The 57,671-nt window shown below is 34.9% G+C and carries 45 protein-coding genes and 2 pseudogenes (1 of these 47 running past the window's edge); 4 read left to right on the top strand and 43 right to left on the bottom strand.

All coding sequences use genetic code 11. The annotated features are described in order from the left end of the window. Positions 1-904 carry the 3' end of a YccS family putative transporter gene (gene yccS / locus J3U57_RS10050; protein WP_267332934.1) on the top strand. 1,241 nt of this gene lie to the left of the window's left edge, so the window shows 904 of its 2,145 coding nt (coding positions 1,242-2,145); the start codon falls outside the window, past its left edge; the stop codon is at positions 902-904. 57 nt (positions 905-961) lie between these two features. Here yccS and J3U57_RS10045 read toward each other — a convergent pair whose 3' ends face one another. The 34 genes and pseudogenes from J3U57_RS10045 to ilvI form a co-directional block, all read right to left on the bottom strand. Further along, complete coding sequence (locus J3U57_RS10045; protein WP_267344611.1) at positions 962-1,417, bottom strand: hypothetical protein; 456 nt, start codon at positions 1,415-1,417, stop codon at positions 962-964. Between the two features lie 341 nt (positions 1,418-1,758). After that, entirely contained in the window at positions 1,759-2,328 is a 570-nt protein-coding gene (cas6f, locus tag J3U57_RS10040) for a type I-F CRISPR-associated endoribonuclease Cas6/Csy4 (protein WP_267344609.1), read from the bottom strand. A gap of 5 nt (positions 2,329-2,333) precedes the next feature. Next, positions 2,334-3,362 (bottom strand): type I-F CRISPR-associated protein Csy3, encoded by a 1,029-nt coding sequence (gene csy3, locus J3U57_RS10035; RefSeq protein ID WP_267344608.1) that lies wholly within the window; start codon positions 3,360-3,362, stop codon positions 2,334-2,336. 33 nt (positions 3,363-3,395) lie between these two features. Further along, positions 3,396-4,319 (bottom strand): type I-F CRISPR-associated protein Csy2, encoded by a 924-nt coding sequence (gene csy2 / locus J3U57_RS10030; RefSeq protein WP_267344606.1) that lies wholly within the window; start codon positions 4,317-4,319, stop codon positions 3,396-3,398. After that, a complete protein-coding gene (gene csy1, locus J3U57_RS10025; RefSeq protein WP_267344604.1) occupies positions 4,319-5,698 on the bottom strand; it encodes a type I-F CRISPR-associated protein Csy1 in 1,380 nt (459 codons plus the stop codon). Before csy1 ends, csy2 begins: the two co-directional genes overlap by 1 nt. Before the next feature lie 67 nt (positions 5,699-5,765). Beyond that, entirely contained in the window at positions 5,766-6,089 is a 324-nt protein-coding gene (locus J3U57_RS10020) for a hypothetical protein (RefSeq protein WP_267344603.1), read from the bottom strand. Positions 6,090-6,503: 414 nt separating this feature from the next. Beyond that, positions 6,504-9,860, bottom strand: a complete 3,357-nt coding sequence (cas3f, locus tag J3U57_RS10015; RefSeq protein WP_267344602.1) for a type I-F CRISPR-associated helicase Cas3f — start codon at positions 9,858-9,860, stop codon at positions 6,504-6,506. Next, positions 9,857-10,819: a type I-F CRISPR-associated endonuclease Cas1f gene (gene cas1f / locus J3U57_RS10010; RefSeq protein ID WP_416379674.1), complete on the bottom strand. Its 963-nt coding sequence runs from the start codon at positions 10,817-10,819 to the stop codon at positions 9,857-9,859. The genes cas3f and cas1f overlap by 4 nt, the downstream gene beginning before the upstream one ends. A gap of 452 nt (positions 10,820-11,271) precedes the next feature. Further along, a complete protein-coding gene (locus tag J3U57_RS10005) occupies positions 11,272-13,380 on the bottom strand; it encodes an SWIM zinc finger family protein (protein WP_267344599.1) in 2,109 nt (702 codons plus the stop codon). Beyond that, complete coding sequence (locus J3U57_RS10000) at positions 13,377-14,546, bottom strand: VWA domain-containing protein (RefSeq protein WP_267344598.1); 1,170 nt, start codon at positions 14,544-14,546, stop codon at positions 13,377-13,379. Before J3U57_RS10000 ends, J3U57_RS10005 begins: the two co-directional genes overlap by 4 nt. Positions 14,547-14,554: 8 nt before the next feature. Further along, on the bottom strand, positions 14,555-17,095 hold the full coding sequence (locus tag J3U57_RS09995) for a DUF5682 family protein (RefSeq protein WP_267344597.1): 2,541 nt from the start codon (positions 17,093-17,095) through the stop codon (positions 14,555-14,557). Positions 17,096-17,104: 9 nt separating this feature from the next. Continuing rightward, positions 17,105-18,199 carry an ATP-binding protein gene (locus tag J3U57_RS09990; protein WP_267344596.1) on the bottom strand — a complete coding sequence of 365 codons (1,095 nt, stop codon included), beginning with the start codon at positions 18,197-18,199 and terminating at the stop codon, positions 17,105-17,107. A 164-nt stretch (positions 18,200-18,363) separates the two neighbouring features. Continuing rightward, entirely contained in the window at positions 18,364-22,005 is a 3,642-nt protein-coding gene (locus J3U57_RS09985) for a DUF4132 domain-containing protein (protein ID WP_267344594.1), read from the bottom strand. Positions 22,006-22,358: 353 nt separating this feature from the next. Then, positions 22,359-22,514, bottom strand: a complete 156-nt coding sequence (locus J3U57_RS09980; RefSeq protein ID WP_267344592.1) for a hypothetical protein — start codon at positions 22,512-22,514, stop codon at positions 22,359-22,361. 18 nt (positions 22,515-22,532) lie between these two features. Further along, complete coding sequence (locus tag J3U57_RS09975; protein WP_267344591.1) at positions 22,533-25,076, bottom strand: DUF4132 domain-containing protein; 2,544 nt, start codon at positions 25,074-25,076, stop codon at positions 22,533-22,535. A 116-nt stretch (positions 25,077-25,192) separates the two neighbouring features. Next, complete coding sequence (locus J3U57_RS09970) at positions 25,193-26,215, bottom strand: hypothetical protein (RefSeq protein WP_267344590.1); 1,023 nt, start codon at positions 26,213-26,215, stop codon at positions 25,193-25,195. Then, positions 26,212-27,057, bottom strand: a complete 846-nt coding sequence (gene nfo, locus J3U57_RS09965; RefSeq protein WP_267344589.1) for a deoxyribonuclease IV — start codon at positions 27,055-27,057, stop codon at positions 26,212-26,214. Before nfo ends, J3U57_RS09970 begins: the two co-directional genes overlap by 4 nt. A 20-nt stretch (positions 27,058-27,077) precedes the next feature. Beyond that, positions 27,078-28,082 (bottom strand): nucleoid-associated protein YejK, encoded by a 1,005-nt coding sequence (gene yejK / locus J3U57_RS09960; protein ID WP_267344587.1) that lies wholly within the window; start codon positions 28,080-28,082, stop codon positions 27,078-27,080. A gap of 694 nt (positions 28,083-28,776) precedes the next feature. After that, a pseudogene (locus J3U57_RS09955) lies at positions 28,777-28,912 on the bottom strand (sodium:proton antiporter); the annotation flags it as partial. A 36-nt stretch (positions 28,913-28,948) separates the two neighbouring features. Further along, positions 28,949-29,923: a sugar-binding transcriptional regulator gene (locus J3U57_RS09950; protein ID WP_065633492.1), complete on the bottom strand. Its 975-nt coding sequence runs from the start codon at positions 29,921-29,923 to the stop codon at positions 28,949-28,951. A 22-nt stretch (positions 29,924-29,945) separates the two neighbouring features. After that, complete coding sequence (locus J3U57_RS09945; RefSeq protein WP_267344586.1) at positions 29,946-30,725, bottom strand: triose-phosphate isomerase; 780 nt, start codon at positions 30,723-30,725, stop codon at positions 29,946-29,948. A 212-nt stretch (positions 30,726-30,937) separates the two neighbouring features. Continuing rightward, positions 30,938-32,050 carry a glycerol dehydrogenase gene (locus J3U57_RS09940; RefSeq protein WP_267344585.1) on the bottom strand — a complete coding sequence of 371 codons (1,113 nt, stop codon included), beginning with the start codon at positions 32,048-32,050 and terminating at the stop codon, positions 30,938-30,940. A gap of 82 nt (positions 32,051-32,132) precedes the next feature. After that, positions 32,133-32,783: a dihydroxyacetone kinase subunit DhaL gene (gene dhaL / locus J3U57_RS09935; protein ID WP_267344583.1), complete on the bottom strand. Its 651-nt coding sequence runs from the start codon at positions 32,781-32,783 to the stop codon at positions 32,133-32,135. A gap of 18 nt (positions 32,784-32,801) precedes the next feature. Beyond that, positions 32,802-33,800, bottom strand: coding sequence for a dihydroxyacetone kinase subunit DhaK (locus J3U57_RS09930; protein ID WP_267332955.1), 999 nt, complete (start codon positions 33,798-33,800; stop codon positions 32,802-32,804). Positions 33,801-33,841: 41 nt separating this feature from the next. Then, positions 33,842-34,189 carry a Lin0368 family putative glycerol transporter subunit gene (locus J3U57_RS09925; protein ID WP_416379676.1) on the bottom strand — a complete coding sequence of 116 codons (348 nt, stop codon included), beginning with the start codon at positions 34,187-34,189 and terminating at the stop codon, positions 33,842-33,844. Positions 34,190-34,217: 28 nt separating this feature from the next. Then, positions 34,218-34,691, bottom strand: coding sequence for a Lin0368 family putative glycerol transporter subunit (locus J3U57_RS09920; protein ID WP_065799081.1), 474 nt, complete (start codon positions 34,689-34,691; stop codon positions 34,218-34,220). Between the two features lie 15 nt (positions 34,692-34,706). Continuing rightward, a complete protein-coding gene (gene dhaM / locus J3U57_RS09915; protein ID WP_267332957.1) occupies positions 34,707-35,090 on the bottom strand; it encodes a dihydroxyacetone kinase phosphoryl donor subunit DhaM in 384 nt (127 codons plus the stop codon). 581 nt (positions 35,091-35,671) lie between these two features. Next, positions 35,672-36,580, bottom strand: a complete 909-nt coding sequence (locus J3U57_RS09910) for a lysine exporter LysO family protein (RefSeq protein ID WP_267344581.1) — start codon at positions 36,578-36,580, stop codon at positions 35,672-35,674. A gap of 82 nt (positions 36,581-36,662) precedes the next feature. Further along, positions 36,663-37,607 carry a VirK/YbjX family protein gene (locus J3U57_RS09905; RefSeq protein ID WP_267344580.1) on the bottom strand — a complete coding sequence of 315 codons (945 nt, stop codon included), beginning with the start codon at positions 37,605-37,607 and terminating at the stop codon, positions 36,663-36,665. 226 nt (positions 37,608-37,833) lie between these two features. Next, a complete protein-coding gene (eno, locus tag J3U57_RS09900; protein ID WP_065633501.1) occupies positions 37,834-39,135 on the bottom strand; it encodes a phosphopyruvate hydratase in 1,302 nt (433 codons plus the stop codon). Between the two features lie 46 nt (positions 39,136-39,181). Further along, positions 39,182-40,819, bottom strand: coding sequence for a glutamine hydrolyzing CTP synthase (pyrG, locus tag J3U57_RS09895; RefSeq protein WP_267332960.1), 1,638 nt, complete (start codon positions 40,817-40,819; stop codon positions 39,182-39,184). A 423-nt stretch (positions 40,820-41,242) separates the two neighbouring features. Continuing rightward, a complete protein-coding gene (locus J3U57_RS09890; protein WP_267344579.1) occupies positions 41,243-43,444 on the bottom strand; it encodes a hypothetical protein in 2,202 nt (733 codons plus the stop codon). A 197-nt stretch (positions 43,445-43,641) separates the two neighbouring features. Next, positions 43,642-44,136: an acetolactate synthase small subunit gene (ilvN, locus tag J3U57_RS09885; protein ID WP_065799075.1), complete on the bottom strand. Its 495-nt coding sequence runs from the start codon at positions 44,134-44,136 to the stop codon at positions 43,642-43,644. Next, positions 44,136-45,854, bottom strand: a complete 1,719-nt coding sequence (gene ilvI, locus J3U57_RS09880) for an acetolactate synthase 3 large subunit (RefSeq protein ID WP_267332961.1) — start codon at positions 45,852-45,854, stop codon at positions 44,136-44,138. Before ilvI ends, ilvN begins: the two co-directional genes overlap by 1 nt. 276 nt (positions 45,855-46,130) lie before the next feature. On the opposite strand from ilvI, the gene ygfZ reads away from it, so the two are divergent. Next, complete coding sequence (gene ygfZ / locus J3U57_RS09875) at positions 46,131-47,009, top strand: tRNA-modifying protein YgfZ (protein WP_267344576.1); 879 nt, start codon at positions 46,131-46,133, stop codon at positions 47,007-47,009. Positions 47,010-47,126: 117 nt separating this feature from the next. On the opposite strand, the gene J3U57_RS09870 is transcribed toward ygfZ, so the two are convergent. From J3U57_RS09870 to ppdD, 5 genes are all read right to left on the bottom strand, one after another. Next, entirely contained in the window at positions 47,127-48,278 is a 1,152-nt protein-coding gene (locus J3U57_RS09870) for a M20 aminoacylase family protein (protein WP_267344575.1), read from the bottom strand. Positions 48,279-48,517: 239 nt separating this feature from the next. After that, the gene (locus J3U57_RS09865; protein ID WP_267344574.1) at positions 48,518-49,267 is read right to left on the bottom strand and encodes a prepilin peptidase; all 750 of its coding nucleotides are present in this window, start codon (positions 49,265-49,267) and stop codon (positions 48,518-48,520) included. Then, on the bottom strand, positions 49,267-50,442 hold the full coding sequence (gene hofC, locus J3U57_RS09860; protein ID WP_267344573.1) for a protein transport protein HofC: 1,176 nt from the start codon (positions 50,440-50,442) through the stop codon (positions 49,267-49,269). The genes J3U57_RS09865 and hofC overlap by 1 nt, the downstream gene beginning before the upstream one ends. Next, positions 50,439-51,548, bottom strand: coding sequence for an ATPase, T2SS/T4P/T4SS family (locus tag J3U57_RS09855; RefSeq protein ID WP_267344572.1), 1,110 nt, complete (start codon positions 51,546-51,548; stop codon positions 50,439-50,441). The genes hofC and J3U57_RS09855 overlap by 4 nt, the downstream gene beginning before the upstream one ends. Before the next feature lie 29 nt (positions 51,549-51,577). Then, positions 51,578-52,009, bottom strand: a complete 432-nt coding sequence (ppdD, locus tag J3U57_RS09850; protein WP_267332967.1) for a prepilin peptidase-dependent pilin — start codon at positions 52,007-52,009, stop codon at positions 51,578-51,580. Positions 52,010-52,212: 203 nt separating this feature from the next. On the opposite strand from ppdD, the pseudogene ampD reads away from it, so the two are divergent. Further along, positions 52,213-52,746: pseudogene (gene ampD / locus J3U57_RS12850) on the top strand (1,6-anhydro-N-acetylmuramyl-L-alanine amidase AmpD); the annotation flags it as partial. Between the two features lie 6 nt (positions 52,747-52,752). After that, positions 52,753-53,082 (top strand): YqcC family protein, encoded by a 330-nt coding sequence (locus J3U57_RS12845; protein WP_416379675.1) that lies wholly within the window; start codon positions 52,753-52,755, stop codon positions 53,080-53,082. Positions 53,083-53,156: 74 nt separating this feature from the next. On the opposite strand, the gene mltG is transcribed toward J3U57_RS12845, so the two are convergent. From mltG to J3U57_RS09825, 4 genes are all read right to left on the bottom strand, one after another. After that, the gene (gene mltG / locus J3U57_RS09840) at positions 53,157-54,179 is read right to left on the bottom strand and encodes an endolytic transglycosylase MltG (RefSeq protein WP_267344570.1); all 1,023 of its coding nucleotides are present in this window, start codon (positions 54,177-54,179) and stop codon (positions 53,157-53,159) included. 5 nt (positions 54,180-54,184) lie between these two features. Beyond that, a complete protein-coding gene (gene alr, locus J3U57_RS09835; RefSeq protein WP_267344569.1) occupies positions 54,185-55,270 on the bottom strand; it encodes an alanine racemase in 1,086 nt (361 codons plus the stop codon). 396 nt (positions 55,271-55,666) lie between these two features. Then, positions 55,667-56,062 (bottom strand): hypothetical protein, encoded by a 396-nt coding sequence (locus tag J3U57_RS09830; protein ID WP_267344567.1) that lies wholly within the window; start codon positions 56,060-56,062, stop codon positions 55,667-55,669. Between the two features lie 30 nt (positions 56,063-56,092). After that, the coding region (locus tag J3U57_RS09825) for a hypothetical protein (RefSeq protein WP_267344566.1) at positions 56,093-57,671 on the bottom strand (1,579 nt) is incomplete at its 5' end.

Here is a 57,671-nt window from a genome sequence, read left to right as displayed (position 1 = left end):
TTCACATGGTTATTGGATCATCCTGACCAGTCTTTTTGTTTGCCAACCCAACTATGCCACAACAAAACATCGACTAAAATTGCGAGTATTTGGCACAATATTAGGGATCATCATTGGCATACCTTTAACCTATCTATTCCCGACTATTGAAGAACAACTTATCTTAATCATTATTACTGGTTGGTTGTTTTTCTTATTTAAAAATTCACAATATGCTTATGCGACAGCGTTTATTACTTTACTGGTCTTTTTCAGTTTTAGCTTAATTGGAGAAAGTAGTATTGAGGTCGCATTGTCCAGAATTATTGCAACCTTAATCGGCTGTTTTATTGCCTGGTTTGCGGTAAGTTTTATTTGGCCCGATTGGAAATTTAGAAATCTTCCGAAATTAGTTGATCGGGTTTGTCACGATGACAGCCACTACTTAGCATTGATTGGTCGTCAGTATCTGTCAGGTAAAACAAATGATCCTCAATATCGATTAGCAAGACGATCCGCCCACGATAGTAATGCAGATTTATCATCATTAATTAGCTTAATGACTAAAGAGCCGCATATGAATCCAGCCTTAATTGATAAAGGTTTTCGATTATTAACTTTAAACCATACGCTAATCAGTTATTTATCAACATTAGGGGCACATCGTGATAAATCTATTTCTAATCAGACATTAGAGTTGTTTGATGATTTGTCGGTTTATATCATTAATTTATTGACTGATAAACAGTTAAATAGCGAATATCAACCGATTAAACAATCGGTCGCAAATTATATCGAGTCGATTTCGATCCAAGATGAACAAGCCAATAATGATTTACTCGTTATGCAACAATTAGCACTAATACTCGATATACTGCCGGAATTAATCAGTCTTGTTAGCGAATTAGACAATAAAACGACTTAGTCAAAGCGTACTAAATAAAGTGATTTGCTAACATGAAAATATTTATGAGTAAAGATGTTATACACCCAAAATATAGAAAGAACTGTATTTTTGCATATTCTCATCAATCCAAATGATTAGGTCACTAATCATTTGTGAAAAACTCAATTTATATTTCAGAAAATTTTTTGACATCTCTTTTTGCCAAGTTTTATCAAAAATGAATGCAAAATCAAACAGATCATCTCGCAGTTCAGTAAAATTTTGCGCTTTTATCACTTTCTGTTTCAGTGTGAATAATTGAGGTTTTATCAGTAACCATTGTTGTTGAGTAACCTGAGTTGCTCCCCAATGTCCAAAATTCTGATAATTAGGAACATTATAATAGATAATACTTTCAATAAAGCTAAATGCGCTTTCTGCCAGATATTTGGACGTTGCATTCCAATGAGTATTTTTGAAAGGAGGGGGCGCAAATTCAAAATTTAGCCCTTCCATCTCTGATTCTAACGATCGTAATTTAAAATTTATCATATCTCAAAACAAAGCTATAACGTTATTTATCGACGAATTACACCATTTTTGACTGAGCTAAAACCGGCGAAAGTAGATAGAATTGATCACAAATTAAAAGAGTAACCATCCCCCTCAAGAAATTATTTCGCTCAGAGATAGCAGATATTTTGACTATCCTTTAGGCTTATCGAATTCAAACTTAGATAACTTTGCTGCTAGTTTCAAAAAAAATTGGATAATCATGATGATGTCACTTATTACGTGAATGTAATTAAATCAAGACTAAAAATCACTTAAGTTAAAGCCATATTTAACCTATTGAACCATCAATAGATTAAATACAGCGTTATTGATATCACTTAAAAGTCAGGCACGGTAGCCGTTTTACTTAGACCATAACTATTAAAAACTCCCTCTACCGCAGTTGAGCTTTTTTCTTGTTTTATCCATAAAATAAAGCGTTGCTCAGTGCTTTGACTATAAAAATGTAAATGCGGATAAGTAAGATTAACACTTCCCCATTTTTCTATCATTTTTTGTTGTACATCGCTAGACCATTTACCCTGAGCAGTTAAGCGTTTTTCGGCACGTCTTAATGCACTTTGTCCTTTAGGATTAACCCGAATTAAACGTAAATAGCCCTTAACTTCAGTTGGTATGGCTGTGATTGGTAGAATCAATACATAGTCAGCAATGGCAGCCTGTTGCTGTAGCGCACTTTTAACTTCCTGTAACTCGGCTTCAGTACCAAAAATGCGAATAATTCCACCTAGTGTTCGGCGCACATTATAACAAGGAAAACTAATACCAATATTTCCCTGAAAATTAACCAAGACTTGATGCAGTTTTTGCATCACTTGATTAATCACCTGCACTTCAGTTATCTCAATTTGTGGTATGGCGCGCAGTTCAAAATAGTGTGTATGCATATTGCTTACTCCTTACCACTCGCCCCAAAGACACCACCACGAATTAATACGGCAATCACATAATGTTGTTGTTCCAAACTTGGCTGCTCACCTTTTAAAACCCAGTTATCAAACAAGTTATAAAAGTCCAATTTTTGTTTAGGTTGACGGAAAGCATGTCCCATAGTGGTTACCGAACCATAAGGTTCAATCGCAATTGGAAATTCCGCTTTTTCATCATACCAGGTATCAATAGTACGAATTGCATTACTCACTTTTTGAGAATGCATCGCTGCTTGACCATTTTTGTCATAAAGCACTTTGCTTTTTTCTTTACCAGTATCTAAAATTAATTCTTGCGATGGGTAAACTTCTTGTCCTAAGCCCATTTTTAGTGTTGCGGTAACATCAAAGATCACAAATTTTTTATTGGCTAATCCTGCTTCAATAAGATCGGTCAATGCTTGAACAGATTTATCATCATAATCAAAACTGTTAAGCTGATAATTTTTGGCATCAACGTTAGCAACGTCAATTATCTTAGTTTCATCTTTATCATTGTGCGCTTGGTAACTCACAATAATATTAATTTGCTCGGCTGCCATACGGTTACGCCATAACCAACGACCATTTAAAATATTAATGGCATATCGTTTTGCTAACGCTTTTAAGCCAACATCTTTAATATATTCTTGAGTTGTCGTTGTTAACTGTTCTTGATATTCAACATCATTACATACTGATGGTTTACCGGTAAAAGGTAACACTTTACAGCTCCATGTTATCACTAAAGTATCTTTATCGGCATCTAAGGCCGCAACATCAACGGTTTGTAAATTGGCTTTTTGAATTTCGGCATCTAATTTAGCGGGATCGCTAGCAATGGCATTTTTAAGGCGATTAGAGATAGTTCCGCGTACTGATTTTTCGGTTAATCGAACCGGAGATAATATTTCAGGATTCGTAGTACTTGGCTGTGAAAAAACAGCATCAGAAATATCAAAACTGCGTTCAAAAGCTAAAACAGATGCGGTAGTGATTTTACTTTTACTCATAATAAATTCCTTATTGTATAACGCTAAAATTATTTAATTATTTTGTTGATTAATGATGTAAATCTCTGCACCATTTGATTGCAATGTACTACATTGATAACGCCAAAACGCTTGTGATAAGTTTTCTTTTAAGCGCAATGGAAATACCCATTTACCTAATCCATAAATACATTCAACAAATTGTGATTGATGTTCATTACTTCGAGCTTCTTGCAACTTACCAGCAGCAAATAACGGTGATATTGCTTGATACCCTAATGGTATCGGGACTAACCAACCTCGTCCCTGTTTGACTGATGTGGTCTGCCAGTGGTCATTCTCTTGAGGATGATGATGCAACATCGCTGTTTCGATTAAAGCATCAAGTGCAGTAGCATTGGGATCTTGTTGTTGTAACTCAGCTGTGATCTCTTGCAGATCTTGCTGTGCTTCAACTAATACAAAAGCAGGTAATAACAAATTTGCTAATGTTTCGTCTGATGCATCAGAGGGAATTAATTTTGCATCACCAATTTCTAACACATGACCACCAGCAATGCGTTGTTGATACAGTTTTTGTTTCATCTGATTAACGAATTCATTCTTTTGATCGTCATCATAAAGTGCTTCAAAATTTTCTATTTTGACTTCAATCAGCAATGAAACATCAAGATGCACTCGCCCCTCTTCGATAATTGCGCGGGTATCACCATTTTTAGCCACAGGATTACGGGTTAATCGAAAAGTATAATCACTATAATCATTAGGTCGATAAACTTGTACATCACACTCATGGCAAGCAATCAATACTCCATCTAAATAAATAGGATCAGTCGATTCAATTTTACGGTTTAATGCATGAATAGCACCAACAAAACCCGAAATAGCGGGAAATCCGTAGGTTAATGGGCTGGATATCGCATTAGCATTATGAATTTTGACATGATCAAAAAACAGATAGTAATTCAATGTTTCCATTAAAAGATTCCCTCCTTTTTACGCTGACTTGCTTTCACAGCGGCGCTTAATTCTTTACGCCACTCCCTAAATTCAGGATCACTAAATTGCTGTTGAATATTTTCAAATTTTTTTACTAGAGCATTTTGGATCCAAAAAGCAAAGTCTTTTTCAAGTTCAACTATCCATTCACCTTTATCATACTTTTGTTTAAAATCTTGCTCACCGTCTAAATTAGATCGCTTCGGATCTAACCATAATTTTTGATTAGATTTGAGCGAGTAATCACGGCTCCAGCCCGCCGGCATGGTTTTTTGAATGTGTCTGGCATATTTAAGTAATAGCGATAAAATAACGGCAAAAGCATCTTTGCGATTGTCACGCTCTTCAACATTGTTTTTGGGCGCTTGAACCATATCAAACAACAATCTAAAGCCAAAGCGACAAAAATATTGCATTGAATTTGTGAAAATGGTTTCTTGCGCCTTATTAATTGTTGGAAAAGGGGATTTTTCAAATTTAGGCGGCATTGACGGTAATAAAAAATTACGTCCACCTTGATTACTGGTTAATTGACTGACGCCTTGCGGATTGCTGCCCCCCAACTTAACCACGGCTAAATGGTGAAACGAAAAATAAGATTGATGTTCAATCCCTTTAATTCTTCTTTGTTCACGAGCCTTTTTATTCTCGTCAGAAAATCTTGTTTGTACTTTTTGATAAACCAAGTGACATAATGATGAGGGATACAACGGAATTAACAGACGGTAATGATTATCAACCCCTGAAAGATAAGTATCTTCACTATTTGGCCAATATAATTGTTTATTAAGTTCTGATGCTTTTGGATTATCAAAATTATTAAAAATCGCTTTTTTTAAATTAGCTAAATAAACCGCTGCCTTTTGCTCATCATCCGATAACGCCGGCAAAATAGCAGGATGATTTTGTATAATTAATTGCAATAATGTTACATCATCTTTTACAAACTGATTAAGTAAAGAAAAGATATCAAGTGCCGCAGCATTTCCAGAACAATTTATACTTAAAGTTGATGGTGTTGCTGACGACACATAATTTAACGTAACAGGTTGATTTTGTGCAAAATAATTAACATCATCTGCAGGACTTGATGGATGAATACCCCTTGAAATATGACTACCAATAGTAATCCATGAAATTCTTCTGGTTGCGGCATCTTCCATCCAAGTTTCAAAATCGAATCGCTTAACTAAATCATTAATTTTTTGTTGAGATTCATTAATTGCCGATACATCATTTGCTTGCTTAGCTTTATCCAGTTTTGTCACTTCACTTTTATAATTAGCATTATTAGTAAGCCGCTGCTGAAGAAAGTCGACAATAACCTTTCTTATATCTTGCCAAGAAATATCTTCCATTGGCCCTCCTTAATTTCCTTTAAAAATAAAAAGGTCCATAAAAAATTATGGACCTTAGTAAATATAATTATGATGCTTTAAATCTTATATACGAAGCTAATAAATTAAGTGCTTTACTGTTATACAGCCACTTATTAGTAGCATTAAGATATCGGTACTTAGGTTGATCAAGTTCTAATTTCTTAATTAAATATTCGATTTCTTTGGTTGTCGAAATATTTAATATTTTCATTAGTTCTGTAATTGAAAAGTCTTCAACCGATTTTGGCAAAAAAATTACAGACTCATCATTAGCAGCCGAAGTGCTAATTGCAAAATTTTGCAATTTATTTAACACTAACTTATCAGTTGAAAATTGACTTTTAATAATCTTAGTTTTATCCTTAGACATAATTTTGTCCCTCCTGTGAATTTTTTAGGATAAAATTTTAAACCTCAGATGTTGCAGCATTTGGGGTTTTGTTCTATTCAACACTATGTTATTTATAGTGCACTTTTTATATGTAATGTTCATTACATGTTTGTCATGTTATGCCTTTAAAAAAAGCAAGTCAAGAAAAAATCGAAAAGTAAAATAATGTAATGGGCGATATAGAAAAAACAAAAATATTAATATCTTGATTAATATAAAGATACCGCCTATTCGGCGGTGATAAAAAATTTTTTTATTCAAAATAATTTAATGTTTCTAAGCTACCTGTTCGGCAGTCCATATAAGTATAGTTTAATTATAGATTTATATCTAGCTGTAACCAGCTCATTAAGATATATTGCGTACAGCACTTATTTCTGGATATAAATTTCACTAACCACTATTTTTAATCTGATAAAAACCCAATTTTAGGTGGAAATGCCAGCGATATTGACTGTTTAAGGTAACGCTGCAAAATTCATTAGCTAATCGATATTGATTTTTATTGGGAAAATGGTCTGCCAACTTTTCTAACGCTTGTTGCACCGTATTAGTTAACCAAGGTTGAATATACGGGTGATCGAATGTCCAACTGTCATCATATGAAATTAGATTGTTTTGCGTATCTTGGCAAAGTTCATTGGGTGTTTGCCAAGCAATCTCTGCATAGCTAAACGAATAATCACCATCTTCATCAAGCTGGCAAATAAATTCATCTTCTTGATTATTTTGCATTCTAAAAGGTGAAATTAATTGTAAATGCGAACAATGATGATGCGCTAAATCGGGTTGCCAATAGCTCGTAACATAATTACTATTTCGTGCATTAAGCGCAAATAGATGTGCCATCACTTTATGCTCCAATTCGCCAAGTGTAAGCTCATCTTGTGTTGAATTAGTTATGCGTGGTGTGGCATCAATATTTGCTAATTGTTGTTGTGGTATCAATTTATTGGTTTGATGTGTCGTAAGTAAAAAAGGTTTTTGTTCAAAACCAGGCTTACAAAAACACGCAGTACCGACACCATAGTTCACACCCTGCTTAATTGATTCAATATTACTGCCTAAAATAGCAACATTCGGACTTTTAGCAACTTTATTGGGGCGATGGCGCCATACACGACCAACTAGCTGTATAATTGAACGCATTGATGACGGTTCAATAATGGCCCAATCGTAATCATGGTCTCGCCCGACTTCGGTTACTGGTGTACCTATCACAATAAAAATATGATTTTTTTGCTCACTATCTTTAATTGCTTCAATAATTTCCGGTTGGCTAAATAGAGCTCGTTCGTCACTACGATTTAAAATTCTATCTAACTTTTGCTCTAGTTGGTTACGTAATAATAATAATTGTCTTGCATGATAAACCACAATATGAAATTGAGCATCTACAGCAAGATCGGTTTGTTGATAGATCTGTTTAGTTAAGGCAATTAAATCTTCAGTATGAGCAAAACGGATTAAACCAATACTTATTTGTTTTTGTGTTTTTTCATCGAGTTGATGATGATTTAAATGAAAATCATAAGATTGCCTTAACAATTGATTAGCTAATAAATTGTAATTTAACTTTTCGTTTTCTGGTTTTTTATGCTGGTAGTCAAGTAATTCTAGAATATGTCCTTGACGACGAACTTCGCCCTTAGCAAGTTCATTAATGCGCTCACTGACAAATAGCTGATGTTGTTGGCTGAATGCCGCACTATCAGTAATTTGCGTAATTGATTGCTGATACTCATCAAACCAACCACAGACGATCGAATCATTATTACGTTGATGGTTTTGATTCCATATTTTTCGTCCCGCTTGATAAGCCGCAAATAAACCCGCAATTAAATCAGGCGTTAAAGTTGCCGATGACAACAACACTTTGCTCCCATAAAGCCCAGCTAAATGAACAAGCCGCGCCAAAGCTGGCAAGTCATTTTGGTCAAAATCATCAGGCTCATCTAAAATCAAATCTGAGGTAAGTAACCTTAAGGTCGGCGCAATATATTTGCCACCTCGTATGCATTCGCTGGCTTGAATAATATGATCAATAGTACATGTAACAATCGGCGCATAAATTAGTTGACGAGCTTTGCTATTTTCAACAATTGTGCCTAATTCACTATCCGCAATACCACTTTCTGCCACATCAACATAGTCATCGACCAATGATTCTATCGATTCGCTACCCTCTTGCTCTAAATTATCTTTTGAGATACTCTGCTGTTCTAAATTTGATTTTTGTAACTTTTCTTCATTCTCTAACTCAAATAACGTTTGCGTTGCTCGCCCGCCAACTAAGATCGCTAAATGTTCATCGCCAAGCTGTAGTTTTTCTCGCAGCGCTTTACCAGTTTGCAAGGTTAAAACACGTAAACCTAAGGCAATGGTAAATCTAACGCCACGTTTAGGATTCGCCAGTGCATACATAATTCGACCATTGGCAAGCGTTTTACCGCAACCAGTGGATGCCATATTTACACCAAAAAAGCCTTGTTCATCGCTTAATGATTGATAATGCTTAGCGATATCATATGCATGATTTTGCCATTGAAATCGATCGATAGTCGTCCGTTTAGTAAAAGGTTTATGGTGATTAATGGCTGGTAATTCATCAACCATTTTCGGTAGTAAACGCGCAAAGCGTGCAGAAAGATTTGCTACGCCAATTAAATGATCATCTAAACACTGTTTCGCCTTTTTAAGATAATTAGTGTTAGCAATCAGAATTTCATGATTTTCATCTGCTTCTTCATTCGATAAAGATAAACTTGAATAATTGTGATCAGCCACCATTAGACTTAAACGCGACATATGCAATAAAAAGGCATCAATATTCGTTAATTGCATTAAAGGTGGATGAGTTAGCGCCTTATTAGCATAACGGCTGAGTTTTTTTAACCATGCTTGACTTAACGTTATATCGCTTTTAAGTTGCCAAAACTGATTAGGCGAAGGATGTTGGCTAAAACTATTTTTTACCCATTTTTCAACAGCGGTAAGGGTTTTATAAAAACTGGTTGTTTTTAAACCTGAAATATATAAATCTCTGGTTTGTTTCTTATTTTTATCACCATTTAATGAATCAATTAAAAATGGCATTCGGTGATGCGATACAATCAACCAAGCTATCCACTGTGTTAATAAAGGCCACTGCATCAGATCGGTTTTTTCAGTTTTGTTAAGTTTTTGATACCAATTGGGGTATTGCTGCTGATATTGAGAAAAATTTGCCAAACGTTCAAAAACAGCTTGATCTGTGGTGCAGTCTTGAATCATTAATAAAAATAATTGCAACGAAATCCATTCATGACGGTATGGATCGCCAGCCACTTTCTCTGTTGCGCGTAATTTAGATTGAAAACCAATAGTCGCTTTACCAAGATCATGTAATAAACCGGCAATCGTTGTGATTAATTGAATCGTTGTTGCATAATGCCAACTACTTTCATTACCACTTTTTAATATATTGCGTTTAGTACGATTAGTTGGTACTCGACCTTGCTGATTAAATTGACTACGATCGCCAACAATCCATAGTAGATCAGTCAAATTTTTACCATGAGTCCAATAACAAGCAACGGCAGTATTTTTGCGAGCCGTTTTGCGCAACAATTTATATAGGGTTTGTAATCCATCTTCAGTCATGGCTGTTTGCCATGTCCGTTCGCCACAACGCTCAGCAAACTGATCAATAATTCGTCTGGTTTCGGTTAATGCCCGTTTTTTACATTGGCTTACTAATAAAATATTCATGCTTTTTCTGCTATCTGTTTTAATGTATCAATTATTCGATCCAACGCGCCTAACTGTGCAAATTGTGAAATGCATGCTTGCCGAAACACTTTTTCACTGTCGCCTTGCTTTGCAGACAAAAAAGCTTGCGGTAAAACTATGCCATCTTTAATAATATCAGCGGCATCAAATACTAAACCACCACGCCGAGTTTTACCATGCAAAATCGCCAATCCATGCGGTAATCCTAACACCCAACAAGCGGTTGCACCAAGCCCATAAGCTAAGTAGTTACCATGATCTAAAAATTGGTTAGCCGGATCATAGCTTTTACCATGGGTACCTTGTTCACGTTTAAACTTATCATCCCTTAACGTTAATTGATTCGCCATAGCATATAATCTTTTACTTAAACGCCCTTCTGCTGCGAGCAATGCTTGACTATTATTAACATTAGCAAATTGCGTTATTGCATCATTTATAATGCTGTCTAATTGACGTTGATCTATCGTCCAATCAAACTTTGACCAACACTCGCGAATGATTTCAAGGCGACTTTGTTGCAACATTTTAGCCGCTTGCAATCTACGTTCATCGTCAAACCAAAATTGACACCAACGTTGTAGGTATTCTGTTGCACGATATTCACTTTGAGGAGAGAAAAACTGACACGCAAATTCAGCTTCGGTAGAGGAAAAAAGTGGCGTTCCACCACCACCGCAAAACCCAATCATCACGCCAGCACGGGAAAGCTCGCGTACAGCCGCTTGCGTTAAAGAGGTACCGGTTCCTAACAAAATACAAGTAGTATTAGCAATCGGAATATTCCAATAAAGCGATTGTTGCCCCTGATCGGTAACATACTCAACGCGCCCACCATTAACCAATACACGGCAATGCTCTAGGTAATAAATGTTGGCACGTTTTGAATGTAAGATGGTTTTAAGCTCGGAAGAATGAATCATATCCATGTTTTTCACTAACTTAATTCAATTTAAATATTGACCATAAATTAGCATGATAATGCGCAAAAAACGAGGTAAAAATAATCAAAGATAAAACAAAATCAAAGCTAATCTTTAGCTTATATGAATAAAAAGACATCAAAAAATCGGAGGTTAAAACAGTAAATTGTTTAATCCACTTATGCAGTGTTGAACTAGAAACCGGTATACTATAAACCCTGTTTATAAAAAGGCAAACAAGATTTTTGTACTCAAAAACCCTTTTTTAATATATTGATTTTAATCAATTTTAATTTAGTGTAAAAAAAAGGGTTGATTGGCAAAAAAGTAAATCAAGATTTTTATATTGAAACGTGTATATTTGCTTAAACTTTTTACAAAACTTTTATTGCTGTAATCTTCTAGCTAGCTTTAATATACTTTTTCAAAATGAGTATTTGCTTTTTGTTCGATTTAATTCTACTTTTTTACTCTTCTTCAGCATCATTCCTAATCATAATGGGTAATTGGTAATGCGCATTCTGCATGAGATGGCATAGGTACACGGCTTGTAAAATATGAACGACTTCGATGTTTGGGTGGTTGCCTATTTTTGTCAACACTTGACTTAATGTGTTTAATCCTAAGGTGTCGCATTGATTTTGCAATTGCGCTAATTGCTTTTTATCGTCATTGTTCAGTTTAAGTCGTCCCGAACTCGTTATTGTTTCACAAAAATTGAGCGTCGGCTTGATAATGTAGATAACAATTGGATCGTGTTGGTAAACAATCTGCTGAGGTTGTTTTTGAAAGAGTATTTCGGGTTGTTTACAATAGTCATCGCTGTTATTCGATATTTGGTATAACGATTCGTTGTCAAAATCCAGATTTAAAATATTGATATCATCGGTTAGTGGCTGTTTATAAAATAGTGCAAATGGTTCAAGATCTAAATTATTATCATTTTTTACACATTTTACTAACACGGTTAAGGGTTGCAACTCTATTTCGTGTAGCAAATAAAGTGATTCAATACGTTGTTTTTGTTTACCATCCCAAAAGATGCGTAATAGTAGGTCATTATTCTGTGAATCTTTAACACACCACACCAAGCATTGTCTGATTTCGTCCAAATAAGGTTTTTGTGCTTTGGTAACGTGAATAAAGAGTACTTGGTTGAACAGTGAAATATTAGTATCGTAATTTTGTAAATAGTGACTTAGTAACGACCAGTTATCAAAGCCAACTTGTTGTTGAAATTGCTGATACTGCTGCAAATTCCAACCTGTTGGTTGTAATTTTATGTGTGAACCACGACTTGATAATTTACCATCATGCGATAAACGTGGTTCATATAAGGTAAAAGCTTTATTCATTAAGTCACAAGGCATCGCTTGCCAAATTGATGCACTTTGCCATAGGCTTTGTCGATTAAAGTTGATATCTGAATTATTAGGTCTGGCTAAGGTTGTCTCATAATATTGTAGCGCTATTGGATCCCAAAAGTAAAAGGTCGCCCCAATTGCGCCGGTTTTGCTTTGCCACCAATAAGCTCCCAATGGTAGCAAGTCAATTAATTGAGCATCATTTTGGTAATGACGTTTTTGCCCCCCACGTACTGTGGTAAGTTGTTCACCTTGATAATGTGATAATTTTTCCAGATATGCTTTAAGGCGAGCTAAGAATAACAGTATGTCTTGTTCGTCAACGGTAAAATGTCGATTGGCTTGTTGTTCAACAAGTTGGCAAAGGTGTCTTAGCATTGCGGCTAAACTGGCAAGATTTTGCGATCGAGCAGACATATTAAGCAACTGTAATTGTGTCGCTTGGCTTTGACTCACATGGGATAATCCATGGGTGATTAATGCATAAATATGTTCTTCAACTTGCTTAATTAATGCTATTTCATCAACGCTTAACCGATCAATCGGCTTATCCGTTAAGTTGTTTTCGATTGGCCAAGTCCATGGCTGGTGATGTTGTTGAAACAGGTACGCAATAACCGCTAAATGTACAGCTGTTTTCTGTTTTTCGGGTAGCTGTGAAATCATCCCAGCAAAACCGGTCCCAGCCATATAGATAATCGGCATGTCACTTTGTGGTATTTGAATACGTAATTGCCCTTTTTGATTTTCTACGGTTAATGGTGGCAGTTGCTGCCACTCAAAAACCAATTGATAAGCAAGGCGCACATTGGCTTTACCTGCTTGTTTAAGTAGCGCGCCAGCATCGATTGTCAGTAGCTCGCTTAATGCATCTTTTAATGGTGGCACTGACCGTTCAGTCGCTGAATTTTGCGATAATGTTGCATTATTATCCGTTTGATGATTGGGCTGAAGTTGTAACCATAAAATGGCCGCAATAATATGTTTGCAGTGTCCACTAGCTGGGCAACTGCAAGTTGCTTTTTGAATTCCTTGCGCAGTAAGTTTCACCTGTTGACCATCGACCATAAACAGAAGAAAATCGGGTTGCTCTTCTTGCAATAGGACTTTATCGGCTTCGATATCTTTGCGTGCACGGCGAATTAAACCAATATTGGCATAAAGTGCTAACGCTTCTTGATCATAATTTAAGTAGGTTTGTTGCCAACTCATCGCATCACCTCGGCAAGCCAGTTAGCAAAATGCTCGGGAGTTAAGGCGGCAATTAGCATACCGCGATCAGCAAGTTTTTGTGATATTTGCATATCATAAACAGCATTAGCTTGATAGTCTAAAGCAGCTAAACCCAGCATTTTTACTCGATTAGCATTAAGACGAGCAACAGTTCGATATAAATGCGTTACATTTGCGCCTTCATAAAAATCACTCACCACCACCACCACCGTTCGGCTCGGATTTTTAATTTTTTGTTCAGCATAATTAAGTGCTTTACCAATGTCTGTTCCACCGCCTAATTGTACAGTCATGAGCACTTCAACTGGATCTTCGGCTATATGTGTTAAATCGACAACTTGAGTATCAAACACCAGTAAATGCAAATTAATCGCCGGTAGTTTAGCGATGATAGCGGCACAAATTGCTGAATAAAGAATTGAACTATCCATCGATCCACTTTGGTCAACACATAAAATAATATCCCAAGGTAATTGTCTTATTTTGCGTGAATTGAAAATTGCTTTTTCGATAATAATTTGCTGTTTGTTCTGATCAAAATGCCTTAGATTAGCATTGATTGTTGCTCGCCAATCAAAGTTCTGGTTATTTTTGATTAAAGAGTGCCTAAATCGATTTTTTTTACCAGTGATCGCATTGACAAAATTCGTTTGAATCTTTTGTAAAATTTCGTCCACCACTTTTTTAATTAATATCCGTACTTCTTGACGAACGTCATAACTCAATTTACCCCGTAAATTCATCAGTAAACGTACTGAGTTTACACTAGGTTCAAGATCTCGTATGACTTTCGGATCGTTTAAAACTCCATCCAAGTGATAACGCTCTATCGCTTGATTTTGCATCCGTTCAAAGGTACTTTTAGGAAACAATTTACGTGTCAGTTTTAACCAATCTATCGTGTTATAAACAGAACGACTTTTATCACCCGCTTTTAGTTCTGAATCAGCTTTGTCATTGGTCAATAAACCTCGAGCACGATATTCGTGTCGATAAAGATACTCTAATGATTGATCGATTTGCTTATCATGCGCATTAAAATTAATTTGACCTAAATCCTCATCTGCATAACTTCCTAAAATTAAACGCCAACGTTTAATTTGTTCATTGGTAGTTTTATCATCGATGTGATTATCGTTAATCATACGTATTCCTATTGTTTAAACCATGTTTGCAAATGCTGTTGTTGAATATGTTTGGTTATCAATAATTCTAAAGAAAGTGCTTTGTTTAACTCTTTTTCACTAAAGTTGTATTGGTAAAAATTTAATTCATCATCGACAATATGATATTTTTTAGCAATCTGACTAGCCAACGAAGCATTCTGTGTCGGGTTTAATTGAGAAAAGGCATAACGTAAATCAGGCAATATTTCAATAAATCGCTCAGGTAACCAATCAATCATTAGTTGATCTAAGCTATCAAGTAGAAAAGTTGAATGAATAATCAATTGCGGGGTACACTGCATTATACCGATAAAATAGTTAATTGCGTGATCATCTGGTGTTGTTAACCTGAAGTTATTTTTTATTTTATCTTCTAGTTGTTGTTGGCTTAAGTATGCATCTAAGTAGCTAAGACTATCAATAGCACCACAGATTAATGGCAGTTGAGCTAACTCAGGTTGTAAACGATGCAGATTATGATAAAAATCGTGTTTAAATTGTTTAACATTAAGTTGCTCTGGTAAATAATTTAGTAAGTCTCTAAATGAAAGTAATACTTTGATATTTTTTTGTTGCTGTTCTTGCTCTGGCTGTTTTAACTTGGTTAACAAGAAAAGACTCTGCTTAATTATTTTAACTAATAATATCAGTAACGTTGCGGTATTTTTTAGTTGTAAAAAATTTTGCCCTTGCCATAAGTAAAGTAAGCGATGGCCACAATTGATTAGATTGTCCAGTTCGTTATCGTTCTCAATACAATTAGATAGATTATTTAATAAATAAGCAAAACAAGATTCAAGCCCCATCAAAGCGCCTTGAATTAACTGTTCAACTGCCACAATACTTGAAAAACCAGTACTGTTTAGCCCAAACTGTTCAGTCGCTAATTGTAATTGCTTTATTGCGATTTGATCTAACTGCGTTCCCTGTTCAGATAATTTAATTAAACGCGCTTCGACCATGGGGGTCCAAGCATAACGCCAATCTTCAAACATAATCGATAAGCGTTTACCATGAATATAATCAGGACCATCTATTCGATTGGCAAAACCCACTTGTAAAAAAGCCAATAAATGTAAATAACGGCTACGTTGCCGATGCTGTGATTTGCGATAAATATCGATATGCGTAAGTTTAGGACTGGAATAATCTAACTTAAATCGATATTTTTTTAGCGTTAAATATACTTCATTCACTAACGGAGGTTGTGCAATACCTTTAGGTATTTCACCCAACAAATTGCCCGATAAGCAATTTTGCACGGTTAACCAAAACTCATGACGAGAATCATTGATACTCTCTTTGATAAAGCAGGATTGAATCGCATCAAGCAGATCATATCTTCCTGGTCCATGATGTTCTCGTAAGTTGGCTAATAACATTGATTGTGCTATTGCAGAACGAAATGGGATAAAACCGATAATATTGTCACTGTTTTGTTGCCGTAATTTATCCACAATATCGGTAAGCACATCAGTAGTTAAAGATTGGCGAAATGCGATGCTAGATTTGCCATTGGTGGTTGATTTATCATAAAGTAACATTGACTGCCATGCCGCTTGATAATAAGCGGGCGAAGGCATTCCTGACGCATAACCATTTAAGGAATCAAGGCGATCAAAGCTATAACGAATTAGCCAATTTTGATCTTTATCACCACTTTTTTGTTGGTGATTAAATCGAGTCATCTCTGCTTTTGTAGGTAGCACAAGCTGATCGTGCCATAATCCTTCCAGTAAAGGTAAGGTATGAAAACCACCTGTTACGACCACAATTTTTGCATCAGGTTGAGATTTCTTTAATTGACCTATCGCTGTTAACATATACTGTTCACGCTGAACTGAACCCTCTGCGGCAAGTGAAGACAGTGAATAATCAAGCCTTGCCATTGCACACCAAATAAAGGTATCTATAAAGAAATTTTGCCAATCAGCGATATCATTATAGTCTTTCAGTTCAAAAAGATGTTCCCACACTTCATCATGATCACGACAATGCAATTTTTTCATTAAATATTGAATGTATTGGCTGTGTTTTAGATAAGTTTCGGATAGTAGCGAGCGACTTTTATCAAAATCAGCAGCGATTTCTTGATCACATTGCAAAGCCCTAGGCAGATCAATGAATTGTAGTGTGGCATGCTGCTCTTTTGCCATTTGTATTGCCACCCATTCTGGCGAGTAATGACAAAATGGGTAAAAAACCGAACAGGTAGATTGTTTCGATACACTATCATCTTCACTTTCTGTTACTAACGGTATTGTGTCAATTTCTGTCTGAGAAAGTATCGCAATGGGCGGACGTGTATCATCATGTAACAGTTGTTCAATTAACGGTGTAAAACTCACTGGCGCTTCAATCAATATATGCGTTGGTTTTGTTTGCTCAATCAATTTTTTAAGCGCAAAACTGCATGATGGGCTATGATGACGTATCGGGGCAAAATAGATCTGCTCTTGCTGCAAAGCAGCAAGTTTATTTAATGCTTGTGATAACCTATCGGGTAATAATTCATGGTTAAGCGTCATGTTAAGCCGTTATTTCCAGAACGTTTTTGATACTTGATAAAAACTGTGCCATGTCTCGGATTTTTTTGCGCGTTCACGCACAACATTATCCATATAAAATTGGATTCGTTTTATATCATCGGCATTATCTTTTAGAACCACACCAATAAGCTGTTTGGCGATTTGTCCTGCATTTAAGGTTCCATCGCTAAAATAATAAGCATCTAATGCTGAAGCATAGGCAATGTTTACCGCTTCTGCCGTTGACATCACGGCATCAGGTGTTTTTATATTTGCGCCATCTTGAGTTTGACCTTGCCTTAACTCTTGAAAAGCCGTAACAAGTAAGTCAATGACATCAACCGGAATAACTATTTGTGTTTTTAATTCACCTAATTCTTGTTCAAGTTGCCTTTGTATCAATTCAATCTCAAAATCTTTATTATTTATTGGATTAACAGTTTCAAAGTTAAAACGTCGCTTTAATGCAGCAGACATTTCATGCACACCACGATCTTGTAAATTAGCAGTGCCAATAATATTAAAACCGGGTTTAGCACTAATAATTGCATTTGCTCCCATTTCGGGGATCATCATCTGTTTTTCAGACATAATTGAAACAAGGATATCTTGAATTTCTGGTGGACAGCGAGTTATCTCTTCAAAACGAACAATTTTACCTTGTTTCATACCTTGATAAATTGGCGAACCAACTAATGCACGTTCGGTTGGTCCTTCGGCCAGCAATAAGGCATAATTCCAAGAATATCGGATATGATCTTCACTAGTACCAGCCGTACCTTGGATGGTCAAATTTGAATCACCACTGATGGCGGCTGCCAATAATTCTGATAACATAGATTTGGCTGTACCCGGTTGACCAACCAGCATTAATCCTTGTTTACCTAATAATGAAACAATAGATCGATCAACTAAAGGATCGTCACCAAAAAATTTACAGCTGATACCCAAACGATCGTTACCTAAAATAAATTGACGCACCGATTTAGGGGATAAAACCCAACCTTCAGGCTTATTATTTTCGCTATCGGCCTTGATCAGTTTTTCCAATTCTTTACTATAACGTTGTTCAGCACTTAACCTAATAACTTGTTGTTTTGCCATAATCCTTTATTCTCCCAATTTGAATTAAAACCAGCTGCTCTATCAGCTACTATTCTATAATCAGTATAGCTTTCGACCAGTAACAAACTGGTAATCATTGAGTATTTTGGTTCAGCCTTTTAAACATACATTGTGAGTATTTTGCTAGCTATATTTAGTCAATTTTACCAAATTAACTTATCTTGCCAATTTGGATCAAAACAGCTTGATGCATCTGCTACCGCCATATAATCGGCATAGCCTTCAGCAAGTAACACGGGCGGTAACTCATCAAGTGCAATTAATCTATCTTTAAACGTTGTATTTTTACTAAAGTACAGATTGAAAAGCGCTGCCGGTATATTTTCTTCAGGGACAAAGCTACCACTGAATTCAATATTAATATACAGTTTAAGGCTAGCAAAATATTTATAATAACTATCAAAGTAACCCGCATCTTGTATATCATTACGTTTATAACCCAACTTAGTTAGGATTTTTCGTATGGTAAAACTATCGGTTAACCAACCATAATATTTATCAATCATGTCATCTTTAAAGTGACGAATATCCGGTAATGGATGATTGAATTGATCGAATAATTGAATAATTTTGTAATCTTTAAGATGAGTTTGCCAATGTGCTGTGATATCAGCAGTTAATAGCGCTGAATGCGCAACGGTAATATGATTATTTTCGTTCAACACAATTTCGTCATCTTGATTATTGACCAAACTAACATCTTCAGTTGGTCTAAAGCTATTAACAATATTGCCGTTTTCATCGAGTTCCAACCATACTAAGCGTTGAATAAGTCGACCCACAATTGGATGCGGTTGTAGATAGGTTTGCCAATCATCAACTCGCCAGCTGCGCTGAGTGCACATCGCTTCATAAAAACGATTAATTTGCATATCCAGTAATTGAGTCAGTTCTTTTTTACTGTTACTAAATTGTTTTTTCGCATCTTTTACTAAAGCTGAATCTTCACTTTTACGTGCTTCCGGTAAGGCTTTAATTTCGTCACCATCGGCATTTTTTAAGTGCCATTTAAACTTATCATCTAACGTTGCGCTAAAGGTGCGTTCGCCATAATCGAGAGTTAACACACCACTTTCATCCAACCCAGCTGTTGATATAGTGCGATCGGCTAATTCGTCTAATGTCCAACCATTACGTTCAGCAATAGTTTCTACTAAGGAACGTGCTTTTTCTTGTATTGTTGCCATGCGATGACGTCGAGCTATTGAGAGCAACAATTGAGTAATCAGTGGATCATCACTTTGTGCAAGGGGTTCTAGCATCGCTTCAATTTGAGCACGCCGTTTTTGGTGATGTTTCATAAAATCAAGTAATAACGAAACAGCAATACGCCCTTCAATACCGGTAGTTAACGCTAATACACCCTTTGCTTTAATTGCAGAACCAAGGTAGGTAGCTAATGTCTCTTTTTTTATCTGTTCAAATACTTGTTCCAATGTAATATTGGCATAAGCAGGATATAAACTCGGGTATTGTTTATAATAACCTAAGTATTCTTGCAAACGTTGATTAGCCATTAGGTTAGCTTGCGCTTCGGCTTCGTTAATGCTTGGTCTTAAAGTATCTTGCTTGATAAAACTACGTAAAATAAACTCAGCTAATTGTTGTTGGCTTGGTTTACTTAACAATTGACTATAAATTGTTAATAGTGGGTTTACAGGCTCTTTTAACTTAACCGCTAACCAAGCCCACCACTGAATAATTTGTGGTTCGACCGCCTCGCCGCTTTGCCAAGTAAGTGCAGGCATTAAGCTAATATCAAACCAGTCAAATTCATTAGGTCTTTTACCTTTTAGACCTTGTTTTGCTTCAGCTAATAATTTTTCAGTGGTTAGTTGTTGACTTATGTCTTCACCACATTTTTCTAAAGCAATCAATAGTGATGCTTGTATAATTTCGCGTTTTTCTTTTTTTAATGCATGATGTAATGCTTTAATTGACGATTTTTGTCCTAATAGTGCCAACCAATCTGCCGCTGCAATCCGCTCTTCTTGTTTGGGCGATAGTAAAGCTTGTTCAACTTGATCATAAATATTAGGAATGACTTTTAGAGTGTTTTGTGCTGCATGCCGTATTAATTTGTTTTCTTTTAGTGCGAGTTCAAAAAGATAATTAACATATTTAGTCGGCAGACTAGGAAAAAGTTGTAATATTTTTATTGCACTAACTTTATCAAGTTTAATGTAGGACCAACATTTATTGCTCTCAGCAAAGCCTAAAACTTCATCAAGTAAAAATTCATGTTCAGCAAAAAATGGCCATAATTTATCTGGTTGATTTTCATAAAAAGGATGATAAGTCTCACTGGTTAAAAATGGTAAAGCAACAGCATAGAGCACATGTTGACAATAATCAATTTTCGCCATTACATCGGCGATTTGCCTAAGATCGAAATTTTTAACAACGTCATTTTTTGTATATACCCTTTCAAAACAATAAGTACCACCATTTTGATCAATTAATCGCATTGCTCTAAATAAGTGATAAAGGGTGAATTCGGGTAAATTTTGTAGTCTATTTTTAGTCAGTAAAAAATGATAATCGACGTTTTTATTAATCCCTTGAAGTAACGGTGTGTATTGAATTTTACCATTTAAATAATGATAAATATCATCTAAATTTTTTTCAGTTAGTGTGTCAGATAATTCATTATGTTTTAGTTTGTGATAGTCTTGATAATTTTGCCGCAAAATGTCTTGTGCCATCGATGGTAAATCGATATCGATAATGGGTTCAAAACAAGGAATAACTAAATTTGTTTGTTGTTTTGCATTATTAGCAGTTTCAAGTCGTAGCAAAGCGCTTTCAATGGAGCCAATAACGGTTTTATTGGTTTCACTTGCTAATGCTTGTTGTAATATTGCAGAATCTGACGATATTCTTGCCAGTAATTGAGCGGCATTACTACGTTGTTTAACCGAGCCCAACGTTAAAAAGTGTTGTAGTTTTGATTGCACATCTTCAACAGGAAAACCCATTAGCATATCTGTCGCTAATTGACTGACTTGTTTGGCACTATGTAAGGCTTGCTGAGTAATAAACTCAATCAGTGGTAGCTGAAGTTCAGAATGCTTTTTTATATACTTTAATTGTTCTACCTGCCCCAAAACAGCAATATCCTGATCGGGTAGCTGGCTAAATAATTTAAGATGATTTTTAATATAAGATAATAATCCATCGATGTTGTAAAAATACTGAAAGTCACTTAGGTCATTGCTCGTCATATTTTGCCGATCAAATATCGCCAATAATAACTTTTCACCCAATCCAGTTTTTTCCATTTCGAGTAGTTGGTGTAATTGTTCAATTGACCAACTTTTTCGTTGTTCAATGTCTTCTTCATTTTTACAAAAAGAGGGCATTGTGCTAATCAAACCATCATATAAAAGATATAAAAACCATGCCGGCAACTGTTGGTTAATTAATTTAACTAAATGCAAATGGTAACAAATTGCGCTCAAAACACATCCAAAACGCCTTATTTGTTCAAGTGTATAGTCATCAGTCCAACGTTGATAAAAATCTATTCTGGCTTTTTTAGGTGGTTTTGGTTTATCGTAAAAGCTTGTTCCATAAAAATCACAGGGTTTATATAGTAATTCAAAGAGTTTATAAGCGTTATCGCTAGTTTGACATAATTGTTCTAAATCACTTAAAACGTTAGCTTCATCCCCCTGTAAAACATATTGAGTAATACGCTCTGGCAAACTTTTATCGAGTGTGTTTAGTGGTTCGAATATTGTTGCAATTAATTGTTGAGCAGATTGAGCATGTGTTTCTTTCATATTCCTTGGTTCTCCTATACAGGATATTTTTTATTAATCATTTATATTAATTAAGTAGCCATCTTCCGCTGGTCTAAAGCTAGTTATAATTTGATTGTTTTTAATGATTTCTAACTAAACCAAGCGTGTAATCAGTCGTTTTCTTATTAATTATAATTATCCATCCATTGTTCATAAAATCCGATTCTTGCATTAGGCGACGCGCTATCACTATTGTAATAATAACAATAATTGATACCGAGCCAAGAACAGGAATAAGACATAAAATCCATTATGTCATCAATGCTATAATGGCAATCTTGCGTTAATTTATTTATTCAAAATTGCGTAATTATCTCCTAGCATAACATATCTTAAAATGTTTTCAGGGATTGTTTGATTGCGTTTTCATAAAGATTCAAAATAGTTAATATTAGCTGTTCAGACGGCGTATCAATCTCTTTTTTACTGACCTGCGATTGAAAACGGCTAAACAGTGAGGCAATTTTACCTTTTACTTTATTAAACATTCCCTATTCTTAATATCTTTATTTTGTTTTCGCTACTAAACAATAATCGGCATAACTTTCAGCTAATATAATTTGCGGAACGCGATCAAGCGGAATCGTTTTTTCAATTGTTCCTATTTGCTGAGTAAAATACAAATCATAAAGTTTTACAGTCTCATCACTATTTGTTGTTGTACGATAAAATTGGCTGACTATAATACGTGCTCGAATCCCTAAGCTTGAATATAATTTAGCGAATCCATCAATACAATCGCAGTCAGTAATGCTATGATAGCCTTTCGAGTATAATATGTTTTTTAAAGTATTTAACTTGATAACCTTGCCATAATAATCATTTAGTTTATTGTCAATCACTTGACTCAAATCAGGTAAATGATTAGCAAATTGAGTAAATAGAGGCGTAACTTTGTAATCCTTAAGATGATTTAACCATTCTTCTACTTGATCATCTGACAAATAGACGCTATGCGCTAACTTAATATAATGCTCAGGATTTAAAGTGACTTCATCATCATTTATGTTAATCAAGCAACCATCTTCTGTCGGCCTAAAACTGTTAATGACTGTGTTGTTATTATCGACTTCAAGCCAGATCAACGATTCAATCATTCTATTCATAATAGGATGTTGGTATAAATTGGCAAACCAATCTTGGTAAGACCACACTTGCCCAATAGACATCATGTCATATAACCGCTTTGTTTGATTGTTGATAACTTGTTTTAACTCTGTTTTACTACTGGTTAGTAATTTTTTATATGCTTTGATTTGTTCAACATTTTCGCTATTTGTTGCTTCTGGTAACGATTTGAGTATTTTACCCGCTTCATTTTTTATCACTAATTGTAAACAGTGATCGAGCTGTGCTGTGAATTTACGATCTCCATAATCAAAATCTAATACACCTCGCTCGTTTAAATTAGCTGTTGGAACCATTCTTTCAATGAGTTGTTCAAGGCTGCATGCTTGCGCTTGCGCAAATTCTTCAAGTATTTTTTTGGCATTTTTACGAACAATATTTGAACTATAACGAAGCGAAGTAGAATAAACTAGTTGAGTAATTACCGCATGATTAATCGTGACAATCGCCTCAAATACCGCTGATATTTCACTACGTTTTGAGGAATGAAATTTTAAATAAGGACGCACAATATCAGCAATTTGATAAGGTTCACTATATTTACACAAAGCCAACATGCCTTTGGTATTTAGTGCAGATCTGACATAACGTGAGTACTTATCGGATGTTAGTTCTGTATCTTGTATAATGAACATTTGCACCACAAAATACCCAAGTTTTTGTTGGCTCTTTACATCTAATAATTTTAAATAGAAATCAAACAAGCCATTATCAGTGGTTTGTTTTAATTTTACCGCTAAGATGATCCACCAATAAATAATTTCAACAGCAACTTTCTGACCATTTTGCCACATTAATTCTGGTAGCATATAAGGTTCAAGCCAATCAAGACTGACTGGTTTTTTGGTTTTCAATCCTTTTTTTGCTTCATTTAGCAGATAATCAGGCGATAAATAATAAGAGATATCTTCACCCAACTGACTTAATGCGCTGAGAATAGATGCAATTACCGCTTCTTTTTTCTCTATTGATAAAGCACGCTTCAGTGATTTGATCGACGAATCCCCCCCTAATTTCGCTAACCAATCACTCGCAACTATTCGTATATCTTGTTTTGTTGATAATAATGCTTTTTCAACTTCTAGATGGATATTAGGAATTTTGTTTAAAATAAGCTGTGACTGTAAACGAAAGCGACGACCAGCGCCTAGAGCCCACTCCTGTAATAGTGGAATATACGGTTTAGGTAACTGTGGAAAAAGGGAAAGAATCGCTAAAGCATTTGCTGTTTTATAACATTCTAAATTAGTTTCACCGAATAGTCCCAATGCCTGATCAATATAATGCAAATTTTCGGCAAAAAATGGCCAAATAAGATGTTCTTGATTTAGTATATATTTTTCTAAAAAAGGTAAGGAAAAATAAAATAAAAAAGCACCGGCAATCTTATCTTTTATTGTCGTGCTACCAGTAATACTTTGTAATACATCAGCTAATAATCGCAGATCAACTCGACAATATAATTCTTGTTCCAATAATGATGAGAGATCTTTGTTGACATATTTAGGCTTTTCTAAATAATAAGCTCGTAATACATGCCATAAATTACACTCAGGTAGTTGTTGCAAACTATCTTGGTATAAGGCGAGTGACAATTCATATTTATCAAATATATCTAATTCATTATTATCCAAATCTAAATTGTTTTTTGGTACCAAACCATTTAAATAAGCAAAAACATTATCAAGATCGTTCGAGGTTATTGATTTCAATATGTCACAACGCTGCTGTTGGTTTGAAAGACTAACATTACAAGTTTTGTTAACTGCTTGTTCATCCTCAACCTTTATTTTTATTATTGCCAATTGCCTATCAATATTTTGTTGTAAGGTTTGTCGAAAATTATCTGGCAGCAGGCGTTGAGGAATGGATTGATATGGAGTTATATCGTTATCTTTAGCTTGTAATGTAGATTGACTCAAAGTATTTCCTTATTTCACTTATTTCATATTATTATAATATCTTGAGGATTATTTAACTCCTCACCCAAAATTTAAATACAACTTATATGACTTTTTAAACAAAATTAAACCTAATATTATTCAAGACAATAGTATTTTGGCGCAAAAAACTGATGCTTTAGATTAATAAATTGAAAAAGAGGTGCGCTGCCATAAATAAAATCAAAAATAACAGGGGGTTCATTTTTTAAAAGTTTACCTGTCCATTGTTCTATTGGTTCATTTTTATCTGCTAAATTATTCAATGGTTTAAAACCACCACCTTCACTATAACAAAGACTAACATTGGTTATCATATTCGAATCCGAATCTAAAATAATCAAATGCTCTAAAACCGTATCAGGATCGGATGGCTTTTGATAGTCTTGTAGATAAAATTGTAAACCATTTACTTCGGACAAATAGCTATCCCCTTTTACTAAGTCATCTGTCGGCCAATGACATCCAATAGAGGCAATTTCAATATTTTTATCAAGTACTGGGAAATCGTCTTTGCTAATTTTTTTCCACGATAATGGCGTTAATTGTTCTTGAGCGAATGGATTCTCTTTACCAAAAGACACCAGATAATCTGAATGGTGATCAAATAGTTTTTCATCTAATTTAAAACCATATATATAATCGTTCTGCTTAAAAGGAGCTTTATAATAAGTCGTATCCACCACAGCAAAAGCATTTAACTGACTAATCGGCAATGATGTTAAGTCATTATGTTTATAATCGTATATAAAAACCTTATCGTCTTCTGATAAACCCGCCAACTCAAAAAATTTAGCACGGTATGAATCTGTCAGTAAATATTGTTCATTTTGGTAACTCTCTTTTTCATCTCCAGGAATTAAAATAATAGCTTGTTGATTATTCTCATCATATAAATGCACATCATCAGATAATGAAACAAAAGTAGATTCAGGTTCATTTTCAATATTATAAACAGTAAATGGGCTATACATGCGAATATCCGACCGATATTGAGACTGAATTGTTGTTTTATCCCATTCTATTAACTTGTTTTCGCCAAGCATTGCCGCATAACTATAAGAATTAAGGGATGATAAAATGAATCCCCAAAATAAACCCTGTAATAAAAATTTTTTCATGCTGATATCTGTTCTTTTAGCCAAGCAATTTCTTGAGCCCAAATATCAGAATTTATGGTTTCTAAAATTAAAGGTATTTCATCAATTCTTGAATCTTGCATGATATATCTAAAAGCAGTTTTGCCAATATTACCTTCACCTAAGCTATCGTGACGATCGACATGGCTAGCCAGTTCGCTTTTGGCATCATTTAAGTGCATACCACGTAGATAATTAAACCCAACAATTTTTTCAAATTCAGCAAAGGTTTCTTGGCAGGCTTTTTCAGTGCGTAAGTCGTAACCGGCAGCAAAAGCATGACAAGTATCAATGCATACACCTACCCGGCTTTTATCATCAACTTGATCGATTATTTGTGCTAAATGTTCAAATTTATAACCTAAATTAGAACCTTGTCCGGCTGTGTTTTCAATAACGGCGACCACATTTTTGGTTTTATCTAAAGTCATATTAATCGACTCAGCTATACGCTTGAGGCATTCATCAACAGTAATCTGTTTTAAATGACTGCCCGGATGAAAATTTAACAGTGTTAAACCTAACTGTTCACAGCGCTGCATTTCGTCTAGAAAAGCAGTGCGCGATTTTTCAAGTTGTTCAGCATCGGGATGACCTAAATTAATTAGGTAGCTATCATGCGGTAGAATTTGTTTACTCGTGAAGCCATATTTTTCACAACGCTTTTTAAAGCTATCAATCATTGCCGGTTCTAGCGGTTTTGCATGCCATTGCCGTTGATTTTTGGTGAAAAGCGCAAACGCTGTTGCACCAATTTGATAGGCATTAATCGGTGCGTTGTCAACACCACCCGAAGCACTCACATGTGCACCAATGTATTTCATACTGTTATTCATCCTAATAGTTAATTTGAGCCATTGTTACGTTGCAGTTGATCGCGTAAATTGGGTGGAATACCTTTAATCACCAAAGAATCAGTTTGTGGATCCCATTTTATGCGTTCGCCTAATAGATCGGAATCAAAGCTAAGGGTTAATCCACCACCACTGCCTGAAAATTTCTTTAATTGACGTAATGCGCTACGATCAACCGGGAAGGTGTCTTCTAAATCATAATCACTGTTTTTAACAAATTGCATAAAGTTGTTATCGTCACTGACTGGTAATTCACTGGCTAGGTTTTTGAGTTCTATCTCTTCGCCTGCTTGTAATTGACCTTGACAGTAGTTATAAACATTTTCACGCGCGGCGTTTTTGTCTTGTTTATCAAATTGCATCTCTTGGCAATAATCATCAACCGCTTTAACTAACGTTTTATTTTGCGCTTTGGCATCTAATCCTTCACTAGCGCCTAAATAATCCATAAAAAAGTCCGATACTTTACGCCCAACTCGCCCTTTTAAAAAAGTCAAATAGCGTTTTGAATCAGCTTGAGTTTCCCATTCTGTTATATCAATTCGCGCAATAATGTCGGCATGATCGATATCTAAATATTGGGTTTCGGAAATATCCAAATCTTCATTCACAAGCATACTTGAACAGCTATTTAACACGGCAATAATTAGATATTCCACCGCTAAATAGCGATAATGACAAAATACGACTGTTCCCCCTTCGGCAAACGGATATTTGGCAAGTTCATTGCGTAATTGTTTAGTTGATTCTTGACTAAAGTGGAGAAAATCTTGATTACCTAAACGTAATTCTTTAAGCGATTGTTCAAACAAACTTTCACTATTAAAAAGTCCATAAGCTTTGCTTTTGTTGTTATAGATACGATTGATATCTTCAATTAAATTTACCACAGCTTGCTGATTGCTTAACATTGAATCACGAAGCTGTAATTCGATTTCAGTGTCACTTTTTCTAATTAATTTATGTAATATAACTTTTTCTATTTGCACACTCATTTTAAATTCCTATTGGGATAATAGCGTTTATTTGCAACTATTTTATCAAAGCGTTCAAAAAGTGCTATCTGCAATTATAAACAACAACAATAAACTAAGCTTATATCTATTTGAATATTCGATTCTTTCTGCCATTCACGCTTTCGTATAAATATTGCCAATCACATGGTTTATTTTTACTATAGCTTTCTGGTAGAACCTAGCTTTTATAGCTAATAATGACAATACGGTATAATGATAACATCCACGATTAAAAGTGGAATGACGTTAGTTACAGAAAATTGTAAGAATAACAAAAAACAATTAATCGAAAAGTGGAACAAACCAATTCTTTGTTATGGCTTTTTTCTATTTTTGCATTAAATGATCTGAATTTTTTGTAAATAGTTAATCTGAAAAATAGACTGTTATTAATTTTGTTTTATTACTTCTATAAATAAAAGTATAAGATGCATCCCCACCATCAATTTTTGCGGTATTTCAAATTGATGTTTTGCAATCTATATTTGACTTCAATATTAAGATCATCATAAATATCGGTAAAATTTTGTGCTATTTTTTAGTTTTTCGAAATACGCTAAAAGCCCCAAAAACAATATTTTTATACATAATCACCGTTGTTTTCTTAAACTTGTTAGCAAAATTAATCATTTTTAAAATGGGGAGGCGGAACATTTATCTTCAATTAATCAATAATATTAACCGGGCAAAGCATCTGCTTAACAGCCCAAAAAATCAACTCTAAAAAAACCAATAAATAACGGCGGATCACCTAATGGTGTTAATTCCCCGCCAATGTTAGCAACGAGAAAGATGAAAAAGATAATAAGAAGATAAAAGCGCCAATATGTGATTAATACAGCTATCTACTTAGCTGTATTTTGCTGCAAACTCAGCACTGTTCTTGCATTCGATGCACTGGTAGCAATAATATCAATTACCCCTGATCTCAACGCACCTAAAATAGCGGTTGATTTGGTGTTTTCCGAGGCAATAGCGATTACGCAGGGAATATTACGTAACTCTTCGATACTTAAACCAATGACCCGATCATTCATTACGGTATCAACTGGGTTGCCATTAATATCGAAAAAACCATAGCCAGCAATATCCCCAATCACCCCTTGATTTAATGTCGCATAGGTGATCTCTTGTGGGGTAAACCAACCTAATTGCACCATATAACAATTTTCGTTCATATCCCCTAAGCCAACTAAAGCAATATCAGCTTTAGATGCACGTTCTAACGTATCTTTTATGACACGATTTTGCATAAAAGCGTGTTTAAGCTCGCGGTTTTCGACATATGCTGGTGCATAAAGCGTTTCACTGCTGGCATTAAATTTTCTAGCTAGGCTTCGGCTAATATGATCAGCATCAATAATTTCACCAACTCGTTGCGTTCCTCCTATTCCACAAATAAATTTACATTGTTTTTCAGGAAATACCCCAACATGACTGGCAATAGCAGCAACATTTCGACCTTGCCCTACCGCAACAGTCATACCATTTTTTAAATTACTTGATAAATAGTTAGAAACAAGAGCCGCAACTTGCCGTCGCTGTTCGTCTTCATCTTGATGATCTAAGGCTATCAGTGCACGCTTAATACCAAAATGGTTAACAAATTGTTGTTCAATCCGTGAACTAAATATTGGATGATATTTGACATTGATTTCAACAATCCCTTCAGCTCTAGCTTTTTTTAACAAGCGACCGACTTTAATACGCGAAATGCCAAATCGTTGCGCTATCTCTTCTTGAGTTTGTTCATACTCATAATAGGCAACAGCTATCTCGGTGAGTAGTTCTGCTTCTTGTTTATCGTCAAATCTATCCATTAGTTCGCCTTGTTTCTCAATATTATCGTTGCTGATTTATAGCGGATAATATATTACAAAAACCTGTCGCTTGCCATGCACTACGACCAATAAATAGACCATCAATATTGGGCTGAGCAATTAATTGGGTCGAATTTTCAAGATTGACACTACCACCATAGAGTAAAATCATGTGATTAGCCACTTCTGAACCATAGAGATCAGAGAGCGCTAAACGTAAATTATGATGAATAAATTCAGCCTCTTGAGGTGTTGCCGGTACGCCTTTTTCACCAATTGCCCATATCGGCTCATATGCAATCATAACCTGACTAACTTGATTATGATCAATTCCCGATAGCGCAATCTTCATCTGCTTTACAACAGTTTCACTCGAGACTCCCCAAGATTTTTCTTGAGCGCTGTCCCCAACACAAACTAATGGTGTTAATTGGTGTTTGAGTGCAGCATGAACTTTTTTATTTATTGTCATATCGGTTTCACCAAAAAATTCACGGCGCTCAGAATGCCCTAATTCAACTATTTTAGCACCGGTATCTTTTACCATAATTGGAGATATTTCACCGGTAAAAGCACCCGATTCTTCAAAATGCATATTTTGGACACCGGTTAAGCAATTTATGTTGTGTTGATATAAGTATTCCGCCACATCTCGAACACACGTAAAAGGAGGAATGACAAACGGTTGGATATGACTTTTTAAATCTTCGGGATAGTAGGTTTTTAGTTGTTCACAAAATAACAATGCTTCGGCTAAGGTTTTATTCATTTTCCAGCTGGTGCCTATGAATATTTTTTTCATAATTTGTCCTTTTATTAATGTGATTTTTTATCGCTTTTTTATAGGCTTCCAATAGTAAAAATGGGTTGAAGAATAGTTATTGACTAACCTGACTATTCTTCCCCATTTTTTTATCATTTATCTTGTTTTAGCAACACTCTCATTATTACGGCAAAAAGTAACTTATTTAAGCAATAACGATTGTTGACCTAAAAGCACGTGTTGTTTTGGTGTTAGGCGATACCTAAACGTTTTTTATAACTCTTCACATAATAATCTGTTGCTTTGATAGCTTGTATCACATCATCAGCCGTCACCGCAAAAGGCAGACTATGGATAGTTTCAACAGGAGCAATGGCTTTTTCGCCAATTAATTGAAACTCTTCTTCTGTAATTTTATCTAAATGCACTTGCTCTAACGTGATGGGTAAATCCAACTTAATATATAAATCGATATACCTTTCAAGCTCAGCAATTGGTCGACCTTCTAGCACTAGTTGAGCGATTGTGCCATATGCCACTTTTTCACCATGCGTTAGATGATGCACATCACCTGATACGGCAGTAAAACCATTATGAATAGCATGAGCTGCACCTAAACCACCATTTTCAAAACCAAGGCCACTTAGTAAGGTATTCGCTTCAACAATAGCTTCTAACGCTGGGGTAACTAATTTCTTTTCATTCGATTCAACAGCAAGTAATGCATACTCAAATATGGTTTTTTCACACTCTCTGGCAATTGCTTCACCAGCAATTGTTGCAATACCACCAGCATCCGTTTTATGGCAACTACGAATGGAGGTTCTGGCTTCAACCCAAGTTGCCAGCCCATCAGCTATACCTGATTTTAACGATCTAACCGGTGCATTTGCAATCACTCGAGTGTCAACTAATACCAAATCTGGATTTTTATAATGGTGCCATAAAAAGTCAAAAACACCATCTTCAGTATAAACGACTGAAACTTTAGCCGTTGGTGCATCGGTTGATGCAGTTGTTGGTACACAAACTTTAGGTATATTATATTTGGCGGCAAGTGCTTTAGCCGTATCAAGTGTTTTACCGCCACCTACACCAATAATTGCATCAAATTTTTTTGATTTAAACTCATCAAGTAATCGGTTAATTTCTACCATTGAACATTCGCTGTTAAAAATGGCTTTAGTAATCGATAGTTCGGCTTTTTCGAGTGAATCGGCGAGTTGATTGGCAGCAATATTCCAAATATTCTTATCTGCTAGGATTAAAAAATTGGTCCCAAAGGGTTTGATGTATGCTTCTGCACGAGTCAGCAAATCTTTACCTTGTACATATCTATTAGGACTAACAAAAACCTTATCCATATTAAAATCCTCTTATAAACACATTTACTAACTAATTAATTATTATTAATTCAATTAAAATAATTAATTTACTTCTGGAGAATTACTTCTCGAGTTTTAATTGCTGTAAAAATTCATTCATAATCATCCAAGCTGATTCAGATCCCGCATCCTTGTGCCCTATCGCTCGTTCACCTAATCGCATGGATCGCCCTTTTTTAGCAACCAATGGAATAGTTAACTCGGAACCTTTTTTCATTTCATCAACGCAAATTTCTAACGTTTTTACAGGGTCATCACCCTCTTTATAATTGTTTAAAATATTTAGCCCCGGAATCAGTGCATCTATCATTGTTTTATCATTAAGTTCGGCTTTTCCTCGCATTTGTACAGCTTCAACACCATCTTGATACATTTGACAGAACTCTTTGAATGTTACTGCTTGTTTTCCAGTTGTATGGTTTGCCATTTTCATAAAAAAACTACCATATAAAGGCCCTGATGCTCCGCCGACTTTGCTCAATAAAATCATTCCTACTTTCTTCATTAATTCAGCAATATCTGCTGTTGAGTCAGACAAGAGTGGCAGTTGCTTTTCTACTTCACGAAAACCTATGGTCAAATTAATACCATGATCACCATCGCCAATGTCAGAATCTAATTTACTGAGGTGGTCACGGTTTTTTTCGGCCATATCGGCTATTTTTTTAAATGTTTCGATAAAATAAGATTTATTTAGCATCAGGGCACTCATTTTTCCTCTCCTTGGTAGTTAATAAGCAATTTTAAAATAAGGCGCATCACATGGATGGTCTAATAGCTGTTTTAGTTCATCATCTAACTTGATAACAGAGATAGACATCCCTACCATATCCATTGAAGTCACATAATTGCCCACCAGTGGTTTATAGATTTTAATGCCCTTTTGTGCTAATAAAAGATGTGCTTTTCGGTAGCAGATATATTGGTCCATCAATGCCAAACCACCTAATCCATTAATCAGTAATTGCACTTCATCACCTGCTTTTATTTTGGAGTCTTGTAAAAGATGATCGATTAATTGGCTCACAACGACATCGGCCTTTTCTAGCTTAGTTCTTTCAATACCGGGTTCACCATGAATGCCCATGCCAACTTCCATGTCACCTTCTTGCATATCAAAAATGACTTCGCCGGTAACCGGTAATGTACAAGATGATAGTGCAACACCCATTGAATAAGTATTGGCATTAGCTTTTTCAGTTAAAGCTTTAACTTTATCTAAGTCATAACCTTTGGCGGCAGCACTGGCAGCGACTTTGAACACAAATACATCACCCGCCACACCACGGCGATCACTAATGTTTTTTGAAGAATAGATATCATCAGTCACTGTCACCGTTTCAACCCGGATACCTTCATCGGCAGCTAATTCAGCTCCCATATCAAAGTTCATAACATCGCCAGCGTAGTTACCATAAACAAATAGGCATCCTTTACCAGAATCAACCGCTTTTACTGCTTCATAACAATATTCAGGAGATGGTGAAGTGTTCACATTACCGACTGCTGCCGCATCCGCAAAATCTTTGCCAACATAACCTAAAAATGCGGGTTCATGTCCTGAACCGCCGCCAATAATTATTCTAACTCTTGGCTCTGTACTGATTTTTTTACTTACGATTACGCGATTACACGCTTTTTTTAATTCGACATATTCACTATGCGCTAAGCAGTAACCTTCTAGCATCTCTTCTACGACATCATAGCCATCATTAATTAATCTTCTCATTACATCACCTCGGTCTATCCTTTACATGTTTTACTTGTTACTTAACTCACTAAAAAAAGTGATAATACATACCCACCAACAATACCTGCACATACTGCTGCAACAATATTTTTAACTGATTTACGTTTGCTTCCACCGGTTAAAGCTGAGGCTACCCAAATCCCAACACCAGCGGCTAACCCTTGATCGACCCATACTGAACCACTTTGCGTAATCATTGGCGTTGCTATTCCATGATTAATACACCAGACTGTTCCAACAATAAATGCTGCCGCCATCCAACCACCGATTGGTCCCCAATTGTCAACCATACGCCCCCATGCCATGCGTATAACAAAAGGGAAGATAAAACCACCGATTATTGTTGCAATAGCCAATTTAATTGACATCATCATTTGCTCCCTATATTTCAGCTAATTATTTCTTTTTTTGAAAAACTTTGATTTGTTTGCTACGCAAGATCTTTTCTTTTGCTTCTTTCAACTTTTCAAAATCAGAACGTCTTAAACCAGGTTCTCTTGGATTCTCATTAATAAATTCTGTTTTCTTCGCCATATCTTTTTCAATGAAAGCAGCAGTAATTCCCCCTAAAGTAGCGCCGACAATCACAAGCAATATGGTAGGTAAAGAAGAGACAAATGCATGCCCACCTTGAATAAAGGTATCGCGCATAATGCCACATACTGCAATAGCAAGTCCCATATCAACAAAAGCAGCATCATCTTCATTGCCAGTCAGATTGATATAATGATTCATGTACCACATTGGACCAATAATGATTACCGCCGCCAAAAAACCACCGAAAATGCCGTAAGTACCTAATTGTGACCAAACTGACATTACAATCATTCCAGCGATACAATAACCCACAAAGCTTCGAAAAAATTTCATCCTAACGCTCACTTTTTAAATATTTTGTAGTTCAGCTAAAATACCTTCAACATCTTCATCAACCATGGCTTGTATTGACGCAACAAATGCACCTTCAACAAGGGGGGCATCAACTAACGTCACCTTACTTCTTAAGGCTTCATCTTCGATAAGGTCAATAGCGGTTTCTGTGCTTAAAATGGCACTACCTATATCAGCAAATATCAGTATATTTTTGTGATCTTTTGATTGTTCGATGATGTTATAAATCGCAACTGAATCTGTTCCCAATCGTCCATCCTCTGTTCCGCCTGCTGAATAAATTTTTACATCACCGGTTGAATCGACCATCTCTTCGATCATTTCTTTTAATCCATCAGTAATTTTTTTACTGTGAGAGACTAAAATAATACTAATCATGCTTACCTCTTGAACATATGTCTCGTTAATAATCTTTTGTTCAATTATATCGAATAAAATTAAGGCGGAAATTGTTTTATAATAAATTTGTGATTCAGATCTAACTTTTAGATAGTGATAATTTTGACAGCAAAATAAAATAGAATAATTAGCTATATTAGTGTGATATCTAAAAAACAATACCGTTAACAGATTGATAGTTGATGTCAAATATATGATCAACGTTATTTTATTAAAATGAGCATAAGTTTACATATAAAACAAAAGATTCAGGTATTGATTAGCAAAAAAGATAAAAAGCATCACTCTATGCAATATTTTACAGTTGTATGGGTAACCTAGCTTAATTCGCTACGCTTGATAGTTTAAAAACAAAATAAATAAATTGCTTTTAAAACTGAGTAATGAAATGAATAAGTTGATGTTGATGCTTAGAAGAGTTTAAAAACTATTTAATATTTAGACAAATGACCCGCTAATTTAATTCAGCTTTTTACTCATTGATCCAACTCAATTAGTCAAAAAAGTTTTTAAATGAGCCTGACTGATTAATGAGTTAAATACAACTAATGCTTTTACCATTAAAATCCACCATAATTAAAAAGTGTCATTAAAATTGGCATTAATAAAGTCAATACAAACCCTTGTACAATGGCTGGTGGCACAATAGTGATGCCGGCGCCTTTTTGTAACATTGGTAAAGTAAAGTCCATCGAAGTTGCACCACACAAACCTAACGCAGTAAGTTTATAGCGTCTTATTAAGGTTGGAATAAGAATTATTGCACACAATTCACGCAAAATATCATTTAAAAAGGTTGCACTACCAATGATTGGACCATGCGCTTCTGTCATCAAAACTAAGGACAAAGAATACCAGCCAAATCCCGATGACATAGCAAGCCCAACACGAGTTGGAAAATCCAAAATGAAAGCAGCTAATATTCCACCTAAAAAAGTGCTTATGACCACGACTAAAGATGTCGTCAAACCAATTTTATTTAACAAAATCTGTTTAAACGAGATATTGTTACTACGTAGCTGGATACCAATGAGCAATAGAAGTAAAACTAACACTATTTGAATAATGCTGCCAGTATATTGCCAAAAAAACAAAGGTAAAAAACCCGCAATAAAACCGAGTATCAAGGCAATAAATACTTTTAAAGATTCAAAAATCAATTTAAAACGAGATTCAAACGACGAGCCGGTGTTAGCTGTTTTCCAAGGCAAAAATAGATCAAATAAGATTAATGCCAAAAAATTGCCACCAAAAGTACAGACAAAAACAACAGCGGTATAGAGCAAAATATGCTGTAAATTTGTGATTAAATTGTCTAACTGAGCTATTTCAGCCCCCATGATAAAAAGAATAAAATAGACCATATAGCCAAGTATCTGATTAATTTTGGCTAGCCATTTTTGATCTTTAATTTTAATCAAATAACCTAAACACAATGGGACAAATGCAATCAAAATACCATAATACATTTTTATTCCTTTCCATGTTCATATTCATATAGTATTGTTATAAAAATTAGAGGTAAAACTCTGCTCTAATATATCCTCATTATCAACGTAATGAGGATAAACTTTCCTCAATGCTAACTTTAAGCTGATCTAATAATGCATAACGATTACGATATTCCGAGCGTTTTTTACTCGCTATTTCGTCAATCGATTTTCGATTAATTTCGGTCGGTAATATAAATAAGTTTTTGGAATCTGGTTTACCGTCAATTGTTAACCAAAAATCATCGTAATCCGATAAAATTCTTTCTTGTCGGCTATTATATCGCCAGTTATTGTACACATGTGTGTTATTACCAACAGCAATCACCTGTTCTAAATTAAAATATTTAGCAATAATTAATGCCGCTTCTACCGCGACGCGTTTTGGAAAAAGTCCATAGCACTGCTTTGTTGCTTTTTGTACGCGTGTTCGTGCTTCATGATGCCCTGTTCCTTGTAAACCAGCAATAAATAGCGTAGATTTTTTTTGATATTCGACAAGGGTGAAGGTTAAAGTTGCTAAATCAATACCGTCATTATCATAAAAATAGAGACTCAATTCACCTTCACGCGCATATTTATTTCGCGCTTGAATAGCTATTTGTATGTTTGTTTCGTTTTTAGCGTCGATATTAGCCAAAATATAAGGCGATTCTGGGTTATAAAAAGCCTTAGACATATTGCCGGATTGCTTTGATAAAAAATCATAATGATAAACTAAAGCAGCTAAACGCTCTTTTTGTGTCAAACATGATGATAAATACGGCCGTTGTAATTTACAAGGTAAATTGGTTTGGCAGGAAAGGTAATAACCAAGTAAAGGATATTGTCTTAATTTATCAAGCAATTTGAGTGTAATTGGACTTAAAAAAAGTGTGCGAAAAAAGAACTTATATCGATAAGTTGGTTTAAGCCAAAGTTCATTAAGTGGAAGTTTGCCTACACAAAGCCAGTGAAAAAGTTGCCACTTACTTTTAGGCTGGGGCATATTTGTAATATTATTCATAATCAGAAAAAACTAAACTCGGTTAATTTAAAAAAATATAAAATGACTCAAGTATTACTTAATATGCAATATTAAAGATAAGTCATAAAATCAAGGCAATAAGGGTACAACACAATATAAGTCAGTGCAACTATCCTTATATAAGGTTATATTAAATAAAATGAAAATAAAAAACGGTGAATTTATCACCGTTTTTAAATAACGATTAATTTTTGTTAAAAATTAATTATTGACCTTTAACTTCTTTTAAACCGTTAAATGGTGCTTTAGAACCTAACGCTTCTTCAATACGCATTAATTGGTTGTATTTAGCAATACGATCAGAACGGCTCATAGAACCAGTTTTGATTTGACCTGCTGCTAAGCCAACGGCTAAATCAGCAATGGTTGAATCTTCTGTTTCACCACTACGGTGAGAAATCACAGCGGTATAGCCAGCATCTTTAGCCATTTTAACTGCTGCAATTGATTCAGTTAATGTACCGATTTGGTTAACTTTAACTAGGATTGAGTTAGCAATGCCTTTTTCAATACCTTGTTTGAAGATTTTGGTATTAGTAACGAAAAGATCATCACCCACTAATTGGATTTTGTGACCTAATTCTTTAGTTAAGTATGCCCAACCTTCCCAATCGCTTTCATCTAAGCCATCTTCGATAGAAACAATTGGATATTGTTCACTTAAACTTTCTAAATAACGAGTAAATTCTTGAGCAGTAAACTCTTTATTACCTTCGCCTTTTAATACATATTTACCGGTTTCTTTGTTATAGAATTCAGATGCAGCACAGTCCATCGCAAGAGTAATGTCTTTACCTAATACATAACCTGCTTTTTCTACTGCTTCTTTAATACATTCTAATGCTTCAGCATTTGAATCTAGGTTAGGTGCAAAACCACCTTCGTCACCAACTGCAGTATTCATACCTTTAGCGTGTAAAACTTTAGCTAAATTATGGAATACTTCAGAACCAATACGAATTGCTTCACGTACTGTTTTTGCACCAACTGGTTGAATCATGAATTCTTGTAAGTCGATGTTATTATCAGCGTGTTCACCACCGTTGATGATGTTCATCATTGGTAATGGCATAGAGTATTGACCTGGAGTACCATTTAAATCAGCGATGTGTTGATAAAGTGGTACACCTTTAGCTGCTGCTGCTGCTTTAGCATTTGCTAAAGATACGGCTAAAATTGAATTAGCACCTAAGTTAGATTTGAAATCAGTACCATCTAAATCAATCATGATTTGGTCGATAGCTGCTTGATCTAAAGCATCTTTTCCTAAAACAGCTTTAGCAATAGGTCCATTAACATTTTCAACAGCTTTTAATACGCCTTTACCTAAAAAGCGAGACTTGTCACCATCGCGAAGTTCTAGTGCTTCACGTGAACCAGTTGACGCACCAGATGGAACAATTGCTAGACCAACAAAACCACCCTCTAAGTGTACTTCGGCTTCAACTGTTGGGTTACCACGAGAGTCGATCACTTCACGACCATGTACTTTAACGATTTTTGCCATGTTTTTTTCCTCTATATGACAGATATATAACTAATGTAAAAATAAACTATTTTTGCTGCTGATCTTGATACTCTTTAGCAGCTTTCACAAAACTACTGAACAATGGATGTCCATCTCGTGGTGTTGAAGTAAATTCCGGATGGAATTGACATGCGACAAACCAAGGGTGTTCTGGAATCTCAATAATTTCAACTAATTTCTTATCAGTTGATAGTCCAGTGATCTTCAATCCAGCTTTCACAATTTCCGGTAATAAATTGTTGTTTACTTCATAACGATGACGATGACGTTCAGTGATCGACTCTTTTTTATACATATCAAATACTTTAGAATTTGTATCTAAATGGCAAATTTGCGAACCTAATCGCATAGTACCACCTAAATCGCTGTTCTCATTACGTTGAACCACATTACCAGATTCATCACTCCATTCTGTGATCAACGCGATAACTGGGTTAGCGCAATCTTTAACAAACTCTGTAGAGTTGGCATCTTTAATACCAGCCTTATTACGAGCATACTCAATTAAAGCAACTTGTAAACCAAGGCAAATACCTAAATAAGGAATTTTATTTTCACGCGCATAACGAGCTGCCATGATTTTTCCTTCAACACCTCGATAACCAAAGCCACCAGGAATCAAAATCGCATCTAAACCTTGTAATAATTCCGTACCACGAGATTCAAGATCTTCAGAATCAATATATCGAATATGAACAGTTAAACGATTTTTTAATCCGCCATGTTTTAATGCTTCGTTTACCGATTTATAAGCATCAGGTAGAGCAATATATTTTCCAACCATACCAATGGTAACTTCACCTATTGGGTTGGCTTCTTCATAAATTACCTGTTCCCATTCAGACAGATCAGCTTCTTTACATTCAAGGTGGAAGCGATTGCAAACAAATGTATCTAAATTCTGAGATTTTAATAGTGCAGGGATTTTATAAATAGAATCAACATCTTTTAATGAAATAACTGCGCGCTCAGGTACATTACAAAATAGTGCGATTTTAGCACGTTCATTAGCGGGAATAATGCGATCTGAACGACAAATTAATACATCAGGTTGAATACCAATTGATAGCAGCTCTTTCACTGAATGTTGTGTCGGTTTGGTTTTTACTTCCCCAGCTGAAGCTAAATAAGGTACTAACGTTAAATGCATAAATAACGTATGTTCACGACCAACATCAACGGCTAATTGACGAATTGCTTCTAAAAATGGAAGTGATTCAATGTCACCCACTGTGCCGCCAACTTCAACAATAGCAACATCAAAACCTTTTGCACCTTCAATCACGCGTGATTTAATTTCGTTAGTGATATGAGGAATAACTTGAACAGTTGCCCCTAAGTAATCACCACGTCGCTCTTTACGTAGTACATCGGAATAAATTCGCCCAGTAGTAAAGTTATTTTTGCGTGTCATTTTAGTGCGAATAAAACGCTCATAATGACCCAAATCAAGATCAGTTTCTGCCCCATCTTCGGTAACAAAAACTTCACCATGTTGAATAGGACTCATTGTGCCCGGATCAACATTAATATAGGGATCGAGTTTGAGCATGGTGACTTTTAAATTGCGGGCTTCTAAAATTGCAGCAAGAGACGCTGCGGCAATGCCTTTACCCAAAGAAGAAACGACACCGCCTGTAACAAAAATATAATTCGTAACCATTAATACCAGACCATTATTAATTTATTAGAATAATATTGTGCGTTTTTAAACCATAAAAACCAACACAATATACGAAGAATCAGACGGGAAGATAGTATAACAGAATCAAGTATAGGTCTCAATTGAATAATTACTTTTAATTCGTTTGTCAGCCAGCTATATTACCTACAAAATATGTGCTTATTATTTTGATAATCCGCCTAATATTAATCAAAACTGTTGATCTGTATATTCAAAATTTTATCATTATAGTTATCAATAATTTTTTTAATCGAGTCAGATTTGCTGCTTTTTTCCAAATAAGCAAATAATATTGATTAAAATAATAAAGACAACAAATAGAAACACTACATTGTTAATTAAATTTCTAAATTACTTTCTACCATAGTTTTAAAATTTTTTTATTTATATTAAAACGGTTCATTAAAGATTAATGATAGTACCTAATCTTTTTTCATAATATTTCTTAATTTCACTCGTTCGATGTCGGTTAATTATTATTTTCCTTAATAGTTGAATGCCGTTAATCGTAGCAGTTAATGTCATAACAACAAAAATAAGCATATTTATCAGAAAAAGCGGAGATAATGGTTGATTTGCTTTTAAATTATAATGATGATTTGCATTAACTTTCAGAGCAGAAATACTTTTTGTATTAGAATTTTGATCCTCACGATAACGAATATCACTTACCACACCAATAATATTAACATTAGGCGAGATAGTGTTATTTAAAATATCAATATAATAATTCACATTTTCAAATTCATCCAATTTGATTGAATTATTCATGACTAATCGAAGCATATCGATATAGCTTTGATTGGTTAATGTAATTTCTATAGAATTTTCAGATTGATATTGAGAAACAATTTTCACTAATTTTTTTTGTAATTCTAATTTAAATGGTTTTAAATTAATTTTAAGAACATTTACTTCGTTGGATTCGACTATTTCATTCATCATTTCGGGATTTTTTTCTGACCTATCAAGTAGATCATCCCATGTAATACCGTCTTTATCACTATCAAATAACTTAACTATACGGGATTTAATATTGTCACAATTTTCGAGAGGTGTAATTTTACATACCTTTTCAATGTCAATGATTATTTGACCTATATTTTTTATTCTAGAGAAAGATTTTTTAACATAAAATTTGACTCTTTCAATAGAATGTTTGTTGAGCATATCAATATATAGTTGATATTCTTGTTGCATGTTTTTTAAATGAGTCATTTCTAAATCGATAAAATCATTAACAAATTTTGGATCAAATATATGTTTTAATGAGCTGTTAATACTCATCACATTATCTTCCGTCAATGTCATCGGCTGAGTATTGATAAAAAAGTGGTGACATTTATAATTGACCTTTAAATTATTGACATCACACGATGTGTTTTTTATAGAAATATTTACAATATCTCCTTGAGAGATATCACTATTTTCTAAAGTGGTTAGATCGTTAATTTGCAGATTGTGAGATTGTTGATTGTAATACCGATAAGCAAAATAACCATTATTAATTGGATCGGTAAAATAATAAAGAACAGCAGATAAAACTATCCCAACAATGAATAAAATTGTATTTCGTATAATAAATTTAGGCGAACCAAACTGTTCTATTTCATTATTGACGGATAACGTATGACCATAACGAAGTAATTTTCTACCATTATCACCGATACCCATTTCCGTAAAAGTATTTGAAATTTTAGCTTTAATAACCTTCACTTGTTGTGGAATTAAATGGCGTTTAGGTTTATACCAAACAAAAAAAGCTGCTGCACTAAGAAAGACTAATATTAAGATTAAGATGGATATCTGCTCATTTTCACTAAACCATGATTGTATCAGTAAAACCGTTGCTAATATCAAACAAAGTGAAGTTAATATACCAAGGTTATGTTGACTGATAGCTTCAAATTCACTTTCTTCACGTTGATAAAGGGTTTGATTAATCGATGCTTCTGAACTATCTGTGCCAATACCATAAGAATTATTTTTTTGATAACGGTTTGTATTATGTTGTTTATCAACTTTTTTATTATCATCATAAAGCGTTAGTGACTCAATATCAACAGAGTCACGATCATCTAACAAGTTAGTGTTTTTTAAATCGCCAAATTCATATTCCTCATTAAGACCATAGTTTTCGGATGCGGTCTTGATATCGTGATCATTTATTTTTACGACTATCCCATACCATTTGGTAAATACAACTTCAATAATATTAAATTTATCAATATATCTATCCATACTATATGGAAAGAACAGTTCAATATTGTCAACTTCATAGTAATAAGTAATTTCGTCAGTATTACTGTGAAAACTATTACGATAGCACTCACCTCGTAAATAGGACACATGGTTATCGATTAAAGATGATTGAGATTTATAAGGATAAACCGTTATTTTACTAGTTAGGTACGGATGTAATAGTTCTAATTCTTCATCTGTTAAATCTCTTATTGGTTCACGTTGGGATAGGTGTTTCTCTAAAATTGCCCTATTAACACGATGTTCCCCCCCCCTATTAACACCACGTTCACCTTTATAAAGGATCCAACTGATTAATCCAAAAATTAAAATGCCTATTTTAATAACCGTATACCAATCCATTAAGATTCCTTTATGTAAATATTATTTTATTTAAAAACGGTGTTTATAAAACTAATAACAAAATTAGTTGTAATTTCTTCTACCTTTATTTAGTTAATTATTACTTAAATTCGATAACATCTTTTAAATTATCGATATTCTTCATTTCCATTTAAAAAAGGCGCTTAATACGCCTTTAGATTTATTTAGAATACAACTTATTTAAGTGTTCTTTCGCTGCGGGATAGCCCAATAATCCCTGATCGGACTGTTTCCACAATATTACATGTTTCTCTAATTGATAATAAGAACGAATCAAGCTTTTCACTGGTGCCCGATAACTGAACAATATAATGCGTTGCAGTCACATCAACAATTGATCCTCGAAAGATATCGGCACATCGCTTCACTTCGTCACGTGCATCTGAATCTTTAGCGGCAACTTTAACTAACATAATTTCACGCTCAACATGAGGGCCTTCAGTTAAATCATTAACACGGTATACATTAATTAGTTTATGAAGTTGCTTTTGAATTTGTTCAAGTACATGCTCATCGCCTGAGGTTTGAATGGTCATACGATGCATGGTTGGATCTTCGGTTTGCGCCGTTGTGATGGTTTCAATATTAAAACCACGTTGTGAAAATAGACCAATTATTCGAGACAATGCGCCAGGTTCATTTTCAGTTAAAATAGATAATATATAACGCATTAGGTTCTCTCCGTTTTACTTAACCACATTTCACTCATTGAACCACCTCGAACTTGCATTGGATAAACATGTTCTGTAGCATCGGTCATCACATCTACAAAAACAAGTCGATCTTTAATTGATAACGCTTGTTTAAGTTTGGATTCAAGCTCTTCACGCTTATTAATACTTATGCCAACATGACCATAAGCTTCAGCAATTTTAGCAAAATCAGGTAATGACTCCATATAAGACGAGGAATGTCGCCCTGCATAAATCATGTCTTGCCACTGTTTAACCATACCTAAAAAACGATTATTAAGATTCAAAATCAAAATAGGTAAACCATATTGTAATGCTGTTGATAGTTCTTGAATATTCATTTGAATACTACCATCACCGGTTACACAAACAACTCGATTTTTTGGGAAGGCCAATTTAACACCTAGTGCGGCAGGTAAGCCAAAGCCCATGGTACCAAGTCCACCTGAAGTAATAAAGTGTCTTGGTTTATCAAACGGATAATAAAGCGCTGTAAACATTTGATGTTGACCTACATCGGTAGTGATATAAGCATCGCCTTTAGTTAATTTATATAATACTTCAATTGCTTCTTGCGGTTTAATACTGTTACCTTCATGACTATAAGCAAGGCAATGTCGAGCTCGCCAATGATCGATCTGTTTCCACCAATCAACCAAGGCATCTAAGTCACGCTCTATGTTTAGTTCATCAATTTGATCTAACATAGTTTCTACAACAACTTTAGCATCACCAACAACAGGAATACTTGCCATGATGGTTTTAGATATTGATGTCGGATCGATATCGACATGAATTATTTTGGCTTTAGGACAATATTTTTCAACATTATTAGTTGTTCTATCATCAAAACGTGCGCCGATAGCCAAAATAACATCCGCATTATGCATTGACATATTGGCTTCATACACACCGTGCATACCTATCATGCCTAAATAGTGTTTATTTGTTCCAGGGAAAGCACTAATGCCCATCAGCGTTGAAGCAACAGGCAGATTCAACTTTTCAGCAAACAGTTTGATCGCCTCACTTGCATTAGCAGATATCACACCACCACCAATAAAAAGAACCGGTTTTTTAGCTGTAAAAAGTGTCGTTAGCGCTTTTTTTATTTGTCCTTTATGTCCTTGTATTGTTGGATTATAAGAACGCATCGATACTGATTTTGGATAATGATAATTATATTTATTAGCAGGATTGACAATATCTTTTGGTAAATCAATGACAACAGGACCAGGGCGACCGGTTGACGCAATATAAAATGCTTTTTTGATAATTTCTGGAATATCTTGAGTATCTTTGATTAAAAAACTATGTTTAACAATCGGTCTTGAAATACCGACCATATCGCACTCTTGGAATGCATCATTGCCAATTAAATTACTTGCTACTTGTCCAGATAATATAACCAGTGGCACAGAATCCATATACGCAGTGGCAATACCGGTAATAGTGTTAGTCGCGCCTGGCCCCGATGTAACTAACACAACACCAACATCACCCGTAGCTCGAGCGTAACCATCAGCCATGTGCACAGCTGCTTGCTCATGACGGACTAATATATGTTCAATACCACCAAGTGTATGAATTGCGTCATAAATATCAAGAACACTACCACCAGGATAACCAAATATCTGTTTTACTCCTTGATCAATCAATGATTGAATGACCATTTCTGCACCTGACAATTTTGCCATGCTTATTGCCTCCAATATAACTTTTTTGTCATCTATTGATTTATTGTGCATTAACTTATATATAAAATCAATTAAGTCAATAATATAACTTTTAACTAAATCACAATAAAAAAATAATGGTGTAAATTTGCAAAATCAAAATAAAGGGAGTTTAATAAAGTAATCAAAATATTATATATTGATTTTCCAGTCATTTTTGTTTTGTTTTAACACTTTAGAAAATTGGAACTCTAGTGTTACTGATGTTAAAATTCTTTATTTGTAAAAGGCACTATTATGAGCAATTTCTCAATTAAACCCATTTCACTTGCCGATTGGCAGTTAGTAAAAGTATCTGGAGTGGATAATCGCAAATATTTACAGGGACAAGTGACAATTGATATCGATCACCTTTCTCAGCAAACTGCCTTATTCGCTGCACATTGTGATGCTAAAGGCAGAATGTGGAGTAACATACTATTATTTCAACGAGAGCAAGATATCTACTATATCTTACGTAAAAGTGTTGCTGATGTGCAAATTGCTGCTTTAAAAAAATATGCCGTATTTTCTAAAGTCTCTATCGAGCAGGTTAATGATTTAAATATCGTTGGTTTAGAATACGATGCGATACCCGCAGACATTATTGACCAATTAAATCATCAAAATTGTATTACCCATAATAATATTACTTATATCAAATTAAATTTACCTCATACACGGGCAATTAGAGTATCACCTCAAACTATCGATGAAGATTTACAACCTTGTAGCCGATGGATGCAACTTGATTTAGAAGCTGGTTATGCCATTATCGATAAAGAAAATTGTGAAACATTACTGCCTCAAGCATGTAATTTACAATATTATGACGCCATCAGTTTTGATAAGGGTTGTTATTGTGGTCAAGAAATGGTGGCTCGAGCTCAATTTCGTGGGGCTAATAAACGAGGGCTTTATTTATTAACGGGTAAAAGCGATAGTTTACCCAATATTGGTGATACCATCGAATGCCAGATTGATGGCAATTGGCGCGAAAGCGGTCAAGTCCTTGCAACGATGAAATTAAATCAAGACAATGATATTTATGTTCAAGTTGTGCTTGCTAATGGCATCGATCTCAACACACAATTTAGAGTAAAAGGCGCTGTAGCGAGTAAACTTTGTTTTCATTAATTGATTAAGGCTTGTTAAGATCAGTGAAAGCTAATCAGTTAACATCTACATTTAAAAAGATAGTTAACTGATTAGTTAAGTAAATTTCTGATAACAATTAAAAAATGTTAGGTTGAGTTACCCCCCAAGTTCTTGATTGACTATTTCAATAAAGTATTGCGCCCCGGTTATTAAAACTTCATCGTTAAAATTGTAGGCTGGATTATGTAAATTAGCACCTTTGCCAGCACCTAGCCACACATATACGCCTGGTATTTTTTGCAGCATAAAAGCAAAATCTTCCGAGCCCATTGATGGTAAAGGATCGATAATAAGACCATTTTCACCAACAACGTTTTTAGCAGCTTCTATCGCAATATCAGCTTGCTTAGCATAGTTAATTGTTGCCGGGTAACGCCGTTGATAATCAACCTCAGCCTTAGCTTCGAATGTGCTGGCAATACCTGTTGCAATCTGTGTAATGCGTTGCTCAGCCATATCTTGTACATCGGCGCTAAAAGCACGAACTGTACCACGAATTACCGCTTGTTGTGGTAACACGTTCCACGTATCGCCACTATGTATTTGCGTAACACTCACCACAAGAGAGCTAATAGGATCGACATTGCGGCTGACAATGCTTTGCAAACTATTTACGATTTGTGTTGCCGTTAAAATTGTATCTTTACCAAGATGAGGAGCGGCAGCATGAGCGCCAACACCTGTTACTTTGATTTCGAAAACATCATATGATGCCATCATTGGTCCATGGTTAATGTAAAAATGATTTAATTTCATATTCGGTTGATTATGAATACCATAAACAGCTTCAATTGGAAAACGATCAAACAAGCCATTTTCAACCATCACACGAGCACCGCCTTCGTTTTCTTCAGCTGGCTGGAAGATAACAACGACTGTACCCGAAAAATCACGGTGTTCACTCAAATATTTAGCCACGCCTAATAATGTTGCAGTATGACCATCATGACCACAGGCATGCATTTTACCGGGGATAGTTGAACAATAATCTATTTTATTCTCTTCTATAATATCTAAAGCATCAATATCGGCTCGTAATGCGATAACTCGCCCTTCTTTCTTACCGTCAATAATACCCACAACACCTGTTGGTGCAAAATCGGTATAGAGCTCAGTTATACCGAAAGATTTAAGCTTTTCAATTATAAATTTCGTTGTTTTCTTCTCTTCAAATGCGGTTTCTGGGTGAGCATGGATATGGTGACGCCATGCAATCATCTCTGATTTTAATTCATTAATACGACTCATTATACATTCCTTATTCATTCTCAATTGTAAACTTAATCAGTTTATTGGTTAGTACTATACTGCTATTCTACCTTTTATAAAAATAACTATTTTTACTATGATTAGTGATTTTAGTTATATATTAAAATACAGATAAGCTAACTGATGAACTTTGAAAAAGAAGCAAATATTTAATCGATTTACGTTATATATAAAAATTAGATGTGTATGAGCAAAATTTGACCATTTTAATCATTTAATTAACTAAAATAGCAGCAGCAATACGCCGAAATTAATAAAAATGGACCAAATGGAATAACTTTTAATGATTGTCGATAAAAAAGATAGTTTAAGATCAGAAAATAAAAAATACCCAATATTGAAGCCATAATTACTAATAAGGGTAGTAAATGATAAGGAATCCATGCACCTATCGCGGCAAGTAATTTTATATCTCCCCCGCCTAATCCATGCTTGTTTGAAATTAAATAAAATAAACTAGCCGGTACTTTTAATAAAAGATACCCGCATAAAATACCAATAAATGCATCGGCTAATAGTATATTGCTGATATTCAAATATGCCGCCAATAAGCCTCCCCACATTAATGGTTGCGTAAAAAAATCCGGCAATAAATAATATTTAAAATCGATTAAGGCTAATAGTAAAAAATAACAACCCAACATCATTAACACAATACTTTGCGCAGTAATACCTTTATGCCAATAAATCACCATAAACAACACTGACATAGCTAACTCTAGCAAAAAATAGTGAGCCGGTATTTTAGCCTGACATGCATAACAGCGTTGCCTTAATAGCAAATAAGACAACAGCGGAACTAATTGCCAAACTTTCAGTTTATTCAAGCAATTTGGACAAGATGAACATGTTAAACTTATGGCCGATAAATAAATAAAGGAAGTATGTAATGGCGAAAACCGACTAAAAGCAACGCAAATAAAACTGCCCATACATGCACCTAACATCGCAATAATACAAGCTATCATTAGTTAATCACCTCGCCAAGTTGAAAGATAGGCAAATACATAGCGATTATTAAACTTCCAATGATTAGCGCTAGTATTAACATTAACAACGGCTCAACTAATTGAGATAGATTATCAGTTAATGTTTGACTCTGCGCTTCATAGTAATCGGCTAACTTGGTTAGCATTAAATCCAGCGTACCGGATTGTTCTCCTATGTGGATCAATTGACGACATAAAGTTGGAAAACACGGTTGTGTTTGTAAAACATGACTAAATGAAAGCCCTTTTTCGATTTCGGCTATCATATAAAAAATACTTTTTTGATACACACGATGCATAATCGTATTAGCCGAAGCGGTCAAACCTGCAAGTAAAGGGATGCCAGCTTGTTGAGTTATTGCTATTGTTTGAAAGATATGTGTTAAACAAGTAGTGGCAATTACTTTACCGATTATAGGTAATTTTAATGTATAACTATCAATCACATCTCGATAGCGAAGCTTAAGATAATACCGATACAATAAATAGCTTAGTAATAGAGTAATTAAAACAATGAACCAAGCCCGTTGTAAAAAGTGTGACAAATCGATAATGCACTGGGTAAACAACGGCAATTGAGCATCAAAATCTTGATAGATCTGAGCAAACCTGGGTAAAACCACTAATAGCATTATCACTATCACAATTATAGATACCGTGAGTAAAAAGCATGGATAACGCATGGCCTGTTTGATACGCTTTTGTAGTTTTATTGATTTTTCAAGTTGTAACGTTAACTGTTCAAAACTTGAATCTAATTGTCCTGTCATCTCACCGATTGCAACAATTTCACAATAAAGTGTCGGAAAGACCAAATGATGATGAGTTAAAACTTTTGATAAAGGTTCCCCTTTTGCAATCTGATGTTCAATTTCAACAAGAAGATATTGCCAATGAGGATGAGGGTGCTCTTTCGCTAAAATAAGTAAACTATCAACAATAGAAAGACCTGCTTTAAGCATCGTTGCTATTTGTTTAGTAACAACCAGTAACTCTAAACGAGTAAAACTATGTTTATTAATATATTTAACTGGTTTTATTTTGATGGCAATTTTGCCTTGTAATAATAGCTGTTTTTTCGCGTCTTGCTGAGAAGACGCAATTATTTTATTTTCATTAAAATCCAAATCATACCATACGTAGAGCCTTTTCATAGATAATCACCCAAAACACGTTGCAATTCTGCAATGGTGGTAACACCATCTTTAACCAGTTTTTGTCCTGCAACTTTGAGCGTTATCATATTGGTAGGCGAAATCATTTGGTCACGGAGTAATTGATGTTGTATTTCTGTCGTTATTGGTAAAAATTCATATAATCCTATGCGCCCATGATACCCACCAAAACAATGTTCGCAGCCCATAGCAATAAAATGAGCTGTTGTTTCTCCTCCTAGCACTATTAATTGACTTGCGACAACCTTACAATACTGACAAAGCTTACGAACAAGACGTTGGGCAATAATTAATTTTAAACTTGAGGAAACCAGATAATTTTTAATTCCCATTTGATTTAATCGAATTAAGGCTTCTAAACTTGAATTGGTGTGCAATGTGGATAAAACTAAATGTCCTGTTTGCGCTGCTTGAATAGCAATCTCTGCTGTTTCAGGATCACGAATTTCACCAATCATTATCACATCGGGATCTTGCCTAAGTAAGGCTCGCAATATAACAGCAAAGGTTAAACTTGCTTTAACATTTATGGCAGTTTGATTAATGCCATCAATGGGGATTTCTATCGGATCTTCAACGCTACAAATATTACGCTCAGGTTTGTTTAACTTTTTTAATCCACTATATAAGGTAACCGTTTTCCCGCTACCGGTTGGCCCAGTCACTAAAATCAACCCTTGAGGATAATCTAAAATTTGTTGAAATATTGAAAGATTGTGTTGTGTTAATCCTAAATCATCAATGGTGAGTTCCGATTCATTATTGTCCATGACTCTCAGCACGATTTTTTCACCATTAATGACCGGTAACGTAGATATCCGCATTGCATAACGATCTACTATCAATTGACCATCTTGTGGCAAGCGTTGCTCAGCAATATTTAACTTTGCCATAATTTTTAACCGAGCGGCAATTTGTTTAGCTAAAGCTAATGGTGGCATAAGCATATCTTGCAGCACACCATCAATTCGCATGCGAATACGATAATAATGTAAATAAGGTTCAAAATGAATATCCGAAGCCCGTTTATCTAATGCTGACAACAATAATTTATCTAAACTTTCAACTAATTGCTCTGCATTCATCACATATTCCTTGTCAATCGTTTTAACGATCAAAATTTAAAAATAGCTTCACAAGCTTGTGTTAAAGACGTATCTATCGGTGTTGTTAAACAATTTCGGGTCCAAACTAAATTACCTTCAGTGGTATTAATTGTCGGTGTTAAGGTTGTGGTTAATCCCAATAAAGCGCTCTTGCCAACCAAAGTAATCACGCCGTTAGTTACAGAAACAGATGTGACATAATTCGATGATTTACTGATGGGCACACCATTATTACCATTACTGCAATGTGTTAAATGACCTTGTTCAATTGCACATATTTCAATAGCGGTTTTATAAGCTGTCATAGTCTGTAGCATATCGGTTAAAGCCGCCTTTTTTACATAACCTTGATAAGCCGGCAAGCCAATGGCTGTAAGAATAGCAATAACAACTATTGCAATCATAAGTTCAAACAAGGTAAATCCTGATTGAGCTGTCATAATTTTCTCGTGAGTTAAAGTTAGTGAATAAGGTAGTGACTTTATAGCAAAACAAAAAAATGAAATAATATGTAAAAATTCATTTTGGAAGTAATGATTGATATTTATTGCAACTATTTAAGATGCAAGAAGAATGTTTGAGAACGTTATCGCAAAATTAAATTTTATCCTCACTGTATAAAGCAAAGTTTATTGGAGTCCATATGTCACTTAATATTGTTAATGGTTGGTTACAGGGTGTAAAACAAGTCATTTCACCTTATTATAATGATCGCCCTGCTAATGAAGAAATTTCATTAATAGTGATTCATAATATCAGTTTACCGCCAAATCAATATGGTGGTCCTTATGTTGAACAACTATTTACGGGTAAACTTGATCCTAACGAACATCCCTATTTTGCAACAATTTATCAACTAGAAGTATCTAGCCATCTATTTATTCGTCGTGATGGTCAGATAATTCAATTTGTTCCATTTGATAAGCGAGCTTGGCATGCTGGGCAATCAAGTTTTGAAGGTAGGGAGAATTGTAATAATTTTTCGATTGGCATTGAAATGGAGGGTTGTGATACAGATGATTTTACGGATTATCAATATCAACAATTAGCCGCTGTTACCTTATTGTTGCAACACACGTATGGCATTAAAAATATTACTGGTCATAGCGATATTGCACCAGAACGTAAAACTGATCCTGGACCTTGTTTTAATTGGCAATATTATCGCAAACTTATTGATGAATTGTCACAAGCCCAAAAAATAGTAAAACAACTTGAGTTAATCAAACTTGAATTACAAAACATTCGTTTATGGCAAACAACGCCACCACCAACTGCTGCTTTTTTAAGCCAAGAACCTTTTGCAATTGATACTATGCAAAGTCATGAATGGTTACAATGGATTTTTATTCCGCGGATTTTGGCGCTTATCGATGCCAAAACCAAGATTCCGACATTTGCACTTCATCCTTATTTTGAAGAAGCCTTAAAAGAACATCCTGAAAATACCGTTCAACTGTTATATCTTATTAAACAGCTTGACAAACTATCCACCGAAAATGAACGCAATTAAACCGTTATGCTTACATTTTTGGAATTTGTTATAGATGCCGCATACTGATTTATGCGGCGATGATAGCGATAAGATTAATTAACATCACGCGTTAATTTACGGTATTCATTTACTGCTTGTTGATGACTACCATAACTATTTGAGAACGTATGACCACCGTTGCCTGTTGCCACAAAAAACAGATAGTTGGTCTTAGCTGGGTGAGCAGCGGCTTCTAAAGAAGCAAGGCTAGGCATGGCAATAGGTGTAGGCGGCAACCCCTCAATAACATAAGTATTATACGGATTGTTGGTATCGGTTAGATCTGAGCGCCTAATGGCACCAGTATAATTATCACCTAAGCCATAAATGATCGTTGGATCAGTTTGTAATTTCATTTTTGCCTTTAATCGATTCACAAATACCGAAGCAACATTCGCTCGTTCAGAACTAATGCCCGTCTCTTTTTCAATAATTGAAGCTATGATTAACATTTCGTAAGGCGATCGATATGGCAAATCCTTATCACGATTATCCCATACTTTTTGTAAATTATTTTTCATGGTCAGATAAGCACGTTTTAATATACTTACATCAGTCGAATCGGCCGTATAAAGATATGTATTTGGTGATAACCATCCTTCGATTGAACCATCAATACCCAATAATTTAGCAATTTCTTCATTGGATTTGCCATCGAGTGTTTGTTGAATATAAGGTGTAGTTTTAAGCACATTAAGCCAATCTTTAGCGCGTTTACCTTCAACAAATTGAATAGAAAAATTACTCTCTTTTCCAGAGACTAGTAACTGTAAAAATTCTTCAACTGTCATGTGAGCATGTAATTGATATGTGCCAGCTTTTATCGAACTCAACGAAGGATCTAATTTATAAAGATAAGGTAACAAATAAGCTTGTTGCATTAAGTTGTTTTGTTTTATTTCAGCAACTAATTGATGCAAAGTTGTTCCCTTTTTAAGCACAAATATTTGGTTGTCATCTGTGACTTGCATTTGCTGTTTTGAGAATTGGTGCAGAAAATAGTAACTAATACCAATTGCACCACCTATAATTATAATGAGTGTAAGAATCGTATATAAAAATATTTTTTTTGTCATAATGATTAATCTATATAGTGAATTTTTGCGCGGGAAGTTAAGCGCGTTAAAAGCTCATATGCACTGATACCGGTGTGTTTAGCAATCTCTTCAACAGGTAACTGTTTACCCCAAAATATGACCTCATCACCGGGTTTTTCTAGACTATCGATCCCTAAATCGATCACAATCATATCCATCGAAACTCGCCCCACAATTGGCACTCGGCGTCCGTTAATAACGACAGGCGTATTTTCCGCAATATTACGTGGATAACCGTCACCATATCCCATAGCAACCACGCCTAAAAGCGTATCTTTGTGGCTTGTCCAGATTTGACCATAACCGACAGCTTGACCTTTTTTATGTTTACGCACAGCAATTAATTCAGATTTAAATGTCATTACAGGTTTAAGATCAGCAATAGGATCGTTGAAAGGAGAAACACCATACAACGCAATTCCTGCTCTTATCATATCACGATGAGAATCCGGCCAATGCAATATTCCTCCAGAGGCAGCAATAGAAAGTTTATTGATCAATGATTTATTACCTGAAGAATGAATAAACGCATCTAATCGTGCATTTTGTTTGTTAGTTTGTGCTGAATCAAATTCATCCGCTGAGCTAAAATGGCTAATAATATTTATCGATTTACGTATCACTTGACAATTAGCAAGCCGATTAAATTCGGCTTGTGCTTCATCTAAATGAAACCCTAACCGATGCATTCCTGTATCAACTTTAAACCATGCGGTAATTTGATTGTCAATGGCAATATTATTTAAAGCATCAATTTGCCAACTAGCGTGGATCACCGGTTGCAAATTAAAATCGATCAAATCCGCCACATCATCATGAGGAAAAAAACCTTCAAGTAAGACAATCGGTGTATTAATACCAAGTTTTCTTAAAAATAATGCTTCAGAAACTCTTGCAACCCCAAAATAACTGACTTTATCTTGCAATAACTTAGCGATGCCCTCAACACCATGACCATAAGCATTGGCTTTAACAATAGCCATTAGTGCGCTTTGCGGTGCTTGATTTTTTAAAACGTCAAGATTATGCAGAATTGATTTACGATTTATTTCAACAACAGCGATAGACATTGTGTATAACCTAACTGATATATCAGGAAGATATTGTAAATTTTGTTGTTGAGAAGCACAATAAAAATATTGGTTTGATTATTTATGATATAAGTTTAGTAAAACTAGGCGGCACTTTGTAATAAAGTCAGTAAAATAACTTTATCATCAAAAATTTTTAAAAATAATAATTAAATAACCTTAACAGATTGATTAATTATGCTTAATTACAAAACATTATATTATCTTGTGTCAGTGTCTATTCAATTATTAAATTTTTTAGATCTGTTAAAAACGCGTTCGTTTTCAAAATTAATCAATTAAAATTCAGCTTGTTTTGCTAACGATGATGTAATATGAACACAAATCAAATATTTTTTTCTAGACAATAGCAGTTAGCTATTGTCTAGATTTTGCTCAAATATAGTGCGAGCTCCGACGCCGACGGCTCGTCGTTGATAACGACTCGGAGTCGGCTTTTGCCATTTCGTTCATTTCATTCTCTTCAAGGCAACGTCGCGCAAACCATTGACCATAATTCGTTAAATCAAACTCACCAGCAATTAGGTAACCAAAAGAGGTTAAGGTCGCTCCCGGTAAACGTTCGTTTATCTTATTTGCCGGAAAGGCACACTTAACAATCCATTGATTTCGAGCACCTGTAGCTTGATAAAATTTCAATTTTAGCTGTTGCCCAAGTATCTCATTTAAAATGTAGGCAGACTGATTATACGCACGTAAAAATAACCCTTCACGAAATAATAAAATACCTTGATATTGACTCAATAAATCTAACTTCTTATCAATTTTCATTTTTATACCAACCAAACAGATAAAAAGCCGTTATTGCCGACAAACCAAATAGTCAGGAGCCCCTACTGCATCAGCATCTACCCCTAAAAGACCTGAACTTGAATTAACATCAATATGAGTACCATAACTACTTTGATAATATAAATCTTTTGTCCAATATCTATCGCCTTCATCTCGCCATGTTGAATCAGGATAAGTTTGTTGAGTTGAATAACCCCATTCGGGTAGAAGTCCTTGACCAATGGCTCTTGTATAACCATTTATAATTTCAAAAGAACCATTTAAACGATCATCAACAGGTGTATTGGTTAACTCCGAGTATGAGAGCAAATTATTTATACTACATCTTTGAATAGCAACACTCCAAATATCAAAAAAATCTTTAAGCGGATTCGCCCAGACACTGGTTGGATTAAATGTATAATCTAACTTAATAGCTGGATTTTGCTTAACAGTTGCTCTTACAGTAACATCACCAGTTGGTTTGCCTTTTAGTAAGACATAACCTTGCGGATCGATAGTCACTTGACCTCCCGGATTATTGGGAACACTAAAACTATAACTGGCAGGAGAGCCTGTCACAATTAGTTGAAATTTGGCACCTGCAAAACCAGTCGTCGGAAATTTTTTACCACCAGATGCAGTTGGCGTCGCTTTAAAGCCGATGTTAGGCACATAATCTGACGTATAGCCTCCACCAACAGCTGTCCTTGACGTATATCGTGAATCATTCCATGCAACGAATGTATTACTACTATCAAAACTTAACCACTGAAATTGTGGCATTTTTTCAATAGCATAGGGTTTAACATAACATACTGTGTGTTTAGACAATATATAGTAACTGTGGCTTTCCCCTTTGAATGAATTCGTATCCGGTATACCATAATTAGTCAATAAAGCACCATCATCGGCACTGAGTGTTAACTTATAGGGAGATTTACACGAATCTAACTCACTATTCGGATTCGATTTCACATAATCGGTCACATCTTCACCATCGTACGTTTCCCATTTCACTTTCATATAACCCGTTATGGTAAAAAGTTTATCCCCATCTGCATCACGCCAATAATTATTTGCCACTATTACATTAGCTAACGGCATTGATGGATAATTACTAAAAGGTAAATAGGTTTTAATATCATTAAAAGTTGTCGGCACTTTTTCTATCACAATGGGTTCAACTACTGATGATTTGTCTTCCAACGCGCTTATCACTTTATTATTCGGTAACGTTAGCGATAACAGTGGTAATATTGTTGTTGATACTGTCTTTCCATTGTCATAAGTTAAATAAGGACTTGTCCCATTTATTACCTGTGCTGTTTGTGTCGTTAAACCATACACCGGCTTTATCGATATCACTGTAAACAACACCAACAAAAATAGAGTGCATAAACCTGTTTTTACTATCCCCTGCCTTAAAAACGCTTTGAATAAGGAGATACGATTAGACTCACTAATATAGAAAAAATAAAGAGATAAATCTGAAAATGGATTTTTGTATAAAGAATAAAACTTTTGATAACAATTACTATCACTATTAACTAATAAAAACGATGCCCGATGCCCGATGCCCGATGCCCGATGCCCGATGCCCGATGCC

The sequence above is a fragment of the Gilliamella sp. B3464 genome, assembly GCF_026536145.1.
Classification (GTDB): domain Bacteria; phylum Pseudomonadota; class Gammaproteobacteria; order Enterobacterales; family Orbaceae; genus Gilliamella.
The sequence above is the reverse complement of the archived record's forward strand: the minus strand, read 5'-3'. Positions and strand labels throughout refer to the sequence as shown.

What these genes read in the sequence shown, in the direction of transcription:
- J3U57_RS10045 (WP_267344611.1), bottom strand. Translation starts at nt 1,417, where the DNA reads ATGATAAATTTTAAATTACGATCGTTAGAATCAGAGATGGAAGGGCTA.
- cas6f (WP_267344609.1), bottom strand. Translation starts at nt 2,328, where the DNA reads ATGCATACACACTATTTTGAACTGCGCGCCATACCACAAATTGAGATA.
- csy3 (WP_267344608.1), bottom strand. Translation starts at nt 3,362, where the DNA reads ATGAGTAAAAGTAAAATCACTACCGCATCTGTTTTAGCTTTTGAACGC.
- csy2 (WP_267344606.1), bottom strand. Translation starts at nt 4,319, where the DNA reads ATGGAAACATTGAATTACTATCTGTTTTTTGATCATGTCAAAATTCAT.
- csy1 (WP_267344604.1), bottom strand. Translation starts at nt 5,698, where the DNA reads ATGGAAGATATTTCTTGGCAAGATATAAGAAAGGTTATTGTCGACTTT.
- J3U57_RS10020 (WP_267344603.1), bottom strand. Translation starts at nt 6,089, where the DNA reads ATGTCTAAGGATAAAACTAAGATTATTAAAAGTCAATTTTCAACTGAT.
- cas3f (WP_267344602.1), bottom strand. Translation starts at nt 9,860, where the DNA reads ATGAATATTTTATTAGTAAGCCAATGTAAAAAACGGGCATTAACCGAA.
- J3U57_RS10005 (WP_267344599.1), bottom strand. Translation starts at nt 13,380, where the DNA reads ATGAGTTGGCAACAAACCTACTTAAATTATGATCAAGAAGCGTTAGCA.
- J3U57_RS10000 (WP_267344598.1), bottom strand. Translation starts at nt 14,546, where the DNA reads ATGATTAACGATAATCACATCGATGATAAAACTACCAATGAACAAATT.
- J3U57_RS09995 (WP_267344597.1), bottom strand. Translation starts at nt 17,095, where the DNA reads ATGACGCTTAACCATGAATTATTACCCGATAGGTTATCACAAGCATTA.
- J3U57_RS09990 (WP_267344596.1), bottom strand. Translation starts at nt 18,199, where the DNA reads ATGGCAAAACAACAAGTTATTAGGTTAAGTGCTGAACAACGTTATAGT.
- J3U57_RS09985 (WP_267344594.1), bottom strand. Translation starts at nt 22,005, where the DNA reads ATGAAAGAAACACATGCTCAATCTGCTCAACAATTAATTGCAACAATA.
- J3U57_RS09980 (WP_267344592.1), bottom strand. Translation starts at nt 22,514, where the DNA reads ATGTTTAATAAAGTAAAAGGTAAAATTGCCTCACTGTTTAGCCGTTTT.
- J3U57_RS09970 (WP_267344590.1), bottom strand. Translation starts at nt 26,215, where the DNA reads ATGAAAAAATTTTTATTACAGGGTTTATTTTGGGGATTCATTTTATCA.
- nfo (WP_267344589.1), bottom strand. Translation starts at nt 27,057, where the DNA reads ATGAAATACATTGGTGCACATGTGAGTGCTTCGGGTGGTGTTGACAAC.
- yejK (WP_267344587.1), bottom strand. Translation starts at nt 28,082, where the DNA reads ATGAGTGTGCAAATAGAAAAAGTTATATTACATAAATTAATTAGAAAA.
- J3U57_RS09950 (WP_065633492.1), bottom strand. Translation starts at nt 29,923, where the DNA reads ATGGATAGATTTGACGATAAACAAGAAGCAGAACTACTCACCGAGATA.
- J3U57_RS09945 (WP_267344586.1), bottom strand. Translation starts at nt 30,725, where the DNA reads ATGAAAAAAATATTCATAGGCACCAGCTGGAAAATGAATAAAACCTTA.
- J3U57_RS09940 (WP_267344585.1), bottom strand. Translation starts at nt 32,050, where the DNA reads ATGGATAAGGTTTTTGTTAGTCCTAATAGATATGTACAAGGTAAAGAT.
- dhaL (WP_267344583.1), bottom strand. Translation starts at nt 32,783, where the DNA reads ATGAGTGCCCTGATGCTAAATAAATCTTATTTTATCGAAACATTTAAA.
- J3U57_RS09930 (WP_267332955.1), bottom strand. Translation starts at nt 33,800, where the DNA reads ATGAGAAGATTAATTAATGATGGCTATGATGTCGTAGAAGAGATGCTA.
- J3U57_RS09925 (WP_416379676.1), bottom strand. Translation starts at nt 34,189, where the DNA reads ATGTCAATTAAATTGGCTATTGCAACAATAATCGGTGGTTTTATCTTC.
- J3U57_RS09920 (WP_065799081.1), bottom strand. Translation starts at nt 34,691, where the DNA reads ATGAAATTTTTTCGAAGCTTTGTGGGTTATTGTATCGCTGGAATGATT.
- dhaM (WP_267332957.1), bottom strand. Translation starts at nt 35,090, where the DNA reads ATGATTAGTATTATTTTAGTCTCTCACAGTAAAAAAATTACTGATGGA.
- J3U57_RS09910 (WP_267344581.1), bottom strand. Translation starts at nt 36,580, where the DNA reads ATGTATTATGGTATTTTGATTGCATTTGTCCCATTGTGTTTAGGTTAT.
- J3U57_RS09905 (WP_267344580.1), bottom strand. Translation starts at nt 37,607, where the DNA reads ATGAATAATATTACAAATATGCCCCAGCCTAAAAGTAAGTGGCAACTT.
- eno (WP_065633501.1), bottom strand. Translation starts at nt 39,135, where the DNA reads ATGGCAAAAATCGTTAAAGTACATGGTCGTGAAGTGATCGACTCTCGT.
- pyrG (WP_267332960.1), bottom strand. Translation starts at nt 40,819, where the DNA reads ATGGTTACGAATTATATTTTTGTTACAGGCGGTGTCGTTTCTTCTTTG.
- J3U57_RS09890 (WP_267344579.1), bottom strand. Translation starts at nt 43,444, where the DNA reads ATGGATTGGTATACGGTTATTAAAATAGGCATTTTAATTTTTGGATTA.
- ilvN (WP_065799075.1), bottom strand. Translation starts at nt 44,136, where the DNA reads ATGCGTTATATATTATCTATTTTAACTGAAAATGAACCTGGCGCATTG.
- ilvI (WP_267332961.1), bottom strand. Translation starts at nt 45,854, where the DNA reads ATGGCAAAATTGTCAGGTGCAGAAATGGTCATTCAATCATTGATTGAT.
- ygfZ (WP_267344576.1), top strand. Translation starts at nt 46,131, where the DNA reads ATGAGCAATTTCTCAATTAAACCCATTTCACTTGCCGATTGGCAGTTA.
- J3U57_RS09870 (WP_267344575.1), bottom strand. Translation starts at nt 48,278, where the DNA reads ATGAGTCGTATTAATGAATTAAAATCAGAGATGATTGCATGGCGTCAC.
- J3U57_RS09865 (WP_267344574.1), bottom strand. Translation starts at nt 49,267, where the DNA reads ATGATAGCTTGTATTATTGCGATGTTAGGTGCATGTATGGGCAGTTTT.
- hofC (WP_267344573.1), bottom strand. Translation starts at nt 50,442, where the DNA reads ATGAAAAGGCTCTACGTATGGTATGATTTGGATTTTAATGAAAATAAA.
- J3U57_RS09855 (WP_267344572.1), bottom strand. Translation starts at nt 51,548, where the DNA reads ATGAATGCAGAGCAATTAGTTGAAAGTTTAGATAAATTATTGTTGTCA.
- ppdD (WP_267332967.1), bottom strand. Translation starts at nt 52,009, where the DNA reads ATGACAGCTCAATCAGGATTTACCTTGTTTGAACTTATGATTGCAATA.
- mltG (WP_267344570.1), bottom strand. Translation starts at nt 54,179, where the DNA reads ATGACAAAAAAAATATTTTTATATACGATTCTTACACTCATTATAATT.
- alr (WP_267344569.1), bottom strand. Translation starts at nt 55,270, where the DNA reads ATGTCTATCGCTGTTGTTGAAATAAATCGTAAATCAATTCTGCATAAT.
- J3U57_RS09830 (WP_267344567.1), bottom strand. Translation starts at nt 56,062, where the DNA reads ATGAAAATTGATAAGAAGTTAGATTTATTGAGTCAATATCAAGGTATT.